Raw genomic sequence first — 57,671 nt, forward strand, 5'->3', positions numbered from 1 at the left:
ACCCGAACTTCGTTCCCGTCAACCCCGCCAGGTCACGCACATACCATAACAACGGCATCTCAGAAGGACCGTCATAGGTGTGCCTTTTGCCGTTGATAATCAATTGCATAGACTGAACCTCCGCGTTTTCAGTCTAGCGTTTTTTCCTCTCCGGTGCCTACCGCGAAATCGCCGCAGGAGATCACGGACGCGGTGCAGACGACGGTTCCCAGACGTCTTCGGTCGTCGCGACAAGCTCTTTCATCGTCGTCCATGCGCGCGCGCCGGGTACATCGTGTGCGCCGCGGATCGCGGCCAAAGCGAAAGCGCGCAGGCGTTCGCGGACGCGTGTCTTTTCCGCCTCGGGCCATGTTTCGAACGGGTGCGGCCCACGCACCACGACAAGCTCCTTAAGCCCCGCCACGCGGTCGTAGGAGGTGATCGTGCCTTCAAGGCTGGCGGCGTAGTCCCAAAGCCCGCGCGCGAAGAAAGCGGCAGGCCATGTCTTCATGCCTGCGAGGATCGCCGAGCCGGGGAAGAACACGATGTTGTGCTCGATCTGGCTCGCGCCGATGAACAGGCCGCGATCCTTGCCGAGCCCGCGTTCTTCGTCCTCGGGCGTTGGTGTTGCCGAAACGAAGCCGGGGCCGCTTGTAAATTCCGACATCAGCATCGCACCCTTGATCGAAGGGTCGCGGCGGGGTGGCGTGCAGGTGATCTCGACGAGGTCGTAGCTGCAATCCTTGTCGAAGTTCATCGTCATCGCCCAGCCGCTCGCCATCGTGCCGCGCGAATTGCCGAGCAGCAGCGTCGGCAGTTCGGCGGTCTTGCCGCGCAGCGCGCGCGCTGCGTCGGTACCCGCGTAGAGCTTGCCCTTCGGCGACAGGGCGCGCATCCCTTCGCCCGAGCGGAGGCTGGCGAGCGCCGCCAGCAGATCGCGGCCCTGCTGCAACGTGTTGGTGTCGCTGTAGCCGCTCGAAACGCCGACACCGCGCCGGTCGTAGGCAAGCACGTCGAAGCCCGCCGCATTGAACATCGCCATCATTGAACGCCACCCGGCCTGACCGGGGGATCCAGTGCGTGTGTTCGGGAAGGAATTGATCGCGGTTTTCCCGGTTTCGATATGGATGCTGTAAAGCCGGTCCTCGGGATGATCGATCGCGGTGAGGCGCGTGCCGCCGCCGCCGCTCATCACGATGAGCGCGCGCACCTTGCGGCCCTTCGCGCCCGGTACGCCGCGCCCCTGCATATACCAGCCGCGCAGCTTCACCGGCGTGTCGATGCCCTTGTGGATGCGCTCGTGCGCTTCGGCGGGGGCAGTGAATTCAACGGTATAGGTCTTCGCCTCGACCGCGGCGATCGGCTCCCGATAGGGCGCCTGCGCGAAGAACGCCGGGCGCCGGATCACGGCAAGGTCGAGGTTTGCGCCTTCGCTGATCTTGCCGAGCAGGTGGCGATGATGCGGATCGGTGATGCGATGCTCGCGGTTGGGCGGTTTGCGGCCATTTACGACGGGTGAGACCCGCGCCGAACAGACCGGATCAGCCTTGCATTGAAGCCAGCGTGCACGGAGCGTCTCGTCGGCGAATTCGTCGACATAGAAATCACCCTTGTAGTCCGCGGGAGGACGGGCACCGACGGTGGTGAAGGGAACGCAGACCTTCGCACCCGTCTTCGAGGCGATGAGATAGCCGGGGAGCACCATGTCGCGGTCGTAGGCGACATAGGTCTCGCACTCGGGGGACGGGAAGCGCTCGGCGGCTTCAGCGGGCATGAATCCCGCCATCGGCAGCAGCAGAAGGCCCACTCCGGCATAGATGTTCCACCGCATAGTCCGCGTCCCCCTCCAGATGATCGGGGCGACCTTAAGGAACGCAACTGTCAGGAAGCTTGCATGGGTGCTCATCCACCGAACGTACGCTGGATCGTGAAGCCCACATAGGGTCCGCTGTTCAGTTCGCGCCGTTCGATGTGGCGGATCGGAGACAATCCGCGCAGCCCTGTGTAGAGGCTGCGCGTGCGGATCACCGGGCTGTTCGTAAGGTTCTTGGCGAAGGCCCGCAGCGTCCACGCGGCATCCGGCTTGTATTCGATGAAGGCGTCGACGCGGTCGGGCACGCGGTCGATCTCGACCTCGTCGATCTTGAACGTCGTTTCCTTCTCGGCGTGCACGTAGTTGATGCCCCAGCGGGTGTGCCAGCGCGCGATATCGTGCGTCAGGCTCACCTTGGCTTCGATCGGCAGATCTTCCGAAATACGCCGCCGCTCGCCGGTCACCGGATCGGTGACGCGGCTATGGCGCCAGAGGCCGCTGCCCTGCAGGGTGACGCCCGCCAGCCCTAGCGGATCGAAGGGCAGGTTGAAATCGAACTGCACTTCCTGGCGACGGCCGCTGCCGATGTTGCCCACGGCGTCGTAAACGCCCTCGTCGGTGAAGACCGGGATGCGGTCGACGACGTCGCTGATCGCTTCGTGCCGGGCGGTGACCACGACCGAGCCCTTTCCGATACGGTGTTCCCAGGCGAGTTCGCTACGCCAGAGACTGTCAGGCTCCAGATCCTTGTTGCCCGCGGTGACAGTGCCGCCCGTGAGCGACGCCGAACTGACGAAGTCGGCGAAATCGAGCTGGCCGACCGAGCGCTCGAAGAGCGCGCGGATTTCGTCCTGCGGCGACGGCGCCCACCGCACGAGGAGGCGCGGCTTGATGAACGACAGCGATTTCCTGAGCGCGCTGTCGCCGCTCTGCGTCAGCCTCGAGGTTTCGTAGCGGCTGCCTGCCTCCACCGTCAGTGCGCTCGATAGATGCCACGCCGCCGTGAAGAAGGCTTCCGCGCGCTTTTCCTCGATGCGGACGTTGGCGGCGGGGAGGGGGATGTCCACGCCGTCCTCTTCGAGCGCACTGTGGCTGTCGAGGATGTTGAGCGCGCCTTCGATGCCGCCTTCGAGCGAGACGTTTCCGGCCTTCCGGCGCAGCACGCCGCGCAGGATGGTCTCACTCGCGTCGGAACTTTCACGGGTCACGTCGTCGCCGCTCGGCGCGAACGATTTGTCGGTGCCGTTGATTCCCGTCGTCCGCCGTAGCGCGAGCAGTTCGATCTGACTACGTGCGCCGACCGCGCGGTCGTAGTGGAAGCCGATTTCCGTCGATTCGGTGTTCACGCGTTCGGTGCCGGACGCGTCATAGGGCGTAGGGAAGATCACTTCCTCGCCGATGTTCGCGAACATCTTCTTCATCTTGTAAAGGCCGTTCACGCGCGCCGTGCCGCCCGCCAGCGGCAGTTGATAGCTGCCGAGCACTTCGCGGATGTTGTCGCCTTCGGGCTGGCCGTAAACGCCGAGCCGGACCGGGGTGCCGTCCTCGGCGTAGCGATTGCGGCTGCCGAAGCCGTGCTCGTCGTCGATGTCCCGATAGATGGCACCGGACAAGTCGAGGATGTGGCCGCCCGCGACATGGCGGAGTTCGCCGGCGAGGCGCGGCGCGTCATAGCCGTGGCGGTAATTCGCGTAGGTGCCCTCGATACGGCCGCTCAGCGACTGCGTGTGGCTGCGCACGACGTTGGCGAGCAGCGTGTAGCCCTGCATGTCGTAACCCGCGCCGCTGCGGATCAGCTCGATGCGCTCCACGCTTCCTGCCGGAATGCGCTTCAGCACGTCTTCGAGTGTGTCTTCCTTGCTCGTCGGGCGCTGGCCGTCGACGAGGACGTTGCCGCCCGCGCCGGAATAGCCGCGCAGCTCGCTGTCGCCTTCTTCGAGACGGAAGCCTGGTACCAGCTTCACGATGTCGAGCGCGGATACGGGCTGCGCACTTGCGAAGTAATCGGGTTCGAACGCCGTCACGCTGCTGCCCGCGTCAGCCGCCACGGCGGCGGTATGCGTTGAAATCAATAGAACGGCAGCAAGCGTCCAGCGGGAAGGAGAACACAAAAACATTCGCAAAAGCCCCTTGTGATGATGACGGGGGGCTTTTGCCGGAACGCACCTGACACGCGTCCGGCAGCAGGCGTCAGGGAAATGTCAGTTGCGAAATGTGGCGTGAATCAACGTCCGGCGAGATCGTCCGCGATCACGTTTTCGCTCTCGGCGCGGATCTGCTGCTTGATCGCATTGAGCGCAGCCCATTCCGGCTGCTTACGCAGCGGTTCGCGCACCTTGGCGATTGTGGGCTCGCGCTTTCCGAAGGAGTCGATGTCCTTGTATTCGTAGACGAACAGCGCATCCCACGAGGCGCCGACGGGATAGCGATTGAGGAAGATGCGGTAGCGCGAAAGAATGCCTTCGCGCATCCAGCCCTGCACCTGCGGGATCACATATCCGTCGACGTATTTCTTGTATTCGGCGAGTTCGCGATATTCGTAGGGAATGACATAAAACACGCGGCCGCTGGCACGCGGCGCTGCGGCGCCGTCTTCCCACAGGAGATCGGCGGATACGGTGATCTCCGGTTCGCCGAGCGCGAGGCCCTTCGCATCGAGCCCGCCGGGCGACGTGCGCTCCAGCGTTTTCCATTCCGCGACGTCGGCATAATCCTTGAACTGGATGATCGCCATCGCGTCCCAGGTCAGCGTGTCGTTGTACCAGTTGAACAGGAACTGGTAGTCGGCGATCTTGCCCGCTTTTTTCAAGGCTTCGAAACGCTGAGTTCCGGCGCCTTCCAGATATTGGCGAAACGCAGGCCGCTTCGCTGCCGTGCTCTTGTAGGTGATCAGCAGGCTTTTCGGGCCGCTTTCCGCGTGCGCGGCGGTCGGCAGGCTGACGGCGCAAAGCATGAGCATCGCGAACGCGGCGGCAAGGGTGCGGATGGCCTTAAGCGGCCGCGACAGGATCAGGATCATGATGTTCAGACCAGCTTTGAGTGGACGGTGGGAAGCGACAGCGCCGCGGAATTCACGTTGACGCTGCGATCGAAGGTCATCGTGTCGCCATCGAAGCGGCACACGACGGTGTCGCGGAAGGCGGTTTCCGCGAATTGCCAGATCATCTCGAACGTGTCCGGCGCGGTCCAGCGCCCGCCCGCGACGACGACCATCGAATCCGGCTGATACTGGTGGTGCAGCTTGTTGCCGGTTACGCTCGTGCTACCCTCGATCCAGCGGCCGAGACCGACGTCGACGTTGTGTTCGCCGCGGGCATCGCGCATCGTGAAGCGGCAGCGCCCCTCTTCGAAGGTGAAACCGAGGCTCTCGATGCCCTCGGCATTTTCGCTCGCCCTGAATTGCTTGCCTGAAATGCGTGCCACCACAGGCGAGGTCGTGGCGGGAAGCGCCGGAAGCAGCGACAACGTGCGGGTGCGCTCCGTAAGCGCAGCATAACCGCTGTTGCTGGGCGGCAGGCTCGCGGCGCCAAAGGCGGCGGGAAAGTGCTTGTCGACGATCGGGGAGAGCATCTCGCTCTTGCGGATCGCGCCGGTGACGGCGAGCACGGCGTCGTGATCGGGGAACACGATCGACATTTGCGTGAACAGGCCGACCGCATAGAAGGTCTTGTTGGCGCCGATCCACCACTGATAACTGTATTCGCCCTCCGCCACCTGCGGCTTGCTCACCGCCTCGACCCATGCGGGGGAGAGGATCTGCTGACCGTTCCAGCGGCCCTTCTGCGCGTAGAGCATTCCGAGCTTCAGCGCATCGGCGGTTTTCCAGGTGAGGCCGTTGCCGCCCGGGTTGATGCCGCCGGGGCCGACATCCCAGCTGAGCCCGGTGATGCCGAGCGGCTTGAAGAAGCGCGGCTCCATATAGTCGCGGAGCGTCTGGCCGGTCAGCTTGGTGACGATGGCGGAGAGCATGAAGCTCGCCGCGCTCGAATAGACGAAGCGCGTGCCCGGCTTGTGAACCACCGGCACCTTGAAGAATTCCGCAACCCAGCTCGTCTTGATCTGGCGCCACACAGAGCCGGAGATTTCCTCGGCGTGGCCGGTGCGCATCGTCAGCAGGTCGCGCACGGTCATCGCGGCGAGGTTTTCGCTTACGATCGGCGGAAGCTCGTCCGGGAAGAAGGAAATCACCTTGTCGTCGATGCCGAAGAGACCCTCGTCCATCGCGATGGCGACGCCCGAGACGGCGACGCTCTTCGTAAGCGAGTGCATCATGTGCGGGCGGTCGGCGCGGTAGGGCGCCCACCATCCTTCGCTGATCACGTCGCCGCCGCGCGACAGCATGAAGCTGTGCAGCTCCAGCCCGGCGCCGCGCACCTCGTCAAGGAAGGCAAGGATTGCCTGCGGATCGACGCCGTGCGCTTCGGGACGGGCGCGGGGCAGGCCATCCACGAGGGATACGGTCGGCGCCGAAATCCGTGCGCACGCTGCAAGGCTCGGCAGTGCGAGCAGCCCGGCGCCGCCAAGTGTCAATCCGGTGAAGCGGCGCCGTGAAAGGCTGAAGGTTTCCGCTGTTTTCAATGTTGTCTCCCCCGGCACGCGATGCCGTCCTCGAATATTAGACTAGGAAACCTGTCTGTCGCCAAGCTGTCGTCCCGGCGACACAGGCGAGACAGGTTTGTGACAGCTATGCGGACTATCGTCAGCCTGTCACCGGTGGCCGTGCCTTGCGGCCCGCCGGGAAACGAGTCGTGGCGTGCCGATCGTGCGCGTCCGAACATGGGGAAACTGCCGCTCTCCTTCGGGCGGAGAAAAAAGGGGTGCAAGGAATGGCCACGAAGTGGAAATGGATCGCCGGACTCGGCGTCAGCGGAATTGCGATGGCGGCAGCCGGTCAGGCGATGGCCCAGCAGGCCGAATCCGATACGCAATCGGGGTTGGCGCTTGAGGAAATCGTCGTCACCGCCGATCGCAAGGACAGCTACAGCGCGGATTTCGTGCAGGCGGGCAGCTTCCGCGGCGCGCGCCAGATCGATACGCCGCTCACTGTCAGCGTCATTCCCGAGCAGGTGCTGAAATCTCAGCAGGCGCAGAGCATCCTCGATGCGCTCCGCAACTCGCCGGGCGTCACCAGCTCGCAGACGAGCCCCACGGTCTACAACAACCTCTCGATCCGCGGCATCCCGGTCGAAAACCGCGGCAACTACCGCCTGAACGGCTCGCTGCCGATCGTGAACCTCATCGACCTGCCGCTTGAAAACAAGGTGCGCGTCGAAGCGCTGAAGGGCGCGTCGGCGCTCTATTACGGCTTTACGACGCCGTCGGGCATCATCAACCTCACCACGAAGCGCCCGACGCTCGATCCGGTGTTCGCCGTCTCGGTGAACGGCAACGATCATGGCCAGGTACAGGGTCATATCGATGCGGGTGGAACGTGGGGCATCCTCGGCGTGCGCGGCAACGTCGCTTACGGCACTGTCGATTCGGGCATCGACAACACGTGGGGCCGCCGCAGCTTCCAGTCCGGCGCCTTCCAGCTGACGCCGTCGGACAATCTTCGCATCAACCTCGATGTCGAGCATATCTCGAAGGAAGTGACGGAACCGACGGTTATTCAGGGGCCGACCGCTGCTGCCAGCCTGCTCACCGTGCTTCCGCAGCTACCGAAAGCGTCCAGTAATCCCGGTAGCAGGGGCTTCATGAACAAGGCCGACGCGACCAACGTGCTCGGTCGTGTGGCGTGGAAGTTCACGCCGGCCTGGGAGATCGTCGCAGAGGGCGGTATTTCCTATCTCGAACGTGATCGCCGTTTTAGCACGCTCGGCAACTTCAATCCGGTGACGGGCCTTGGCACGCTCACCATGAACGCGGCCGATGGACAGCTCTACCGCAACAAGAACGGCCGCATCGAGCTTGCCGGTACGTTTGCGACGGGGCCCATCGTTCACGAGCTCCTGATTGGCGCCTCGAAGAACATTCGTCGTCAGTATTCGCCGTCGACCGTTGCGCGGGTCGGCACGGGTTCTGTGGCGACGCGCGCGAACTGCGTGCTGCTCGGTCTCACGACAACCTGCCTTCAGAGTGCCTACGATCCGATCGATCTTGCTGATGTCCGGTTCGACGGAACGACGGCCTACAACGCGACGCGTGATACATCGATCAAGGACACCGGCTTTTACGCTTTCGATCGGATGCGTTTCGGCGGCGTGAACGACGATATGTTCAGCGTCCTCCTCGGCATCCGCAAGTCGGACTACAAGGAAACGCAGGAAACGGTTGCCGGTCCGTCGATCGAAACCTTCTCGGACAAGCCCGTGGCGCTTTCGGGTGGCCTCGTATTCAAGCCGAAGGAATGGATCAGCGCGTACGCGACCTACATCGAAGGTCTCGAATCGACGCCCGGCGCGCCGCTTACCGCGAACAATGCCGGTGAAATCCTGCCTGCCAGCAACTCCACGCAGTATGAAGGCGGTATCAAGATCGAGCCGAAGAAGGGTCTGCTGTTCACGGCCGCCTACTTCGACATCACGCGCGAACTGACCTACGTCAACGATGCGAACTTCTTCGTGAAAGACGGCGAAGCGACGTATCGTGGTCTCGAATTCAGCCTTACAGGCGAGATCACGCCGGAACTTTCGCTCTACGGTTCGGCGCTGTTCCTGCGTGCGAAACAGGGCGAGACCTCGAACGCTGCACTTGTCGGCAATCGCATCGAAAACACGGCGAAGACGCAGTGGTCGGTCTCCGGGGAGTATCGTCTGACGCAGCTCGTCGAAGGTCTCGCGATCAACGCGGGCGCCTATTACACGGGCGCGCGCGCGATCAATCCGCAGAACTCGTTGTTCGTTCCGGGATACACGGTTTACGATCTTGGCGGATCGTACGCCTTCGAGATCGGGGGTGTAGGCATGACCGCGCGCATCAACGCCCAGAACCTCACCGGCAAGAAGTATTTCGCATCCACGAGCAGCAACTACCTCGCCTTCGGTGCGCCGTCGGTGATCAAGTTCTCGCTCACCGCGAACATCTTCTGATCGCAGGTTGCGCGATCACGTTCCGGCCGGTGTCCTCCTGCTGGCGACACCGGCCGGTGCATGTCGACTGTAACGGATAGTGCCATGAATCTCCTCCTGCTCCCCGGCGACGGCATCGGTCCTGAAATCTCCGCTGTAACGCGCCGGGTTCTGGAGGTGCTGGCAGAGACATGCGGCACGCCGATCACGATCGAGGAGCGTGCGATCGGTTTTGCGAGCCTGGCCGACTCCGGCACGACACTGCCAACCGGTGTTCTGGAACGCATACCGGAGGTGGACGGGGTCATCCTTGGGCCTGTCTCGCATTTCGATTATCCGCCGCGTGAGGTGGGCGGCATCAACCCGTCGGCGGCGCTGCGCACGCACTTCGCGCTCTATGCCAATATCCGGCCGTGCCGTTCGCGGCCGGATCTCACCATCCTGCCGAAACCTATGGACCTCGTGATCGTGCGCGAGAACACGGAGGGTTTCTATTCCGACCGCAATATGCACGCGGGAAGCGGCGAGTTCATGCCCGACGAGGACATGGCGCTCTCCATCCGCAAGATCACCGCGAAAGGCGCTTCCCGGGTCGCACGCGCCGCATTCGCTCTGGCGCGCACGCGCCGGAAGAAGGTGACGGCCGTGCACAAGGCGAACGTGCTGAAGCTGTCGGATGGGCTGTTCCTGCGCGAAGTGCGGAAGGTCGCCGCCGAATTCCCCGACGTGGAGCTGGAGGAGGTCATCGTCGATGCCGCCGCCGCGCTGCTCATCCGCAGCCCGGATCGGTTCGACGTGATCGTCACCACCAACATGTTCGGGGACATTCTTTCAGACGAAGCCTCCGAGCTCAGCGGCAGCCTCGGCCTCGGCGGATCGATCAACGCCGGCGACGAGATCTGCGTAGCGCAGGCACAACACGGCTCCGCACCCGATATCGCGGGCAAGGGGATCGCCAACCCCACATCGCTGATCCTTTCGGCGGCGATGCTGCTCGACTGGCTGGGGCGGAAGCACGCGCGGGGCGATCTCGTTTCCGCCGCCGCGCTGCTCGAAACGGCCGTCGAGGATGCCCTGAACAATCCTGCCACGCGCACACGCGATATCGGCGGCACGCTCGGCACAGCCGAATTCGGCGAGGCCGTGTGCAACGCGGTCCGGGTGCGGGGGCAGCGATGAGCGCCGCGCTGCTCCGGCCGGAAACGCTTGTGGTTCGGGATCGCGGCGGCGGTATACGCACGCGCCCGATGGTGACGGCGAAGGTCGGTTCGCGGCAGATGCTGAACGGCGTCACCGTCATCGATCCCGGCTGCGCGGTGCCGCTCCACATCCACAATTGCGAGGAAAGCGTGCTCGTGCTTTCGGGTACGGGCCGCGCGCATATCGACGGCGATGAGCATGATGTGCGCCCGCGTGACCTGACGTGGATTCCCGCGGGCGTGCCGCACTTCTTCCGCAACGTGTCGGACCGCGATCCGCTCGAAATCTTCTGGACCTACGCCTCGATCGACGCGACGCGGACGATTGTTGCGACGGGAGTCACCACCCGCATCGACGAAGAGCACGGCGAACGATGACCGCCGAAAGCCAGCTTGTCGGCCGGCACATCTTCGGCGCGGATGCTGCTGGTTATGCCAGTGCACGGCCGCACTATCCAGAATCGCTATATATTGCACTTGCCACTGAAGGCACGCTCGTGCCCGGCGCTGATGTCTTCGAGATCGGACCCGGGACGGGGCAGGCGAGCCGGCGGCTGATCGCAGCGGATGTCGGTTCGCTCACGCTCGTCGAACCCGATCCCGTGCTTGCCGTAGAGCTTGCGGGTTTGGGTGGCGGCGTTCGTGTCGTGAACGCGCCGCTTGAGGACGCGGGGCTGTCCGCAGAGGCCTTCGATCTCGGCGTTGCCGCCACCTCGTTCCACTGGGTGGATACATCGCGCGGGCTTTCGATGGTGCGTGATCTGCTGCGTCCCGGCGGCGTATGGGCGATGTGGTGGACCGTGCTTCACGATCCTGAAGCCGATCCGTTCAGCCGGGCGGTGTTGCCGCTCCTGAAAGATGCCGAGCTGCCGCCCTCACTGCGCGGACCGGAGCAGCGGCACTATTCGCTATGGACGGACGATCGCCTCGCCGAACTGCGCGCGGCGGGGTTCATGCACGCCGCGCACCAGATGCACGAAATGACGGTGCGGATGACCGCGGCGGAGATGCGCGCACTTTACGCGACCTTCTCGATGATCCGCCGCATGGCGCCGCCAATGCGCGCGCGCGTGCTGGATGGGATCGAGGCGGTCGGCGAACAGGGCTTCGGCGGCGTGATCGAGCGCCGCTTCCGGATTCCGCTGTTCCTCGCGCGCAAGGCGCCAGGGGCCGCATGAATTCGCGGGCTGGGCCGCCGATGATGGTGGACCTCCCCTCCGCGCTCGGCGCGCGGCTGCAGCGTATGCCGTGGGTGCATCGCATCCTCGCCGAGAACCTGCTCCGCCGTCGCGCGGTGGACGCCGATGCCGATCATGCCGCGGTAGAGTGGCTGGAACGCGGCGACCGGACGATCGAATTGCCCTTCGTGCCCACGCGCCTCCTGATGCATGACACGACCTGCGGCCCCGCGCTCGTCGATCTCGCCGCGATGCGTTCGGTGATCGCCGCGGAGGGGGGAGACCCGCGCCGGATCGTGCCCGGCCTTCGCGTCGATGTTTCCACCGATCACAGCATCGCGGTGGACAGCTACGGCACACGCGGCGCGCTCGCTGCCAATCTCGCCGCCGAGATGGCGCGCAATGCCGAGCGTTTCGGGCTGATGAAGTGGGCGGATAGCGCCTTCCCCTCGCTGCATGTGCATCCGCCGGGCACCGGCATCATGCACACGATCAATCTCGAACGCCTCGCCACCGTCGTCAGCCGCGAGACATGGCAGGGGCGCGAATGGCTGTTTCCGGATACGCTGATCGGCACGGACAGTCACACGCCGATGATAAACGGCATCGGCGTACTCGGCTGGGGCGTCGGCGGGCTCGAAGCCGAAAGCGTGATGCTCGGTATGCCGGTGACGCTGCGCGTGCCGGAGGTCGTCGGTATGCGCCTCACAGGGCGGTTCCGGCCCGGTGTGACGGCGACGGACCTCGCGCTCACCGTCACGGAAATGCTGCGTGGCGTGCGTCTCGATGGCCGCTTCGTCGAATTCTTCGGGCCGGGCGTCTCGACGCTATCGGCGGGCACACGCGCGGTCGTCGCGAATATGGCGCCCGAGTTCGGCGGCGCGACGGGGTATTTCCCGCCCGACGATGCCGTGATTGCCTATCTGCGTGCGACGGGCCGCGCTGAGGATGATGTGCGGCAGGCGGAGGCGTATTTGCGCCGCCAACAGCTCTGGTTCGATCCGGATGCCGCACCGGATTACGATCTCACCCTCGATCTCGATCTGGATGCCGTCGTGCCGAGCCTTGCCGGTCCGCATCGCCCGCAGGACCGGATCGCACGCGCCGCGACGGTGGCCTCGGCGGAGCGTCGCCCGGTCGCGATCGCCGCGATTACCAGCTGCACGAACACGTCGGACACGCGCCTGCTCGTCACGGCAGGTCTCGTCGCGCGCGTGGCTGCGTCGCGAGGGCTCTCCGTGCCATCATGGGTGAAGACCAGCCTCGCCCCCGGCTCGCCCACGGCGGCCGCGCTCCTCGAACGCGCCGGGCTGCGCGCGCCGCTCGAAGCACTCGGCTTCGCGATCGTCGCTTACGGCTGCACCACCTGCATCGGCAACAGCGGGCCGTTGTCGCCCGCCATGGATGCGCTGATGGCAGAGGGCGCGAAGCCCGTCGCGGTGCTGTCGGGGAACCGTAATTTCCCCGGCCGCGTGCATCAGGCGGTCAGCGATTCGTATCTCGCGCCGCCGCCGCTCGTCGTCGCCTATGCGCTTGCAGGCGATTTCAATATCGGCATCGAAGCCGATCCCCTCGGCACCGCGTCTGACGGATCGCCCGTCTTCCTCCGCGACCTCTGGCCCTCCGAAGGCGAGATCGATGCTGCGCTTGCCGCCGCCGCGAATCCCGCCGATTTCGATGCGGCCTATGCCGCCGCCGAAGCCAGCGCCACCTGGATGGCGCTTCCTGCGTCGAAGGGACCGCTTTACCCGTGGAATGAGGCCTCGACATATCTGCGGCCCCCGCCCTTCGTCGCGCGCGATGCGCAGTCGCGTCTGGGCCATTACACAGCGTCGCCGCTGCTCGTTCTGGGCGACGACATCACGACGGATCATATCTCTCCCGCAGGCGCGATTCCCGTGCGCGGCGAAGCGGGCCGCTGGCTCGTCGAACGCGGCGAGCGTGCCGACGATCTCAACGTCTTCTCCGCGCGGCGCGGCAATTGGGAGGTGATGCTGCGCGGGCTGTTCACGAACCCGTCCGTTCGCAATCTGCTTGGCCCCGATATCCCGGCGGGGTCGACAATCCATGCGCCGAGCGGCGAAGTGCTGCCGCTCTGGCAGGCCGCTGCCCGCTATGCGGCGGCGGGAGAGGCCGTGGTCGTCGTCGCGGGCGATCGCTATGGCATGGGCTCGTCGCGCGACTGGGCGGCGAAGGGCCAGTACCTCCTCGGCGTTCGTGCCGTGCTTGCCGTGGGCTTCGAACGCATCCATCGCTCCAACCTCTGCAACATGGGCATTCTGCCGCTGGAACTCCCCGCCGATGTGTGCCCGGCATCGCTTTCGCTCGGCACCGGGGATCGCATCGAGATCGACATGCCGGAGGATGCGCTGGCGCCGTCCGCGCCGTGCAGCGTGCGCGTGCTGTATGCAGACGGCCGCATCCGCGCTTTCACGGCGCGCGCGGCGGTGGAGACGGGCGCCGAGGTGCGGGTGCTGAAGGCGGGCGGTCTGCTGCCGCTGATGCTTCGCGCATCACTGACAGCTTCGTGAAAGACAAAGGCGCCTAGGATGATGCAAACAATGGGACTGCCCCCACGTCGGCGGGCACTGAGGGGGACCGCCGGCTGATGCTTTCCATTCTCGCCTTCGGCATGGTCGCCACGTTCATGACCCTGATCATGACGAAGCGGCTGTCGGCGATGATCGCGCTCATCATCGTGCCGACCGCGTTCGCATTGATCGCGGGATTCTCGGCGGGCCTCGGCGAGATGATGCTCGCAGGCATCCGGGATATCGCGCCCACGGGCGTGATGCTGCTCTTCGCGATCCTCTATTTCGGCATCATGATCGATGCCGGGCTTTTCGATCCGCTGACGCGCAAGGTCGTGGAGCTTGCGCACGGCGATCCCTTGCGGATCACCATGGGCTCCGCGATTCTCGGCCTCATCGTCGCGCTCGATGGCGACGGCACCACCACCTACATGATCACGCTCTCGGCGCTGCTGCCGCTCTACAAGCACATGAAGATGGATGTGCGCGTGCTCACCTGCATTCTCATCATGGCGGTCGCGGCGATGAACCTCGTGCCGTGGGGCGGGCCGACCTCGCGCGCGGCGATCGCGCTCGGCGTCGATCCGCGCGCGCTGTTCCTGTCGCTGATCCCGCCCGTGCTCACCACGGTCTGCTGGGTGCTGTTCACTGCGTGGATGCTCGGCCGCGCCGAACGAAAGCGCCTCGGCATCACAGAGCGCGTGGCGATGCCGCTGCCCGGCCAGCTCGATCTCTCGACGCCCGACAGCGACGGCACGCCCTCCACGCGTCGCCCGCGCCTCTACTGGTTCAACGCCGCGCTCACCGCCGTGCTCATGGGCATATTGCTGTTCGGCGACGTGCCGCTGCAGGTGCTGTTCATGGTCGCGTTCGCGATCGCAGCGATGGTCAATTATCCGCAGGTGGAGATGCAGCGCCAGCGTGTCGCCGCGCACGCCTCGAATGCGCTCGCGACCGCAGGCCTCGTCTTCGCTGCCGGCATCTTCACCGGCGTGCTTTCGGGCACCAAGATGGTCGATGCGATGGCGAACACTGTAACGGGCATCATCCCCGATGCGCTCGGCCCCTACATGGCGCCGATCACTGCGCTCGTCAGCATCCCTTTCACGGTGCTGATCTCCAACGATGCCTTCTATTTCGGGATGCTGCCGGTGCTCTCGCATTCGGCGGAGTATTACGGCATCACCACGATGGAGATCGCGCGCGCCTCGCTCGTTGGTCAGCAGATTCATCTGCTGAGCCCGCTCGTCGCCTCAACCTATCTGTTGGTTGCGACTGCGGGCGTCGAGCTTGGCGACCACCAGCGCTTCACGATGAAGTGGGCGCTCGGTGCCTGCGCGGTGTTCATGCTCACCTGTCTGCTGCTCGGCCTCTTCCCCTGGTACGCCTGAGCGCTCACTCGGCGTCGAGTGCAGCCTGCCAATTGGCGAGGAAGCGCTGACGCCGGATACGGTCGAGGTTCGCGAGCAGCGCGGGGCCGAGCTTCACCGGCCGTGCAGCGGCGGCGGGTGGTTTGCTGCCGGCAAGCGGCACCACGTCCTCGCGCGAAGGCGCCATGTAGGCGCGCGCCAGATGGCGCTGCCCTTCGGGGGAGAGCAGGAAATCGAGCAGCAGCTTCGCCGCATTGGGCTGCCGTGCCTCGCGCGATATGAGCGCGATGCGCGATACGACGAGCGTGTAGTCGCTCGGCATGATCACGCCGATGTCCGGATTGCGCGTGGCGAGCTCCAGCGCATAGGAGCCGAGCGTATTGTACGCGAACAGGCTGCGCCCGCTTTCGATGTCGGCAAGCAATGGTCCGCTCGAGGTATGCAGCCGCACGCGCGCCGCGCCGAGCGCACCGACAAGCGACATGATATCCCGGCTTGCGTGGTAATCCTGCGTCAGCTGCAGGTAGCCGAAGCCGGAGAGACGCGGATCGTAGGTGGAGACTCGGCCCCGGTAGAAGGCGGCTTTGTTCCGCAGCAGACGCTCGAACGCCGAATGCGTGCGCGGCACATCCTTCGCGGGCACGAGGCGCTTGTTGTAGGCGATCACCACGGGCTCCGCGGTTACGCCCCATGCCTCGTTCTTCCAGATCGCCCAGTTCGGCAGATAGGGCTTTTCCGGCGACGCATAGGCCTGCGCATAGCCATCGTTCACCAGCTTGATCTGAAGGTCCATCGCGGAGCTCCAGATGAGGTCGCCCGTCGGTTTCCGCGCCCGCGATTCAGCGATCACGCGGTTGTAGAGCGTCGGGGATTCCAGTTCGCGGTAGTCGACGCGCAGGAATGGGTAGCGTTTCCGGAACGCGTTCAGCGCAGCCGTGGCCTCGTGCCGGTCGGTGGTCGAATAGACGACGACGGTGCCTTCGCGCCGCGCCGCGGCGATCGTGTCGGCGTAGGAGCGGGGATAGCCTCGCGGTTGCCCCGCTGCTATCAGCGCGAATGCGGCAGGCAGAAGCAATAGCGCGCGCCGCCGGGGAACGAAGCACAGAATTTTGCGAAGCGGCCCGATCACGCGCATAGTGCGCGCAATGTGCGGGTCGATCGCCATTCTGTCAAAGAGGGAAGCATGGCGCGGATCTTGCTGGTGGAGGACGACGAGGCGCTCGCGCGCGGGCTGACGGCCGCGCTGCGCGGGGAGGGCTATTCGGTCGATCCCGCGCCCGATGGCGAGACCGCGCTCGAAATGGCGCGAGACGAGCCCTACGCCGTCATCACGCTCGACGTGAACCTGCCCGACATGAGCGGCTTCGACGTGCTGAAATCGCTACGATCCAGCGGCTGCCGCGTGCCGATCCTGATGCTGACCGCGCGCGATTCGCTCGAAGACCGGGTGAAGGGCCTCGATCTCGGTGCCGACGATTATCTGCTGAAGCCGTTCGAGCCCGCAGAGCTTGGCGCGCGGCTGCGCGCGCTGCTGCGCCGCCCCGCCTCCGACCCCTCGCCGCTCATCCGCGTCGGCAATCTGGAGATCGACCGGTCGCGCTGCGTCATCTGGGTGTCGGGCGAGCAGATCGATCTGCGCCGCCGCGAATGGGTGCTGCTCGAACGGCTCGTCGTCCGCGTCGGCAAGGTCGTCTCGAAGGATCGGCTCGCCGCCGAGGTGTTCGGCTTCGATGAGGCGGTCGCGCCGAACGCCATCGAGGTTTATATCGCCCGCCTGCGCCGCAAGCTCGGTCCGCAGGGGCCGGCGATCCGCACGATGCGCGGCCTCGGCTATGTGATGGAGAACACGCCTGCCGCTGAGACGTAATCTTCGCGTTTCGCTGACCGCGCGGCTGCTCGTCGCGCTGATCGTGCCGACGGCAGCGCTTGCGCTGGTGCTCGGCGTTGGCGGCGCGCTCATCATAAACAGCATCGTCGAAAGCGTGAACGACCGCCTGCTCGATGCCTCGGCGCGTTCGATCGCGGATACGCTGGCGCTCGAGGATGGCGAGATCACGCTCGATCTGCCGCCGTCCGCGTTCGGGATGCTGGAAAACGACGAGCGCGACAATGTTTACTACAGCGTGCGCGTCGGCGGGGAACTGCTCACGGGCTATCCCGATCTTCCCCAGATCAAGACCGATCCGGCACGGACAGATGACATCACCTTCGCCTATTCGGCCTATCGCGATGCGCCGATCCGCGTGGCGGCGATCGTGCGCCGCGTACCGCGCGTCGAGGCGCCCGTCGTCGTGCAGGTCGCGGAGACGCTCGAGGCGCGGAACAGCCTCTCTTCGCGGATGCTGGCCGGGCTCCTCGTGCTCGAAACGTTGATCGTCGGTCTGCTCGTCCTGCTCGTGCCCATCGCGGTGCGCTGGGGGCTCGTGCCGCTCGCCGAGGTGCGCCGGGGCATCGCCAGCCGCTCGCCGACCGATTTCACACCGCTCACGCTGCAGCAGGTGCCCGCCGAACTGCGCAGTTTCGTCGATGCCTTCAACGGGCTTCTGCTCAGGCTGGAAAATGCCGTGGAGGGTCTGCGCGGCTTCACGGCGGACGCATCGCACCAGATGCGGACACCACTGTCGATCCTGCGCGCGCATCTTCAGGTGTTGAAGCGCGAGGGCACGGGAACCGAGGGTGGGCGCGCCTCGCTCGCCGACATCGACACAGCGACCGTGCGCCTGCAGCGGCTGCTGACGCAGCTGCTCGCGCTCGCCCGCGCCGAGGGCAACCGCGAGAACGTCATGCGGCTCGCGCGCAATGTCGATCTCGCGGCGCTTGCCCGGTCGGTCGCGGAAGACCATGTCCCGGCTGCGCTCGCAGCCGGTGTCGAGATCGAATTCGATGCGGAGGGCAGCGCGGCCGTGCGCACGGTCGGCGAATTCGCGCGCGAGCTGATCTCGAACCTCGTCGACAACGCCATCCGCTACAACCGGCGCGGCGGCACCGTCTGGCTCTGGGTCACGGCCGAGGAGGCAGGCGTGCGCGTCGTCGTGGAAGACGATGGGCCGGGCATTCCGCCGGGGATGCGGGCGCACATCTTCCAGCGTTTCCGGCGGCTGGACCGTGAGCACACCGAAGGCAGCGGGCTCGGCCTTGCGATCGTCAGCGAGCTTGCAACCGCGCTCGGCGGCGGCATCGCCGTTACGGATCGTGCGGGCGGCGGCCTCCGCGTCGTGATCGACTTCCCGCGCGACCTGGCGGCCGGCGGCGCCTGATGCGACAGGACCGTGAAAGCTGCATGGCCCTAGCGTCGCGTCGGCCGGTTGGTGGAGGGAGAGTGCGGGTGGTTCGTTTGCCCTGTGTTGCCGTGGTGGCGGCGTGCGTCTCGTTCGGCCAGGCGGCGCTTGCTGCGCCGAAGGCGGACCTGGCGCGCGCAGGCGAGGCGGATTTCCGTGCGCTCTACCGTGAACTCGTCGAGACCGACACGTCGCTGTCCGCCGGCAGCTGCACGCTCGCGGCGGAGCGCATGGCGGCGCGGCTCACGGCGGCGGGTTATGCCAAGGCCGACGTCGAGGTCGTCGTGCCGCCGGATTTCCCGCGCCAGGGCAATCTCGTCGCGCGCATCGCGGGCACCGACCCGAAGCTCGCACCGATGCTGCTCCTCGCGCACATCGACGTCGTCGAGGCGAAGCGGTCGGACTGGAAGCGCGATCCGTTCACGCTCGTCGAGGAGAACGGCTATTTCTATGCGCGCGGCGCGGTCGACGACAAGGCGATGGCGGCATCGTTCGTCGATGCCTTCATCCGCTACAAGAAAGAGGGCTATCGGCCGAAGCGCACGATCAAGCTGGCGCTCACCTGCGGTGAGGAAACCGATTCGGTGTTCAACGGCGTCCAGTATCTTCTGGCGAAGACGCCCGACGCGCTCGCAGCCGAATTCGCGGTGAACGAAGGCGGTTCGGGCAACCTCGACGAAAACGGAAAGCCGATCTCGTTCGGCGTGCAGATCGGCGAGAAAATCTATCAGGATTTCACCTTCACCGTAACGGCGCCCGGCGGCCACAGCGCGCGCCCGACCGACGACAATGCCATCGGCCACCTCGCCGCTGCCGTCGCGCGCATCGATCGCTACCGCTTCCCGGTCAACATGACGGAGGCCACCAGGGGCTTCTTCCGCCGCACGTCGGCGCTCTACGCGGGGCAGACCGCAAAGGATCTCGCCGCCGCCGGGAACGGCACGGCCGACGAAGCCGCGTTCGCCCGCATCGCCGCCGCGAACCCGCTGTGGAACGCGTTCCTGCGTACAACCTGCATCCCTACGCAACTCGCGGGCGGTCACGCGCCCAACGCGCAGCCGCAGCACGCCGAGGCGAACGTCAATTGCCGGATCATGCCGGGCGAAACCGTCGATGCCGTGCGCGCGCGTCTCAATGAAGTCGCGGGCGATTCGAAGGTCGAGATCGGCCTTGCCGCCGAGCCCGGCCCGCAACCGCCCGCGCCGCCGCTCGATGCGCGCATCATGAAACCCGTGGAGGCGATCGCGGCGGAGATGTGGCCCGGCGTGCCGGTGATCCCCAGCCTCAGCAGCGGCGCAACCGACGGCCGCTTCCTGAACGCGGCGGGCATCCCCACCTACGGCATCTCCGGCGTTTTCCGCGATCCCGACGGCAACGGTGTCCACGGCCTCGACGAGCGCATCCGCGTCACCGCGCTGATGGATGCGCGGGCGTTCCTCTACCGCCTCGTCAAAGCCTATTCGGCCAAGTGACATGACGCCCGGAACGCGCACCACGCTGCTGAAGCTTCATCGCTGGGTCGGCCTCGCCTTCGCGGCGCTGCTCCTCGTGCAGGGTCTCACCGGCACGCTCCTCGTGTTTCGTGCGGAGATCGAGGGCATCATCCATCCCGCGCTCGTCGTCACGCCCGGCGAAGCGCTGCCGGTACAGACGCTGGTCGATACGGTGCGCGAAGCTTCGCCGCAGGCGACGCTGCAGCGCATTCGGTTTTCCGAAGATCCCACGCGCGCCGCGATATTCGTGATGCGCGCAAACGATGCGCCGTGGATGGTCGCGGTCGATCCCTACAGCGGCAGGATCGTGCGCGCGGGCAGCTATGCCGCTTGGCCCACCGAGTGGCTGTTTCACCTCCACGATACGCTGCTAGCGGGCAAAACGGGCGAAATCATCGTAACCGTCGAAGGCGTCGCGCTCATCTTCCTTGCCGTGTTCGGCATCATCATCTGGTGGCCGGGGCGGCGCAGGCTGAAGTCCGGCTTCCGCATCCTCACGGGGCAGGGCGCGGATCGCACCGTGCGCACTGCGCACCGCGCTATCGGTGCGGCGATCGGCATCGTGCTGGTGATGTCGGGCGTCACGGGCGCGCTGCTCATTCACCGTGCCGCCTTGCAGCCCTATCTGCCCGTCGTGCCGCGCCCGAAGTTCGAGGTTGCGCTGTCGCAGGTCCCGCTGCGTCCCGTCGATACGCTGATCGCCGATGCGCGCGCGCGGCATGGACCGCTGCCGCTGCGCGAGGTGCGTTTCTCGGGTGACGCCGGGCAGGTCGTCGCGCTCTATTTCCAGGATGAAACGTCGCGCCGTCCAAACGCCACACGCCAGTATTTCTACAACGCCTACGAAGGCGTCGAACTCGGCCGCTACGAGCCCGCCGCGCTGCCGCCGATGAATACCGCCTACGATTGGCTGTTCACGATCCACACCGGCAAGGCGGGCGGGCTTGTCGGCCGTCTCGTCGTGCTCGCGGCTGGTCTCTCGCTCGTGTTCTTCGCGGGCAGCGGCGTCTGGCTCTGGCTCTCGGCGCGAAGGCAGAAACGCGCGCGGCGCGCGAAGGCGGAAAGCCGCCTCGTCCGAAATGCGGCTTAGCGCCTGCACCATCGCCATCTCGGCGATCCTTGCCGTGTCCGCCCATGCGGAGCCCAATCCCGTCGCCGCGATGACGGTGCAGGATTTCGCCGCGAAGTGGATGATGCAGCAGGGCGATATCGCAGGCACCGGCGTCTATGCATCCGCCAACGCGGCGCTTCTGGCAGCGCCGGGTGCGGAGCCGCGCGTCGTGCTGATGGGCGATTCGATCACCTATCACTGGACGCCCGCGCTGCTTCCCCGGCTCGGCGGCGCGACATGGGTCAATCGCGGCATCCCGGGGCAGAACAGCAGCCAGATGCTGCTGCGCTTCGAGGATGATGTCGCCGCGCTCTCGCCAGCCGTCGTCGTGATCCTCGCAGGCACCAACGATCTCCGGGTCCACGCCGGAAGCCATGCCGATGCGGCGCCCGCCATCCTCGCGCGTCTCCGCAGCAACGTAACGGCGATGGCGGATATCGCGACCGCGCGCGGCATCCGCGTCGTGCTCGGCAGCATTCCGCCGTTCGACGTCGCGCGCGACGGCGGCCGCCGTGATCCGGAAACGTGGCACGCGGCGAACGCGTGGCTGCAGGCGTTCGCGAAGACACGCGGCTACGCCTTTGCCGACTACGGCGGGCTTGCGGATGCCGAAGGCCGCCTGCCTGCGAACTATACCGAAGACGGCCTGCACCCGAACGCCGGCGCCTATGCGCGGATGCAGCCTGTCCTCGCCGATGCCGTGAAGGCTGCGGGCGTCCGATAGCGGGTCGCCGCTTCCCAATTTTGACACATCAGGACCGTATTTTCATATCGTATTGCAATCGAAGAATATTGCCATCATTGTCCCAGATAGAGAATTTGCCGTGACAACTGCGCGGCTTTCGAATTCCAAGAGGGAGGGAAATGATGAAACGGAACGCCATGCGCTGGCTGTGTTTGCCGCTGGCCTTTGCGGCGCTGAGCACGGGTCAGCCCGCAGCGGCGGCAGCGCCTGTGACGACGAAGGTCGTCGACACGGAAGTGTCACGGCTCGCCGCAGGTGCGGGCGGCGTCGTCGGCATCGCGGCGTGGCGGCTGGACGGCAAGGGGCCGCGCGTGCTGCTGAATGCCGACGCGGCGTTCCCGATGGCAAGCACGTTCAAGGTGCCGCTTGCGGGCAAGATCTTCGACATGGTCGACAAGGGTCAGCTCCGCCTCGATGCGATGCTGGACGTCCCGCAGAGCATGATGTCGCCGTCGGAGGTGATCGCCGATCGCTTTATCCATCCCGGCGTCAGCCTTTCCGTCCACAACCTGCTCGAACTGATGCTGACGCAGAGCGACAACACGGCGACCGACGTGCTGATGAAGGCGGCCGGAGGCCCGGAGGCGGTGACGGCGTGGGTGCGTGCGCAGGGCGTCGGCGCGATCCGCGTCGATCGGGATACGAACCGGCTGCTGCGTGATTTCTTCCGGCTTGGCGAAGGCCCGCTGGAAGCGGCGTTCGAAACGGCGGCCAAGGCCGATCCCTCGCTTCTCACCAAGGGTGCGTTGCCGGATGCGGCGTTCGATGCCGATGCCAAGGACACGGCGAGCCCGGCGGCGATGGCGACGCTGCTCACCCGTATGTTCGCCGGAAAGGCGCTTTCGGCCGAAAGCACGAAGGCGTTCATCGCCATCATGGAACGCTGCCGCACCGGCGAGGCGCGCTTGCCGGGGCAGATGCCGCCCGGCACCACCGTCGCCCACAAGACGGGTACGATCGGCGGAACGGTGAACGATGTCGGCATGGTGAGCCTGCCTGATGGCACGGGCATCGTGATCGCCGCTTATGTGAAGGCGAGCGCGGCGCCGGTCGCCGATCGCGAGCGCGCCATTGCCGAAATCGCGCGCACGGTGCGCGATTATTTCCTGTTCGCAAATTGAGGGAGGGCCGAATGAAAGCTGCACTGTTCCTGGCGCCCGCGCTTGCCGCGCTCGCGGCACCGGCCTTTGCCGAAACCTATGATGTCGTGATCTCCGGCGGGCGGGTGATGGACCCCGCAAGCGGGCGCGACGAGATCGCCAACGTCGGCATCACCGGCAACCGCATCGCCGAAATCTCCGCCGCGCCGCTCAAGGGCAAGCGCCGGATCGATGCGCGCGGCCTCGTCGTGGCGCCCGGCTTCGTCGATCTCCATGCACACGGCCAGCACGACAAGGGCCAGCAGTTCCAGGCGCTGGACGGCGTCACGACCGCGATCGACGCGGAAGGCGGCGCGATGCCGGTGCAGGCGTTCATCAGCGCGCTTCGCGGCCGCGCGCTCATCAACTTCGGCGCGACCGCTTCACACGAATGCGCGCGCATGGAAGTGATCGCGGACACGCCGTGCAAGGGCCATGGCGCCACGAACGCCATGGTTGTTGCAGACAGCAAGGCCTACACGGCGCCGGCGACGCCGGAGCAGCAGAAGGCGATCGTCGCCGCGCTCGACCGGGAGGTTGCATTGGGGGCGCTCGGTTACGGCCTCGGCATCGAATACACGCCCGGCGCCGGTCGCAGCGAGATCTACGATATCTTCAAGGCCGCGGCGGAAACGCGCGCGCCGGTTTTCGTCCACGTGCGCAGCCGTCCGCTCGATCCGGCGCCGGGCGTGCCGATCGCGGTGGTGCAGGAGGTGATCGCTAATGCCGCCGTCACCGGCGCATCGCTGCAGATCGTGCACCTGCATTCCACAGGCCTCAAGGATACGCCGGTCCTCATCGACATGGTGAAGCGTGCGCAGGCGCGCGGCCTCGATATCACCTCGGAAGCCTATCCCTACACGGCGGGCAGCACGCTGATCGGATCGGAGTTCTTTCGAGACGGTTGGCAGGAACGCTCAGGCATCGGCTACGGGAACCTTCAGTGGCCGGCGACCGGCGAGCGGCTGACGCAGGAAACGTTCGAACGCTATCGCCGCGAGCAGCCCACCGCCGCGGTCGTGATCCACATGATTCCCGAAGACGTGGTCGATCAGATCATCGCTGAACCTGTGATCTCGATCGCATCGGATGGTATGCCGTGGTTCACCTCCGGCGAGCACCCGCGCGGGGCGGGCACGTTTGCGCGCGTGCTCGGTCGCTATGTCCGTGAACGCGGCACGCTCGATCTGATGGCGGCGCTCCGCAAGATGACGATCATGCCGGCGCAGCGGCTGGAGGGGATTTCTCCACAGATGGCGAAGAAGGGCCGCGTTTCGGTGGGCGCCGACGCTGACCTCACGCTGTTCGATCCCGCCGCCGTTGCCGACGCGGCCACCTTCGAAAAGCCGATGCAGGCATCGCGCGGCATCCGCTACGTTCTGGTGAACGGCAAGCCCGTGGTGGATGGCGGCAAGCTCGCCGCGAATCTGTTCCCCGGCGAAGCGATCCTCGGGGTGGGCAAGGCACGCTGAGGTTACAGGGGCAGGCCTACATAGTTCTCGGCGATCGCGGTCTGCGCGGCCTTGCTGCTCGCGATGTAATCGAGTTCGGCGTGCTGGATTCGCCGATCGAAGGCGCTGTCGTCCGGGAAATTGTGCATGAGCTTGGTGAGGAACCAGCTGAACCTCTCGGATTTCCATACCCGTGCCAGTGCCCGGTCCGGGTAAAGCGCGAGCGCGGCTTCCTGTCCGTGGCGGAAAAAGTCGGTGAGCGCGCTGGCGAGGTAAGTGACGTCGGAGGCCGCGAGGTTGAGGCCCTTGGCGCCCGTCGGCGGGACGATATGGGCCGCGTCCCCGGCAAGGAACAGGTTGCCGTGCCGCATGGGTTCGAACACGAAGCTGCGCAGCGGCGCGATTGATTTTTCGATGGCGGGGCCGCGTGTCATGCCCGCCGCCGCGTCCGGGCCGAGCCGGATCGCGAGCTCATCCCAGACCCGGTCGTCCGGCCAGTCCTCGAGATTGGTGTCGGACGGCACCTGCACATAGTAGCGGCTGCGGGCCTCCGATCGCATGGAGGCCAGCGCGAAGCCGTTCGCATGATTGGCATAGATGAGTTCGGGATCGCATGGCGGCACGTCGGCAAGGATGCCGAGCCAGCCGAACGGATACACCTTCTCGAAGCTGCGTCCGGCGCCTGCGGGAATCGCCCGGCGGCACACCCCGTGGAAGCCGTCGCATCCGATGATGAAGCGGCTCTCCAGCATCGCCGCGGACCCGTTCCGATGAAACGTCAGGCGGGGCGCAGCCGTCTCGATGTCGTGAAGCGAGACATCTGCGGCCTCATAAAGAATCTCGAGGCCCCGCTGCGGCGCGGCGTCCATCAGATCGCGCGTCAACTCGGTCTGCCCGTAAACCGTCACATGCTTGCCGGTGAGCGCAGCAATATCGATCCGGATCGACCGCGCGCCATAGGAAAGGTGGAACCCTTCATGCCGCAGCCCCTCGATCTTGAGCCGCTGGTCGAGACCCAGTTGACGCATGATATCGGTCGTCGTGGTTTCCAGAACCCCCGCCCGAATGCGCGACAGAACATGCGCCGCAGATTGCCTCTCCACGATGACGACGGCGATCCCCGCCGCGCAAAGCAGATGCCCGAGCAGCAAGCCCGCCGGCCCGGCGCCGACGATCGCGACATCCGTTTTCATCGCTTCCCCCGCTCTGCGGTCTGGGCCTCCATCAGACGAAGCGCATTCCCGCCCATGACCTTGGCGGTCTCCACCGCGCTCATGCCCCTTGCGAGCAGTGCCGCCGGGATCAGGGGCCATTGCCGGTAATCGGTGAAGACCGGGCGGTAGTTGGCATCCATGTCGGTCCCGATAGCAACATGATCGATGCCGACCGTATCGACGAGCCGCAGGATCGATTCGATCCAGTCTTCGAAACTGGACTGATTGATGCCCGAGGGAACCGAACCGATGACGCCGCCCGTCTCGGCGACGATCCGCGCGTGATCCGGGGTCACGAGACGCGGATGCGGCGGTGCATTCCTGGCCGTCACATTGCTGTGGGAGAGCAGAAGCGGGCGCTCGGTGATGGCCGCAACATCACGCGTGACGGCGAGGGTCGCGTGCGCGACATCGACGATGATGCCTGTGCGGTTCATCTCGCGTACGATGTCGCGGCCGAGCGGCGTGAGGCCGCCATGCACATCGGTTTCGGTCTGGATGTCGCCGATCTGGTTGACGTGATAGTGAACGATCGTGATCGACCGCACACCGTCGGCATAGGCCTGCGCCACGCGGTCGAGTCGGTCTTCGATGAAGTCGCCGCCTTCGATGGCAAAAGTCGCGGCCACCGCGCGGCGCTCATGCGCTTCTGCGATGGATCGGACACTGCGGCCGTCGACCGTACCCCCCGATGCAACGAGCGCCTTCAGCGTTCCGATCTGCCGCGTGTAGTCGGCCCAGGCCTCGCCCGGCTGGAAATCCCGTGTGGCGTGAAGGCCGCGCTCGGGCGTGAATTCCAGCAGCGACATGTCGGCGACGCCGGAGAAGAAGCCGCAACTCACTTGCCCGTCGCGCATTGCCGCAGCGGCTTCGATCTCGAATGGTGCGCCGTAGGCCTGCAACCGTGGTGACGGCATGGTCACGCCGCGCAGGAAGAAGCGGCCGGGGTGGGCGTGCACGTCTACGGAAACATGGTCGCGAAGGAAGGCGCGGCCCGCCTCGATCTGATCCGGGCTCAGCGTTGTGCTGCTGGCGCGGCCGGTCGCGGGAAACACGGTTCCGGCGGCCGCTAGACTCTGCAGTGCGCGGCGACGCGTCCATCCGTGGTCGTCACTCTTCATGTGTGGTTCCGTTCTTCGGCGAGGCCGAAATCTGCGCGGTGCATTCGATTTCCACAGCGGCGCCCAATGCCAGACCATTGGTGCCAAACGCACTGCGCGCGGGAAGCGGCGCTTCGCCGAAATAGGCGAGATAGACGGCGTTGAATTCAGACCAGCGGGAGATGTCGGCCAGCATCACCACGCATTTGACGAGGTCGCCGAAGCCGAGCCCGTGCCGGGCCAGGATCGCGCCGATATTGCCCATTGCTTGCCGCGCTTCCGCCGGCAAGCCGCCCGGCACCAGCCCGGAGCCATCGGGCGCGGTGCCAAGCTGACCCGAGAGAAACAGGATATCCCCGGCCCGAACGGCCTCGCGAAACGGCGGCGAGGTCGTGGCAGCGGCCGTGCTGATCGGCGCAGCGAGTACGGCGGTAACGAGAAGAAGCGTGTGTATGGCGCGCATATCGAATCCTTGTGATTGATTATGATTGAAATAGATCGAAAAATAGTCAAGGTGCTGATTGCGATCTGGTCTCGGGGGAGGAGAAATCATGCAGCATGGTCCGGAAGTCTCGGACGCCGACTGGGATGACCGCCTCGATCCCGACCTCGTTCCGATCGTGCTCGCGGCGCGGGAAAAGATGGCGCTGCGGCCGCCGCTCCATTCCGTGACACCGGAGCAGATGCGCGTGCGTGCCAAGGCGGAGTTCGTGCCGTGGAATGCGGATCCGGTTGAGTTGCGCCGTGTTACGGATTTCACGCTCCCGGCCGCGTCGGGAGCAAAAGCGATTCCGGTTCGTCTCTACGAACCGGACAGCCGCGACAGTGATGGGTGTGTCGTGCATTTCCATGGCGGCGGCTGGACGATCGGGGATCTCGATCTCGAGGATGCGCCGCTGCGCTGGATGGCGCGCGCGGGGCGTTTCGCGGTGCTCTCGATCGATTATCGCCTCGCGCCCGAACATCGATTTCCTGCGGCGCTGGAAGATGGAGAAGCCGTCTTTCGTCTCATGGGAACGATAGGGACGCCGGTGGATGCAGACCCGGATCGTATCGTGCTTTCGGGCATGTCCGCCGGCGCCAATATTGCGCTTGGAACGGCGCTGAGACTCCGGGATGCCGGTGGGCGGCAGCCGTGCGGCCTCGCCCTGCAGTATGGCGCCTATTCGGATCAGGAGACGACATCGTCCGTGCGCTGTTTCGGCAACGGGCGCTATGGGCTTTCGCTCGCTTCGATGCGCTATTTCTGGGAGAATTATGCCGGACCTGCGGATGGCCCGAGGCATCCGCACGCTGTTCCGCTCAAGGCCGATCTTGCCGGCCTGCCGCCCGTTTTCATGAATCACGCAGGCATGGACGTGCTTGCAGACGACAGTCTTCTGCTCGCGGAAGCGCTTGGCAAGGCCGGCGTTTTGGTGGAGCACAAGGCCTATGCAGGCGCGATCCACGGCTTCACGCAGTACGTCAAGATCTCGCGCCTTGCGCAAACCGCGCTTGAAGAGACGGCGGCGGCGATTGCGGTCATGCTGAAGCGATGACGCCGAACTTCATCTGGCTTGCCGACCAGCCCGTCCGTCACGCAGCGGGGTTCACGACGCTGCGCGGAACGCCGACGCGGCGCGAGGACGAAGGCGTCAATCGCTGGGTTCTCGCGCGAGGCGTCCTTGATGCGCCCGAAGATCTGACAGGCGCGGAGTTGCGGGTGCTCGTCGACGGGCGCTATCGGCTGTGGCTGAACGGCAGGCCGATTGCGCGCGGCCCCGTTCGCTTCAATCCGGCGTATCCCCGCTACGACGCAATCGATGTGTCCGATGCGCTCTTGCCGGGCGCGAACATCGTGGCCGTGCTTGTGCATGTGCCGGGCATCGACCTCGCGTGGTATGAAACCGTGCGCGGGCACTGGCAGCCTGTGTTCGGCGACGGTGCGCTGCATGTTTCGGCCTTGGGTCAGGCGGCGCAGCGCGAATGGTATGCCGCCGCGGATGAACGCTGGCGGATGACCGAAGCCGGCGCATGGCGCCGCGATGCGCCGCGTGCGGGGTGGGGCCAGGATTTCATTGAAGATTTCGATGCGCGGCTGCTCGATCCCGCATGGACGCAGCCGGGTTTTGATGACAGCGCATGGCCGCACGCGCACCTGATGATCGCGCATCCCGAGGGATCGGAGGCCGCGCGCGGTTGGGGGGAGGTGAGGCCGTTTCCTGCCATGCAGCGCTCGGAACTCGCGCAGCAACAGGAAACCGTCCACGCCCCCACGCAGGTCGAATGGGTGCGCCCGGTGCTGCCGCGGCCCGATCTGCCGGTGAACCAGCGTCTTTACGAGGAGCAGCTGGAAGCCTCGGACCCCGCGCTGGTTTCGGATGCGCCCGCCATGCTTCGCGACGACGAGAGCCGCGCGCGCGTTTGGACGCACCCGGGGCGCGACACGGCGATCCTCGTGCGTTTCGATCCGTATCATGCCGGGCGACCGTTCATCGAGATCGATGCGAAGGGCGGCGAAATCATCGAGGTCGCCGTCGCGGAAGCACTGCCGGGCGAGTATGGCCGGGGCAGGGTAGGCGACGGCCTGCGCTCGGAAGGCCACCTCGGCTGCGCGCATATCTTCCGCTACACGGCGCGCGCCGGACGCCAACGCTTCGAGCGGTTCAACTGGACGGCGGTGCGTGCCATGCAGGTCGTGGTCCGCAATGCGCCCGGCGGCGTGGATATCCTGCGCCTCGGATCGGTGGGCACGGATTATGCGGCCGATGAAGCGGGCGCATTTTCCTGTTCGGACCCGTTTCTTGAGCGCCTGTGGCATGTGGGGCGCTATACGGTGCGCCAATGTATGCACGACGCCTGGGTGGATTGCCCGGGCCGCGAGGCGCGCCAATGGGTGGGCGACGGGGTCGTGCAGTTCGATGTCGCCGCCGTTTCCATCGGCCCCTCCGTCTATCCGCTGCACCGGCAATTCCTGCTGCAGGCCGGCGAAAGTCAGCGCGGCGACGGGCTCGTTCGCATGTTCGCGCCCGGCGACAATCCGGCCGAAGCACTCACCATCCCCGACAATTCGCTGCTCTGGCTGATCAGTGCCGAGCGCTATTTTCAGGAAAGCGGCGACGAGGCGACGATTGAAGCCCTGATGCCGGGGCTGGAGCGGGTGATGCAATGGTGCGCCCGGCACCGCGGACCTTTGGGGCTGATTGCGCACGTTCCCCATTGGCATTTCATCGAATGGGCCGACATCGGCAGAAGCGGCGAGGCCTTTGCCTTCAATGCGCTTCAGGTCGGTGCACTGCGCGCGCTCGCGCGCATGGCACAGGCGACTGAGCGCCCCCGCCTCGCGGCGCGCTGCATTGAGATGGCAGACATGACCGCGGTGGCGCTCGCCGCGCGCCACTGGAACGCGGCGCGGGGTGTCTATGTGGACTCCGTCGATCCGGATAGCGGCGTTCAGGGTTCGCGCATTTCGCAGCACGCCAACGCTCTTGCCCTGCTGTTCGATATCGGGCCGCAGACGCGCTGGCCTCAAATCGTGGATGCGATAACCGACAGCGCGAAGCTGAAGCTGACGGCAGCGCCGCCGATCGTACCCGAAGGCGACCCTTTCGATCCCGACGTCGATATCGTTCGGGCCAACAGCTTCTTTCAGCATTTCGTCTATGCGGGTCTTGCCCGTGCGGGATGTTGGGCATGGGTGCTGAACGATCTGCGGCGCGGCTTTTCACCGATGCTGGAAACCGGCACGACCACGCTGTGGGAAAGCTTTCATCCGGGCGCGAGCCTTTGTCATGGTTTCTCGGCCACGGGCACGGCGCAGCTTTCGCGTCAGGCCCTCGGCGTGTCACCCATCGTGCCGGGTTATCGCACGTTCGCTGTCGCGCCTGATGTCGCAGGTCTGAGTTCGGCATCCGGCGTCATCCCCACCGTGCAGGGACCGATCGCGGTCGCATGGCAGCGTGTGGAAGGACGGGTTGTCGTGGAGGTCTCGCATCCGGAAACGTGCACGCCGGGCCTTTCGGTGCCTGCGGGTTTCACGCTCGCTGAAAAGACCGATCGTCCCGGCAAATTCCAGGCGATCCTGAACGCCGTCACCTGAGCCGGTTAGCGGCTCAGGCCGTTTCCCTTGCCGCGCGCGCTGCCGATATGTTGCGCTTGAGTTCCTCGAAGCGCGCTTCGGTCAGCGGGTAGGCGCGCAGCACGAAGAAGGCGCAGACCCACAGCACGCACGGCACCAGCGTGTAGGACAGGCGAATGCCGAGCAGCGCGTTTTCACCCTGCGCGGCTGCGTCAGCACCCGCCACGAAGCCGAACGCTGAGAGGAAGAGCGACGCGATGAAGGCGCCCATCGCCATGCCGAGCTTGCGGCAAAGCAGCCACGTGCCGAAGATCGCGCCTTCACGGCGCTGCCCGGTGCGCTCTTCATCATATTCCACGGTATCGGGCACCATGGCATTCGGGCACAGCTGCGTTCCGCCATCGACGAGGCCGATCAGGAACAGCGCGACGAACAGCGCGGCCGGCAGGCCCGCGGGCATGAACAGCATGAGCAGGCTGAGCGTGGCGGCACCGACGATGCCCGCGGCATAGGCTTTCTGTTTTCCGTACTGCGCGACGCGCACCCAGAACGGCGTCGCGACCATGGCGCCGACGGCCGATGTCGCGACCATGGCGCCGACCAGTGCGGCATCGATCTTCATCACGAAGATGACGAGATAGATCAGCGTCGTGGCCGAGGCTCCAATCGCAAAATTCTGAAAAAGGAACGTGGTCCAGAGGATTAAGAAGGGCCGGTTTTCGCGCAGCGCGCGATACTCGGCGCGAAGGTCGAAGGGTTCCGCCGGCCGAACGATCTGCGGCGCGTCTCGCGTCGCGAAAAATGCCCAGAGACCGGAGAGCACCATATAGCCCCCTGCAACCATGCCCATGACGGCGAAGCCGTGCACGAGTGTCTCCTGGCTGTTGAAGAGGAGCGGCGCCGCAATCACGGCGACGAGGATGCCGATGCGCGCGGCGACCATCTTGAACCCGGTAAGGCGCGTGCGCACGCGATAGTCGGTCGTCATCTCGGCCGCCATCGACGAATAGGGCACGTCGTAGAAGGTGAAGGCCGTGCTGGTGAGCAGATAGAGCGCGATCACGTAAGCGATCTTCACACCCTCCGAAGCGTCCGCAGGCGCCTGGAAGAGAAACGCGAACATCACGCCGAAGGTCAGTCCGCCGACGAGAAGATAGGGTCTCCGGCGCCCCATGCGGCTTCGGGTCCGGTCGGAAATCGCGCCGACGAGCGGGTCGATCAGTGCATCCCACAGGCGGGGGATCAGAAGGGCAAGGCCGGCCCAGACCGGAGAGATGCCGAGCGCCTGCGTAAGGTAGAACAGCAGGTACGACATGGTGATGCCGATATATGTCGCGATGCCAAGCTCGCCGATGGCCCAGCCCACGCCGACACGCCTGGTAAGCCCACTTGCCGGATCCATCCCCAAACCTCCCCGGTGATCGCTGCCCCGTGGCCGATCTTATGGGTTCAGCATAGGGATCAATCAAAATGCGTCAAGAATGATCAGAAAAGAGCGTGGAAATCGTCGGCGTTAATTGCTGGCTACGATCAGCTTGCCGACTTTCCGCTCGACCATCTGGGCTGTGATGTCGGTGATTCGGTCGTCGGTGATCAGCACGGCGATGTCCGCGAGGCTGCATACGGCATGGCCGGTCGGTGCTTCGAACTTGGAGGAATCGACGAGAATGACGAGTTCGTCGGCAAGGCCGATCAGCCGGCGTTCGGCCTGCACCAGAATAACATCGGTCTGCATGACGCCGTGGCTGCCGACCGAGGAGGCGCCCATGAACATGCGCGAGGCCCGGTAGCCTTCCGTGCCATCGGATTCATAAGGGGAAAGAATGATGTTCTGCTCGCGGAAAACCGTCCCCGCGGGCACGGAAATGCTGGTGTTCTGCTGCGGCAGGAGTGCCGACGCGATATGCAGCGAATTGGTGAGCACATGCAGGCTGAGCGGCGCGAGATAGGGGCACATCTGCAGCGTCGTCGAGCCGCCATCGATGATGATCGAATCGCCGCTGCGGCAGAGCTGGGCCGCCGCCCGGCCGATCGCCTCTTTTGCCGGCCGGTTGCGGGAGAGGTTCTCGTGAAAGGGGACGCCGCGCAGGTGGCCGGTGTCCGGCTCCACATCCTCCGCGCGGGCAAGGCGCGCGCCGCCGCGTACGCGAATGATTCGGCCGCTGTTCTCGAGTTTTTCCAGATCGCGGCGAATGGTTGCCGGCGAGGCATCGATCCGTTTGTCGAGTTCGGGAAATGACACGAACCCACGCTCGACAAGCATTTCGATGATCAGCTGCTCGCGCTGTGCCGCGTGCATTGCAAACTCTCCCGGTGTTCCCGCTTCATCTCGACCACAAATGATCGTGAAACAAGCCATCATGGCTCATTGTTATGGTTTAACCTGCATTTTCCGTCTTATTCAACGCATTAACGCGCAGCGGTGATATCCGCCAATCTGCCGAAATGACACAAAATGAAAATTTGAGGCTCGCAATGCGCATTTTCTCATTGAAATAATCATTTTTTGTCATCATTAATGAGAATCGAAGATGCCGACAAAGGCATCCTTATTGATCCAAGGGGGAGAATGCCAATGAAGACTCGGACTGTTTCATCGAACGTTGCACGTCTCCTGACGGGCACGGGTCTTGTGATGGGTGCCCTTCTTGCAGCGGCGCCTCTCCATGCGCAGGAAGCGTCGGCAACTGATGCGGCCGATGAAGACGCCGTCATCCTCGTGACGGGTTCGCGCATTCAGCGCGACGGCTACGATCAGCCGACGCCTGTCACCGTCGCCACCACCGAGGATCTCCTCCTCTCCGTGCCCACCAGCATTGCAGATGGCCTCAACCGTCTGCCGCAATTCTCCGGATCGCGCAGCCGCACGTTCTGCTGCGAGGTCTCCTCGGTTGGCAACTACTTGAACCTGCGCGGTCTCGGCACCACACGCACGCTCGTGCTGCTTGACAGCCGCCGCGTCGTGCCGACGCGCGAAAGTGGCGATGTCGACGTCAACCTGCTGCCGGAATTGCTGATCCAGCGTGTCGATGTGGTGACCGGCGGCGCGTCCGCGGCGTATGGCTCGGATGCGGTGTCCGGCGTCGTCAACTATGTCATCGACAACCGCTTCGAAGGGATCAAGGCAAACGGCCAGTTCGGTATTTCGAACTATGGCGATGACGAAACCGTGAAGCTCGGCATCGCGGGCGGCGCAAGCTTCAGTGAAGGGCGCGGCCATTTCGTGATCGGCGTGGAGCACTTCCGGATCGGCGGTATCTCTTCGCTGAATGATCGTCCAACGTCGCGGCGGGGCGCTCTCCTTGCCGGCAACGGAACCGCGGCCACCCCGTATGAAACAATTGGGGGTGCCCGGCATAATGTTTCGACTTATGGCGGCGTGATCATCAACGCAGCGGGGCTCCCCGTGGCCAACGCCGGTGCGCCGCTTGCGGGCACAAAGTTTCTCACCGGTGGTGCCTCCGATGCGTTCCAGTTCGGTACGGCAATCCCGGGTTCTCCGGCATTCTCCGTCGGAGGCGATGGCATTCTCAACAATCTCGCGGACCCGGCGCAATCTCTGGAAACGCAGAAGATTTACAGCCGCTTATCCTACGACTTTTCAGATAATCTGACAGCTTATGTCCGCGTCAACGCAGGCGTCTCCAAAACCGAGGGTGATGTGCTTGCCGATCATCGGTCAGGTGCCGCCGCCTACACGATTTTCCGGAACAATGCCTATCTACCCGCCGCCATTGCCCAGCAGATGGACCTGGCGGGCGTGCAGTCGTTCCGTCTCGCGCGTTTCAACCGCGATATCGGGCCCATGCGGCTCGACTATGTCAACAACACCTTCGACGTGAATCTCGGCCTGGAAGGCAAGCTTGGCGATGCCTGGAACTGGGCTGTTTCCTATGGCCACGGCGAGACACGCCTGAAGGGCCGCGTCCACAACGTCTCGAACCTCGCGAAGCTTTATGCTGCCGCTGATGCCGTCGTCGATCCGGTAAGTGGGAATATTGTTTGCAACGTCACGCTTACAAACCCCGGAGCTTTTCCGGGATGCGTGCCGATGAATTTGTTCGGTGAAGGCGCGCCTTCACAAGCTTCGAAGGCCTATGCTTTCGGCACGAGCAGCCAGTTCGTGAAGAACACGCAGGATGTGTTCGCCGCCGAAATTCAGGGAGAGGTGTTCGAACTCCCGGCAGGACCGGTTTCCGTCGCGCTCGGTGCGGAATACCGCGAACGCAGCTTGCTCGAAAAGTCGAATGAAATCGCGCTCGGCCAAATCCAGGCGACGGGCATCCGCGGCTTCCCCGGTTCATTCTGCCCAACGCTCGCAACGTGCCGCTATGGTGGTTGGAACCAGGGTAACTTCGGTACGGCGGACGCCAGCGACAACGTGAAGGAAGGGTTCATCGAAGCGCTCGTCCCGCTGCTGCGCGATGCGCCGCTGGCCGAGGAACTCGATCTCAATGCGGCCTTCCGCTACACCGACTATAAGAACAGCGGTGGTGTTGAGACCTGGAAGATCGGTCTTTCCTACAAGCCGTTCGAGGACCTCCGCATCCGTGCCGCGCGCTCGCGCGACATCCGGGCGCCCAACCTGTTCGAACTGTTTGCAGGGCCGGTCAATGCTTTCCAGCCGGGCCTGACCGATCCCTTGACCGGACAAACCAACGTCATCGCAGTCACGCGCACACAGGGTAATCCCAATCTCAAACCCGAAAAGGCGGATACGCTGACCGTCGGCTTCGTCTACACGCCGTCGTGGTTTCCCGGCTTCTCTGGCTCGGTCGACTATTACGAGATCGATATCAGCGGGGCACTGAGCGCGACAACGTCTCAGGGAACTCTCGATGCGTGTCAGCGCGGCGATACGGTCGCGTGCTCGCTCATCACGCGTGATCCGTCCACCAGCGCGATCCAGCAGATCGTGCTGCAGCAGATCAACCTGAACAGCCGCCTCGCCCGCGGTATCGACTTCGATCTCTCCTATCGCAGCGAGATTGGAAGTGGTGAACTAGGGGCACGTGCGCAGTTCAGCCGGACGCTCGACTACATCGATACTGTCGGCGGCGTGAAGACGCAGCAGGCAGGCTTCTACAACACGGGCAACCAGCTTTCGCTGCCCAAGTGGCGCGGCAACGTGAGCCTCGACTACACGATCGGTGCGTTTAGCCTGTTCGTGCAGGAGCGGTACATCGGCAGCATCACCCAGATGCCGCCGCTTCCGGGGCAGGTCTTCGCGAAGCCGAAGATCGGTGCTGTTTTCTACACCGACATAACCGCGACCATGAAGGTGCAGGGGCTTGGCGGCGATTTCGAAATTTACGGAACCGTCAACAACCTCTTCAACCGCAAGCCGCCGTTCATCGGCAATCGGTTCGCCGCTGGTCTTGGCTTCCCGACGCCTCCCAACCTCTATGATCTCGACAACCGTTACTTTACGGTTGGAGCGAGGGTGAAGTTCTAGGCTGCGATCCGCGGTTCAGGCTGTTTCAGTCTGAACCGCGGATCGCTGTAGAATGGAGACTGATCCACGATTGAGATGGACGCGTATTCGCTTCCATCTCAATTCGTCAGGCTCTGAGCTCGGATGGCCCTGGGGAGGGATAAATGCTGGATCTTGCCGCTGAACCGCGTGATGTTCGCGCGCTTCGGACTCTCGAAGGCGATATCGGCGGCGCGGTTGACGCGGCGCTTGAGCGGGGTGGCGGCCTGTTGCGGCTGGCACCCTGCTGGGTCCCGCGCTCCTTCCTGCATCCCGGCCGCCGGCTGAAGCTCGATCCGCGTGATCTTTATGCGTTCGGACTTTCGCGGGGTGGGATAGACGAGCGCTGGTTCGGTTCGACGACTGAAGCGGCGAACGAGGGCCGCGTGCACGACGAAGGGCTCAGCTATGTCGTCGATGGCGCACACCGCTTCACGCTTCGCGATGCCGTCGCCGCGCGCGGGGAAACCCTGATAGGACCAAGCCTGTGGCAGACCTATGGGCGCTGGCCGGTCTATTCCAAGTTCTTCGACAATATGGGTCCGATCCCGCTCCACATGCACCAGGATGCGTATCACGCAAGCCTTGTGGGTCAGGAAGGCAAACCTGAAGGCTATTATTTCCCGCCGCAGCACAACGCGGTCGACAATGCCTTTCCGCACACCTTTTTCGGCCTGGTGCCGGGGACGACGAAGGCTGATGTCCGCGCAGCGCTGGCGCGCTGGGAGGAGGGCGACAACGGTATTCTCGATCTCTCCGCGGCGTACCGTCTCCGGCCCGGAAGCGGCTGGCTCGTCGGGCCGGGCATCCTGCACGCACCGGGCTCGCTCTGCACGTACGAGCCGCAATGGGGATCGGACGTGTTCGGCATGTACCAGAACCTCTGCGAAGGGCGTGCCGTTCCCCGAGACCTTCTGGTCAAGGATGTCGCCCCCGCGCGCGCCGACGATCTCGACCACCTCGTCGAGCAGCTCGATTGGGAATCGAACGTCGATCCGAACTTCAAGCGCAACCACTATCTCGAGCCCGTGCTCGTCTCCGATACGCGTGCGGCAGGCTATGCGGATCGCTGGGTCGTGTATGGGCGCGTCAAGGGCAGACAGTGGTTCACGGCGCGGGAACTCACCGTCGATCCGGGGTGCCGCTGCACGATCACCGAGCCGGGCGCGACGAGCCTGATCGTTGTGCAGGGTCGCGGCGCGGTGAACAACCTGCCGGTTCGTTCGCCCGCGATGATCGGTTTCCACGAACTCACCGAGGATGAGGTTTTCGTCAGTCACACCGCGGCGCGCGCGGGCGTGACATACGAGAATCTCTCGGCGACCGAACCGCTGGTGATCCTGCGCTATTTCGGGCCGGAAGAAGACCCCGATGCGCCGGATATCGGTGGCACGCTGCAGTGACAGCACCTTCTGCGAAGCGGTATCGCGACAGTCGTCACCGATTGCTGGTCGACATGCATATCCCGGACTGGGATGCGGGATTTCTGGCGAACTACGATCCGGCAGCCATCGCGCAGGCGGCGCGAAAAATGGGCGCGGATGGCGTCATGCTCTATTTCCAGAGCCATGTCGGGCTCTGCTATTGGCCGACGCGCACGGGTGTTCGTCACGCCGCGGCGCGTGACCGCGATCTCGCCGGAGAGACGCTTGCCGCGCTTCGCGCTGATGGCCTGCCAGTCTGCGCCTACTACAGCGTCAATTTCAATAATCAGGTCTGGACCGAGAATCCGGACTGGCGATTGCAACCGGCCGCCGCCGCGACGGTCGGTATTCTGCCGCGCGAACGTTACGGTATCGTTTGCCTGAATGCGGAAGGCTACCGCGCGTTCGTTCAATCGCAGATCGCCGAAATCTGCAGCTACGATGTCGATGCGGTGTTCTTCGACATGATGTGGTGGAATGGCGTTTGCCGTTGCCCATCATGCGTTTCCCGGTATGCGCGGGAACATGATGGTGCCGCCATCCCCTCGATGGTCGATTGGTCGGATCCGGCGTGGACGCGGTTCCAGGCGGCGCGTGAACGCTGGCTTGCGGAATGGACAATTCAGCTCCGCGACTGGGTAAAAGCGGAAAAGTCGGACGCTGACGTCTATCACAACTTCGCGCTTGCCGTTTCGAACTGGACCCGGGGCATCAGCATTGCGTCCGTCGCCGGGCATGATTTCCTCGGCGGGGATTTTTACGGGGACCGGGCCGAACAGTTGCTCATCACCCGCCTGATGCTCAATCTGTCGCCAAGCCGGCCGCCGGAGTTCATGACGACGGTTGCGACGAGTCTCATCGAACACACACGCTTGCGGCCGATTCCCGAGATGCAAACGAAGGCGCTTGCGGCTGCGGCCTCCAACGCCGCGTTCCTCGCCATCGCAGCCATCGACCCCGACGGTCGGCTGGATGCCGCCGTTATTGATCGTATCAAGGCAGGCTTCGCCGCCGCTGCCGCGTTTCCGCGGTCTGCAGATGCTCCCGTGGAAGATGTTGGCCTCTACTTCAGTGACTTGTCGCGGTTCAATCCCGCGGTCGGGCCGATCCCATTGGAGGCCGCGCCTGCCGGCAGCCTTCCCGACTATCCGCACTTCGATGCGCTCGCCGGCGCCTGCCGTGCGTTGCAACGCGCGCATATTCCGTTCGGCGTCTTGTCGGCTGCCAACATCGATGAACTGCAGCGTTGGCCGGTGATCGTGCTTCCGAATGCGATCCGCATGAGCGAAGCGGAATGTGCGGCGTTCCGCGCCTATGTCGCAGGCGGCGGCCGTCTTTATGCAAGCCGCGACACCTCGCTTTACGACGTACATGGCGGCCCGCGGCAGAACCCTGGCCTCGCCCACGTGTTCGGCTGCACGCGCACGGGCGCGTTCGAGGGGCGGCTCGTATATGTCATCGACACGCGGCCGGAGGGCGCATCGCGCCCCATCGCACACTGGCGCGGGCCGGACGCGCGGACCGGAGCGACCCGTGTTCGTTCGGACGATGCGGAAACGCTCGCAGTGATCGGTCTGCCCTACGGATACCCGGCGGGGGGTACGGCGAGCGACACGAATTGGGCGAGCATCCATTCGTCGCCGCCCTGGACGACGACGGAAACGCCTGCGATCCTTCGCAAGGTGATCGGGTCTGGTGTCGTGGTTTACAGCGCGGCCGACATCGAGGCCATGCAGGCGCCCGATCAGGAAGATTTGTTCATCAGTCTGATCCGCAGTCTGATGCCCAGCGCCCCGCGCGTTTCCGTCGAAACGCATCCGTCCGTGTGGATGACGGCGTTTTCCGGCGGGGACCATGATCTGCGGATTTCGCTCCTCGCCTATCCGGCGGAGTTTCCGGCCCTTCCAGTGCCTGCCGCCCCGGTTCGGGTGGCCGTGCCGGACGGAATGGCCTGCGCGAGCGTGACCAGCATTCCCGACGGCACCAGTCTCGCATGGTACGACGAAGGCGCTCAGATCACGTTCGAGGCCGGACCGCTGGAGCCTTTTCGGCAGTTCGATGTTCGCTTCACCGCGGCGCAGCCATGACTGGAAAGATCCGGATCGGCATCCTCGGCGCCGGCCGCATCGCGGTTCCGGCAATCATTACGCCTGCTCGCGGCCACAGTGGCATCACAGTGCACTGCATCGCCGCACGTGATGCCGAGCGCGCGCAGGCCTTTGCGCACACCCATGAAATTCCCTTCTGGGCGGCGAGCTATGATGCCATGCTGGCACGGGAGGATATCGACCTCGTCTACATCGGGCTGCCGCCGATGTTGCATCGCGAATGGACCGAGCGTGCGCTTCGCGCAGGGAAGGCTGTGCTCTGCGAGAAGCCGTTTGCGCTGAATACCGAAGAGGCCGAAGCCATGGTCGCTGCGGCCGGCCGCGCAGGTGTCCCTTTGATCGAGGCGTTTCACTACCGGTATCATCCGCTGTTCCGGACACTGGAGGCGCTTGTTGCGGATGGCGCGATCGGGCGCGTCGTCTCAGCGCGCGCCTGGCTTAGGTATCCGATACCGGAAGATGCGGGCGAGCATCGCTGGTCGGTGGCGGCGGGTGGCGGCGCGCTCATGGACCTCGGCTGCTATCCCGTTCACGCCCTGCGTTCGCTGCTCGGCGACGCGAAGGTCGCGGATGCGCGGATGGCATTTGAGCGCGGTGTGGACCGGGCGGTTGCCGCACGCCTCAGCTTTGCATCGGGCGTTCGCGCAACTCTGCATGCATCAATGCGCACGTCTGCGCCATCGAGCGGCATCATCCTGAACGGCACGTCGGGGAGGCTTATGGTGCGCGGGTTTCTGATGCCCCATCGCGGCGCTGACGCAGTACTCGAACGCAGCGGCACGCGTACGCGGCTCGATGTCGATCCCGTCACGACATTTGCCGCGCAGCTCGATCACGTGGTGGCTGTTTTGCGCGGCGAAGCACAGCCGCTTACCGGCGGCGCGGATGCAGCGGCAAACATGGTGCTGATCGACGCCATCCGCGCGCAGGCACGGATCAGATCAGCGGATTGAGTTCGTCGTTGTCGAGTGGATCGCCGACACGGAGTTTCGCGAAATAGCTGTCGGGCAGGATATTCTGCTGGCCGTTGAACACGGCGCCGTCGGGCATGTATGCGCAGGACATCGCCATCCGTCGTCCTGTCGTCATGTTCACGCCTGCGCCGTGCACGGTCAGCCCGTTGTGGAAGCTGCAATCACCGGCCCGCATCACGGCGTGTACGGGCTGGATATCCTTCATCTCGGGATAGATATCGAAAATCGCGCCGAACTCATCGCGTAGAAACATGTTGTCGTAGCGCGCGAGCTTGTGGCTGCCCGGAAGGAAACAGAGGCAGCCGTTTTCCAGCGTGGCATCCTCAAGCGCAATCCAGATCGATATCGACTGGCGCGAGTGGAAAGACCAATAGGGATTGTCGATATGGAGTGCGGTCGGATTTCCAAACGGCTCCTTTATGAAAGCCTGATCGTGCCACAGGCGGAAGCGATCCACACCTTCGAGCTTGCAGAGCATTTCACCAAGCGCGGGAGATTGCATATAGCGCTGCACCACGTCGCTCAGCCGCCAGAGATTGATCCGCTGGGTGAAGACCCGGTCATAATAGGCATCGCCCTCGACAAGATCGGCGCCCACGCCGGCAATCTTCCGCTTGCCGGGCATCGCCGCGATCGCGGCAAGCACATTGCTTCGCAGTTCGGCGACCTGCTCGACATCGAGAAAGCTTCGCCGAATCATATATCCGTTGTCGCGGTAAAAGCGGATGTCTTCATCGGTCAGTTGCGTCTGCATTTTTCGTAACCCTCCCAAGGTTTTGATTTGCGCGCGTTTACGCGAGCAAATGGGGACCGATGTCCTCCACTCGTCGGCATCCCGTCAGAGTCATGGCCACGCGCATTTCCTGCGCGATCAGCGAGAGCATGTGCGCAACGCCGCTTTCGCCGCGTGCGGCAAGCGCGTAGGCCCAGGCACGACCGAGCAGCACACCGCGCGCGCCGAGTGCCATCATGCGGAGCACATCGAGCCCGGATCGAATTCCGCCGTCGGCCAGCACGGTCAGCCGCTCGCCGACGGCCTCGACGATCGGGGGGAGTGCCGCCACCGTCGATAGCGCGCCGTCGAGCTGGCGGCCGCCATGGTTCGATACCACGATGCCGTCGGCACCGGCGTCTGCGGCGGCAATGGCATCCTCCGGATCGAGGAGGCCCTTGATGATCAGCGGACGCTTCCACTCGGCGCGTATGAAATCGAGATCGGACCAGTGGATCGCCGGGTCGAAATTGCCTCGCATCCACGCGAAGAAATCCTCCAGCCCCGTGCGCCCGGCAAGCACGGGCGCAATGTTGCCGAGGTGATGCGGGCGTCCCATCATACCGACATCCCATGCCCAGTCCGGCCGCATCGCCGCCTGCGCGAACCGCCGCAATGCGCCCCACAGGCCCGGCGCGCCGGCGAGACCCGATCGGACATCGCGATAGCGTGCGCCGGGCACCGGCATGTCGACAGTGAAGATGAGCGCCGGGCAGCCTGCCGCGTCCGCGCGCGCCAGGAGGTCGCGCATGAAGCCGCGATCGCGGATCATGTAGAGCTGGAACCAGAACGGTGCCGGGCTGGCCGCGCGCAGTTCGTCGATCGGGCATACCGAAACCGTGGAGAGGCAGAACGGCACGCCGGCCGTTGCTGCCCCGCGTGATGCCTGAACCTCGCCGCGCCGCGCGTTCATGCCGGCAAGCCCGACCGGGCCAAGCACCACCGGCATGGCGAGAGGCTGGCCGAACAGGATCGTTGCGAGATCGAGACCGGACATGTCGCGCATCACGCGCTGGCGCAGCGCCAGCGTTTCGAGATCCGATCGGTTTCGCTGAAGCGTCACCTCGGCGTAGGAGCCGCCGTCAATATATTCGAACAGGAAGTGCGGCAGTCGCCGTCTCGCCATCGCGCGGTAATCGCCGACGGAAGCTGCGATCATTTTCCGTCTCCATACGCTCAGGATGATGATAAAATATGATCAATATCTATCGAAAACGATTGAATGTGGCAATGGCATTTGATATGCGGGACGCACATTCGAAGACGTAGAAAGAAGTCGATGAACGACATGAGCGAGCGCCCTGCCTCGGAAAATTTCGCGGCACTGCCGTTTGCTATCCCCGCCGATCGTTGGGATGATGCGGTGGCTTCTGGAATGTCCCCGGAAGATTTGCTGCTTTATCGTTCAAATCTTCTCGGCGCCGATCTCACGATCACCAATTTCGGTGGCGGCAACACGTCCGGAAAACTTCCCGGTGTCGATCCGCTTTCCGGCGCCGATGTCACGGTGCTTTGGGTGAAGGGATCGGGCGGTGACATCGGCTCGATGAAGCGCGATGGCTTCGCGACGCTCTATCTCGATCGGCTGCTCGGGCTCGAGGCGCTTTATCGCGGCAGAGAGCACGAAGACGAGATGGTCGGCTATCTCCCGCACTGCACGTTCGCGCTCAATCCTCGGGCGGCATCGATCGATACGCCCCTTCACGCCTATCTCCCGTTCGCGCACGTCGACCATGTGCACCCCGATGCCCTTATCGCGCTTGCGGCATCTTCGAACGGTGAGGCGGCCACACGCGAAATCTGGGGCGGCCGCATCGGCTGGCTGCCCTGGAAGCGGCCCGGCTTTGCGCTTGGCCTGCAACTGCGCGATCTTGTTCAGGCGAGCCCGGATCTCGAAGGCGTCGTCCTCGCCGGGCACGGTCTCATCTGCTGGGGCGACGATGCGCGTGCATGTTATCAGCGGACCGTAAGGCTCATCAGCGATGCGGCGAGCCATCTCAATAAATCCATGAAAACGCAGGTCGCGTTCGGCGGCCGTGTGGTGGAGCCGCGCGAACCGGATGCACGCCGCGCCGCGATGATTGCACTGATGCCCCGGCTGCGCGGTCTCGTCAGCACCGGCAGCGCGAAGGTGATGCACGTCAGCGATGATCCGGAAACCATGGAGTTCGTCTGCGCGCGTGATTTCGGTCGCCTTGCAGCGCTGGGCACCTCCTGCCCGGATCATTTCCTGCGAACCAAAATCGCGCCGCTGGTTCTCGATCCCGCCCGTCTCGACGATCATGAATATCTCGCCGGTGCCGTGGAGCAGTATCGCGCCGATTATGCCGCTTATTACGCGCGCTGCGCCGTGCCGGGCGATCCCCCGATGCGCGACGCCAACCCCGTTATCGTGCTGATCCCCGGCATTGGCCGGATCGCGATCGCCGGCGATCGCACGACCGCCCGGCTTGCGAGCGAGTTCTACGGCAATGCGATCAATGTGATGCGCGGCGCCGAGGCCATCGGCCGCTATGTTGGCCTTCCCGAACAGGAAGCCTACGGCATCGAGTACTGGGCGCTTGAGGAAGCGAAGCTGCGCAGAATGCCGCCGCCGCGTCCGCTCGCGGGCAGGATCGGCGTGATCACCGGCGGTGCCGGCGGCATCGGCGCGGCGACAGCCGCACGGCTTCTGGCAGACGGCGCCTGCGTGATGCTGCTCGATCGCGACGCCGAAGCGGTCAAGGCCGTGCACGCGGATCTTCAGCAGCGCTACGGCCGGGATCTGGTGCGCTATGCGGCCTGCGACGTTACGGATGAAGCACAGGTCGAAGGCGCTTTCGACGCCTGTGTCGCGACCTTCGGCGGCCTCGACATCCTCGTTGCGAACGCCGGAATTGCCTCCTCCGCGGCCATCGAGGAAACCTCGATCGAGCTTTGGCAGCGCAATTACGATGTGCTTGCGCGCGGATACTTCCTGTCTGCGCGCGCCGCGTTCGGCCTGATGCGTGAATCGGGTGGCGGATCGATCGTGTTCATCGGTTCGAAGAACGGCATTGCCGCAGCAACGAACGCCTCGGCCTACGCGTCTGCGAAGGCCGCTGCACTGCACCTCGCGCGCTGTCTTGCACTGGAAGGCGCACCGCTTGGAATCCGCGTCAACACAGTCAATCCCGATGCGGTGATCCAGGGCTCCCGGATCTGGGACGGCGAGTGGCGGCAGGAGCGCGCGGGCGCGCACGGGATCGATGCCGGAGAGGCGCTTGAGATTCACTATCGCAACCGTTCGCTGCTGAAGCGCGATGTGCTTCCGGCAGACGTTGCGGAGGCGGTTGCGTTTTTCGCGTCCGAAGCCTCTTCCAAGTCCACGGGTAACATGATCAACGTCGATGCCGGCAACGCGCAGGCGTTCACACGCTGACGCAAACGTTCGAGAGGCCCATGGTCCGCAGCGATCTCTGGCGGGAACTGTGCGCGGTTTCCGCGCGTCTCGGAGCGGACCGCGCCATCGTGCAGGGCGCGGGCGGCAATGTCTCGCTGAAGGAAGACGGCACGCTCTGGGTAAAGGCGTCGGGCTGCTGGCTGGCAGATGCGGAAGCCAAGGATATCATGGTGCCGCTGGCGCTCGAAGCCGTCCGGCATCGGCTGGCGGACGCCGCAGGGCAGGCGCTGGACGGCGCGCGGCTCGATGATTCGGCGACGCAGCATCTCAAGCCCTCGATCGAAACCGCGCTCCACGCCGTCCTGCCGCACCCTGTGGTGCTCCATGTCCATTCGTTGAATGCAACGACGCTCTCGATTCTCGCCGATGGCCCGGAGCGGCTGAAGGCGTGCGAAGCGGGTTGGCGCGGTGCGTTCATCCCCTATGTTCGGCCGGGGGCCGAACTCGCCGCCATGATCGCGCACGCGGCGGCATCCGGCGGTGACAGGCCGAACGTCTTCGTTCTGCAGAATCACGGCCTTGTCGTTGCCGCGGAATCTCCCGCCACCGCCGCCGATCTTCTGCATGAGGTGGAGCGTGATCTCGCGTTCCCGCTGCAGGCGCCGCCCGCTGCACCGGCTGCGCAGCCGTCGCCCGTCCCCGGCTACCGTTGGGACGAGTCGCTCAGTCGGGTGGCGATGGATCGGCGCCTGGTCTCAATAATGTGCGGCGGCGCGCTCGCGCCGGATCAGGTGGTTTTCCTTGGCGGACCCGCAGCACATCTGCCCTCGAATGGCCAGTTCCAGGCCGTCCTGTCCGAGTATCGAAGCCTCTATGGAGGTGCGCCGGCGGTTCTGCTTGCGCCCGGCCGTGGCGGCTACGTGAGGAACGATCTGCGCGCGGGCGCAGACGATATCCTCGCGTGGGTCATCGACATGCTGCTCAGGGTTCCGACCGATGCCTCGGTCGTCTTCCTTCCCGATGCGGAAGCGCGGGCGCTTGCGGGGTGGGAGGCGGAAAAATACCGCCTCGCACAAAGCAGCGCCCGCGCCGGGCAATAGGCCGCGATCGTTTCAGGCTTCTTCAGCCTGAAACGTGAATCGCTGTCTAAGCTGATGATTAGAGACTGATTCAGGTTTGGAATGGAAGCGCGCGGCGCTTCCATTCCAAACGATCAGACTCTATCGCTCATACGATCCCGGCGCCGAGCCCGACCGGTTTGCGCTCCTGCGCCTTGCGCGCGCGCCATCCGCTGTCGCGGTAGAATTCGAGCACGTCGATCGCGCCACCGGCCTCCATACGGGCCATGGCGACGATGGCCGAAACGTCGACACGGTACGCCCGCCGGAGTGCCTGGAATGCCATCATCGGATCGTCGCGATCCTGCGCGTCGTGGAGCGCATCGCGGTCGATCAGCGCGGCCTTGGCGAATGCGCTGACGATCGACTCCGTCGACGACAGGAGGCTTTCGATCGGATCGGTCACGTTGTGCGACTGGTCGATCATGTAGGCCGGTGTCGGCCCCGGCACGCGCGCTTCGGCTTCCGCGAGTTCGTTGAAAACAAGGAAGAGCTGGTGCGGGTTGATCGATCCTGAATCGAGGTCGTCGTCGCCGTATTTGCTGTCGTTGAAATGGAAGCCGCCGAGGCGCCCGACGCGGTGCAGGCGGGCGACGATCTGCTCGATGTTCACATTCGGCGCGTGATGTCCGAGATCGACGAGGCACTTCGCCTTGGGGCCGAGTTCCTGCGCCGCCATCAGTGAGGAGCCCCAATCCGAAATGATCGTCGAATAGAAGGCGGGCTCGAACATCTTGTGTTCGAGGAGTAGCTGCCAATCGTCAGGAAGGCGGCTGTAGATTTCGGACGTGGCCTCGATGTACCGGTCGAGCGCGCGCGTGAAATCCTGCTGCCCCGGGAAGTTCGAGCCGTCCCCGACCCAAACCGTGAGCGCCTTCGATCCCAGCGTCTTGCCGATCTCGATGCAATCGATGTTGTGGCGGATCGCCTGGGCGCGCACGGCGGTATCCGCCGCGCCGAGACTGCCGCTGCGGTAGCTGTGCTCAGCACCCGGCTGATCCTGGAAGGTATTCGAATTAACGGCATCGAAACCAAGCCCGTACGCCTCGGCCTCTTCGCGAAGCGCAACATAGTCGGACGCCCCGTCCCACGGGAAATGCAGCGACACGCGCGGCGCGGCGCGGCTCAATTGCTGCACCACGGCGCAGTCTGCGAGCTTTTCGTGAATGTTGGTCGGCTCGCCCGGAATCGGGAACTTGGCGAAGCGCGTCCCGCCGCGTCCCGTCGCCCAGGTGGGCAGGGCGAGGGAGAAGCCGGATACCTTCGCCTTCACGCCGTCGATGTCGATGCCGCGCCTTCCCAGCGCACGGCCGAGCGCTTCGTATTCGTCCGTCAGGGCCGCGATGTGCCGTGCATTGTGGTCCGCAATCTGCTCGGGCAAGAAAGGCTTGTCTGCCAAGGGTTCCTCCAGGATTTGACGCATTTTGCTTGTTTTAGATTTGATTTGATTGTTTATAGCGATGATCGTCGCTTGTCCAGACAGGCTGTCGGAAAGATGTGTGGGGGAGGGATATGGCTGGTCTGGTCGTTGTCATCGACATCGGAAAGACCCACAGCAAGGCGTCGTTGTGGACCCGGGACGGCCAGGAACTGGCACGGACCCGACACTCCAATCGGCAGGCCGAAGCCAACGGATATCCCTGTCTCGATATAGACGGTATCGAGGCGTGGTTACGCACCAGCCTGTCCGATTTTGCGCGCATGGGAACCATCTCCGCGATCATTCCGATCGCGCACGGGGCAGCCTGCGCGGTTGTCCGGGGCCGGGAGCTTGTCGCCGCGCCCATGGATTATGAAGCCGAGCTGCCCGCCGACATCCTTGACGCCTATCGCGTCCACCGGGATGCTTTCAGCGAAACCGGCTCTCCGGCGATGGATCGCGGGCTCAATCTTGGCGCGCAGCTTCACGCGCTGGAAGGCCGTATTCCGGATCTTTTCGCCGGCGACGCGGTGATCGTCCCCTGGCCGCAGTATTGGGCATGGCGGCTCACGGGTATCGCCGTGTCGGAAGTCACCAGCCTCGGCGCGCATACCGATCTGTGGTCGCCGCTCGGCAAGACGCCCTCGCCCATGGCCGTGCGGCGTGGATGGGCGCAGCGCCTTGCGCCTCTTTGCCGTGCCGGGGATGTGGTCGGGACACTGCTTCCCGAATGGAGCGCGGCCACGGGTCTTCCAGCGGATACGCAGGTCCATGCCGGGCTCCACGATTCCAATGCCGCGCTGCTGGCCGCGCGGATGCATCCGGAAATCCGCGACCGCGATGCATCCATCGTTTCCACGGGCACATGGTTCGTCACGATGCGGTCGAGCAGGGATGCACAGTCCGCGTTCGCGGCGCTGGGCCAGGGCGGCGTCGTCAACGTCGATGTCAATGCGCTGCCGGTTCCGACTTTGATCTTCATGGGCGGGCGCGAAGTCGAAATCCTATGCGGCGAAGGGATCAGGATCGATGATCCCCAGTACGAGGACGGCATCATGGCCGCGCTGCAGGAGTGCGTGTCCCGAGGCTCGATGATCCTGCCGACATTCGTGCCGGGCGTCGGCCCCTTCGCGAAGCAGTCGGGCGCATGGCAGAACCCGCCCCGGGATCCGGTAGCGCGCGCTGCCGCTGTAGCGCTTTATGCGGCCCTGCTGACGGATTTCGCGCTTGCACGCGTCGGTGCTCGCGGCACGATCATGATCGATGGCCGTTTTGCGCGTTCGAAGGCCTTCGTTTCCGTACTGGCGGGCCTTCGTTCGGATTGCCGGGTCTACGTCGCGCGGCAAGAGGCGGATCTGGCTCTCGGAGCGCTCGGCCTGCTCTCGCCGTCATTGACGGTACAGGCACCGCTCGACCTCGCAGTGCCGGTCGCCCTCGATCTTTCAAGCTACCGGGGCCACTGGCTGGAGATGACGCACTCCAGGGCATCTGCCGGAAAGCTCGTCGAGAAGCAGGGCTGATCACTGAAGATCGGCTGCAATTGGTCCACACATACGAAAAGACCCGGCTCAGTCTCATGAACCGGGTCTCTTTCGTTATTCAAACGCTGTGCGGCGTTCAGGCAGCCTTGCGGCGGCGGCGCGTGGCGCCGAGGCCGACGAGGCCGAGACCGAAGAGCGCAAGCGCGGCCGGTTCCGGAACTTCGCGGCCTTCGATCGACAGCACGAACTGCGCGAAGGTCGTCTTGGCTTCTTCCGTCAGGAAGCCGAAGCAGCCAGCGGCCACACCGGCCGAAGCGCAAGCTTCGTCGGAGAGGAAGCCGAGCGTTCCTGCCGTGTCCGGATCTTCGAAGATGAACAGCGAGTAGTTGGCGCCGTCATAGGAGAAGTCGAACTGACCGAAGTCGAAGTCGAGCACGAAGATGTCGGCACAACCTGCAGCATTGATGCCGACGCCAACGTCACCGCCATCGGCACACTTGCCGCCCGAACCCGCGTTCGGCGTCTCGATGAACGAGATGTTGAACGTGTGCTCAATCGGATCGAGCGCGCTACCGGCCGGATCAAACGGCGTCAGTGCGATCGTGATCGACAGATCGGTGCTGAGCAGCGACTTCGTGCCGGTCGGAAGCGTGCGGTTCTCGTGATAATACTGATCAGCGAGGCTCCACGTGCCGTTGGTGTCAAGGAAACCGTCAGTCGGCGTGTCGGTGACGCCGATGGCGCTCTTGACGCTCGAAGGGCCCCACTGAATGCGCGTGGAGCTGATCTGCTGCGAGCCCGAGCCGCTGGCTTCGAAAACCGGGTTGGAGAACACCGAGGTCACTTCGTAGGACCAGGTGTTGACGAGCGCTGCCTGCGCAGCCGTGGACATTCCGGCCGCGGCGACGAGTGCCATCGCGGGCAGAACCTTGTTGAGAACCTTGTTGCGCATTGTACGCCTCCTGAGAACTGATAGCCGAAAATCAGGAAAGCAAGTCGCGTGCCATTTGCGCTATGCGTGAAGAAAGGGTTAATTTTCCGAGGCTAACGGGCCGTCCGTTCCGGCGGCGAAAAAAGCGTTCCGAAAATTGTAAAGAATCCCGACGACCTGCGGTGAGGCGTCCGAAATGATGCTCAATGCACGGCGGCGCGGGAGAAGAGCCGGAGAACGATCACCCCGGCGAGGATCAGGGCTATGCCCACGAAGGCCGGCGCATCGAGCGTCTGCTTCAGGAACGCCCAGCCGATGAAGGTGATAAGCACGATGCCGACGCCTGCCCATATGGCGTAGGCGATCCCTACGGGAATGCTCTGGAGGGCCAGCGACATCAGGTAGAACGACGTCGCGAAGCTGACGAGGACGATGAGTGTAGGCGTCAGCCGTGTGAACCCTGCGGTCTGGCTGAGCGCGGAGGTGCCGATCGTTTCGGCAACGATGGCGCCCGCAAGATAGAGATAGTGCATGAAAACCGTCCTCCCCCGCTCATCCTCAAACAGAACCGGAAGAGGGACGCGGGCAGAGGCCGCCCGTCAAGCCCTTTCGGACACCATCGTCGGCGCGCGCGCGATGTCGTCGCTTGTCGGCTTGCCATACACGATGAACTTTTCGGCCTTGCCGTCGTCGTTCAGGTAGAAATTCGGGATCGTCAGCAGCGGCCGCAGGCCATACAGCTCGTAAATGCGGCGGGCGTGGCGGTATTTTTCACAATCGGAGGTTTCGAGGCAGAACCAGCGCGCGCCGTTCTGTTTGGCGCGGTTTTCCGTCAGGCGCAGCGTTTCGAACACCGCGTCCCGCCGCGCGCGTGCCGGATCGATGGCGCCCCAGGCGCCCCACGTGACGTCGCGCCAGAATTCCGTTTCGTAGATGCCGGTAAGACCGATGATCGAGCCGCTGCATTCCACGACGCTGAACTCGCAGTCCGAAGAGACGCTGCGGCGACCGCTGAAGCGAAGCCGCACCACCGGCTGAAGCGGGTCGATGAGCCTTTTCCGCTCGGCATACAGGTAGATATGTTCGCCGTGCCCGTCCGGAATATGGCCGGCGATGCGGAAGCCGGCAGCCAGGAACTGCGGCGCGTGAACGCGCTCGAGGCGAACGACCAGCAGACGGTGGAAACGTGGCCAGCGGCGCATCGCTGCCATGGCGAGGTCCACCGCGGCTTCGGGCTGAGAAGCGAGATCGATCCATGCGACGTCGCGGCCATGCACGAACGAGGACAGGAGATCGAGCGTCACGGTCTCGCCTGCGTCCTCGATATGGACTTCCCATTTCGCCCACATAGACGTGATGTGCGGGAAGCCGGCTTTGCGCGCGAAATGCCAAAGATAGCTGCGCGCGACGAGGCCGACCTCGCCGCTGAAGTTGTCCGCAGCGATTTTCATCGCGCGGGCAACATCGCCGATTTTGAGCGGTCTGATCGAATACTTGGCGAAATCCCGGGCTTTTTTGCGGCGTTCTATTTTGCCCGGCTGTAATTTTTCCGCGCGATCCGGAAAATTGCAATTAGCGTTAATCCCGTGATAACTTTCATTGTTTACAGGATTTTCAAGAACGTCAAAGGTCTCACTCGGATTGATACTTTCCGTTAGACCCAGATTGTTCATGCTTCGACCCGATCGCGAAATTATTATTATTGAACTCGGTCTTTTTTTGACCCGAATCCTGCCTGCTGCCACTCTGTAAAACTGGTATTTTGACCCAGAGTATTGACCGGCGTTTGTTAACAAACTCTAACTTCGTTTTCCGGCGATGCCCATATATGGTTTCGGCTCCGAGACTCGGCCGGTCCTTCTGAAAAAACGGCTGGTCGTATTCCTCGCCCCGCCGCGAGATTCCGCGGAATCTTGAGCCCGCATCGAAAGCGTCGATCCGCTCACCAAACCCTGTTTGAAACCAGCCGAAGCAGCGTGTGGTCGCCGACTGTTCGAGACAGCAAAAACCGGCCAATTTCGAACCCGTCAGGGTTCGCTAGGCCGACCGGCCGCCCGAGCTTATGCGAGGAAAGCCAAGGCCGCGGATGCGGCTGCCCGCCGCTTGCGGGACAACAGAATTGGTGCCCCCGAGAGGATTCGAACCTCTGGCCTGCGGTTTAGGAAACCGTCGCTCTATCCTGCTGAGCTACGGGGGCACTGCGCTCGCATCAGTGGCGGCAGCGGGCGAAAATATCAAGCGTCGGTGCGGCCGGTGCGCGTGGGGAACAGCAGCGGCATTGCTTCGATGCCTTCATCGCGAAGCTGCGCGGCTTCGTCAGCGCTCGTTTCGCCGTAGATGCCGCGTGCGTCGGTTTCGCCGTAGTGGATCGCGCGCGCTTCCTCGGCGAAACGTCCCCCGACATACTCGCTGCTTTCGATCATGCTCTTCTGCAGGTCGGCGAGCGCGCCCAGCATCTGCTTGATCCGCGCGTAGTCGCCCCCTGCCACGGGAACAGGTGGGGCATCCGCGCGCGTGTTGCCCTTGGCGGGAACGGCGGGCGCCATCACCGCCTTGGTGATCTCGGCGTTGCCGCACAGCGGGCACGCGAGAAGGCCACGTTCCTTCTGTGTCTCATAGTCGATCGAGGAGCCGAACCACGCCTCGAAGACGTGGGCCTCGCCGCATTTCAGGTCGAAGACGATCACGGCGCGGCGATGTCCCTGCGGTGTTGGAGCACGGGGATGCGGCGGCGCACGTCCGCGATGCGTTCAAGATCGATCTCGACGAAGTGGAGGCCGGGCTCCTCTCCCGCATCGAGCAGGATGTCGCCCCAGGGGTCGATCACCAGCGAGTGGCCGTAGGTGGATCGGCCGTCCTCATGCTCGCCGGTCTGCGCGGCGGCGACCACGAACGAGGCGGTTTCGATGGCGCGGGCGCGGAGCAGCGTGTGCCAGTGCGCGCGGCCCGTGGGGCGTGTGAAGGCGGCCGGGAGCGCGATCACCTGCGCGCCGGCGCCGCTCAGCGCATCGAACAGGCGGGGGAAGCGCACGTCGTAGCAGATGGCGAGGCCGAGCGTGCCGACGGGCGTTTCGGCAAGCGCGACGCCTGCGCCTGCCACGAAGCTCGCGGATTCGCGGTAATATTCACCGGGCGCGGCCTCGACATCGAACAGGTGCATCTTGTCGTAACGCGCGCGGATCTCGCCCTTGTCGTCGATCACGAGGCTGCGGTTGACGAGGCGGTCGGCATAGCGCGCATCGCGCAGCGCGAGCGAGCCGAGCGCCACCCAGATGCCCGCCTTCCGCGCGGCCTCGCGCGCGGCCGCGAGTGCGACGTCGTCTTCCTCGCCGCGTGCATTGGCAAAGAGGCGCGCGGTGTTCCGATCCAGAATCCCCGACATTTCGGGCGTGAACAGCATTTTCGCGCCACCCGTGGCGGCGGCTTCCACATGGTTCGAGAGCGCGGCGGCGTTGACGGCGGAGTCCGTTCCGGACGTCATCTGGGCGATGGCGATGCGTGTCGTCATGGGGCTGGATATGGGGCGTTCAGGCGGTTTGCGCCAGTAGCGGATCGAGCTTGCCGTCGGCGTCGAGCGCCGCGAGATCGTCCGATCCGCCGATATGCTGCCCGCCGATGAAAATCTGCGGCACGGTGGTGCGACCGTGCGCGCGCTGGATCATCTCGGAGCGGCGGTCCCCGCACAGCGTGATGTCAATCTCCTCGAAAGCGGCACCCTTCGCTTTCAAGAGCGACTTCGCGCGTGTGCAGTAGGGGCACAGGAATTTCGTGTAGATTTCAATCTTGGACAAACTGCGATCCCTTTGGCTCTTTTCAGCCCTGTTCGACAGTATCATGGGTGACGCGGGCGAAAGTTACAATATCTATGCGCGCTGCCCCGGCGCGGCGAAGTGCGCGGGCGCAGGCCTCCGCAGTGGCGCCCGTCGTCATCACATCGTCCACCAGCAGGATGTGTGCCCCCTTGATACGCGCCGCCGCGCGGACGCGGATCGCGCCGCGTACGTTCTCCGCGCGCTGGCGCCGCGACATGCCGCGGCTGATCGGCGTATCGCGCACGCGGGTGAGCGCAGTGGCAAGCACGCCGAGCCCGGTGCGCCGGGCCAGCGCGTGCGCCAGCAGTGCGGCCTGATTGAAGCGGCGCAGGCGCAGGCGGCGCGTGTGCAGCGGCACCGGCACGAGGAGTGGCTGATCGGCGAGCATCGGCGCGGCGGCGCGGGCCATCATGCCTGCCATGATGCGCGCCAGCGCGGTGCGGTCGCCGTGCTTCAATGCCAGCACGAGCCCGCCGCTTGCCGCGTTGTAAGCCAGCGCGGCGCGGGCGTGGTCGAACGGCGGCGGCGTTTCCATGCACGCGCCGCAAAGCGCCTCGTCTCCCGCGCTATAGGCGAACGGCAGGCCGCAGCAGGCGCACATCGGCGCGGTGAGGAAGTTGAGGCGCGACCAGCACGGCGCGCAGAAGCTGCCGTCCTCGCCCACGATCGTACGGCACGACGGGCAGCGCGGCGGCAGCAGCAGGTCGATAAAACCCGCGCCTGTTCGTTTCAGAAGCTGGAAGACTGCCCTCTCCATCGGCATGTCGTAGCAGCCTGGCATTGCGCTTGCAGCCTCCCTCGGACAAGAGGTGCCCTGCATGTCAGACCCCATCGAACCGTTCGACCGCACCGCCCGCCGCCGCGCCCGTGATCGTGCCGCACCCGATTTCGCGGGCTTCGCGTTCCTGAAAGATGCGCTTGCCGCCGATCTCGCCGACCGGCTTGCCGAGCTCGGACCATCGTTTCCGCGCATTCTCGATCTCGGGTCGCACGATGGGCGCCTTGCCGCGCTGCTGCCCGAAAGCGAAATCGTTGCGGCCGATGCTGGTTTTCATTTTGCAAAAATGGCGCATGGTGTGATGTGCGACGAGGATCGCCTGCCGTTTGCGCCCGGCAGTTTCGATGCGGTGCTGTCGGCGGCCAGTCTGCACGGCGTCAACGATCTGCCTGGCGCTCTGGTGCAGATCCGGCAGGTGCTGAAGCCGGGCGGCGTGTTTCTCGCGGCGTTCGTCGGCGGCGCGTCGCTCGCGGCGCTGCGCGCGCGCCTGCTCGCGACCGAGATGGCGCGTTACGACGGTGTTTCGCCGCGGTTTCTGCCGATGGTCGATCCGCGCGAGGCGCCGGGTCTGCTGCAGCGCGCGGGCTTCATCGAGCCGGTGGTGGATGTGCACCAGCAGACCGTGCGGTATCGCAGCGCCGCGTCCATGCTGGCTGATCAGCGCGGCATGGGGGAGGGCAACGTGCTTCACGCGCGCAGCCGGAAGCCGCTTTCGCGCGTCGACGCTGCGGCGTTCTATGCTGCGGCAGAAGCAGCGGCGGAGGCGGACGGACGGCATCCGCTCCAGCTCGAGATCGTCACGATGACCGGGCGCGCACCGCCGCTTAAATAAGCGCTGCGAGCGTGCCGATCAGCGGCCGGTCGGCGGGCGGCATATCGATCGAGAACAGGTCGTTCACGCGCTCCCAGCGCAGGCGCTGGCCGTCGTGCCCGTGCGGCGTGCCCTGCCACTTGCGGCAGACATAGAGCATCAGCACGAGGTGGAAATGTTCGTAGGCGTGACTGGCGAAGGTTGCCGGGGCAAGGCACGAGGCTTCCGTCTCGATGCCCAGCTCCTCATGGAGTTCGCGGATGAGCGCAGCCTCAGGCGTTTCACCCGCTTCCACCTTGCCGCCGGGGAATTCCCAGGTTCCGGCGAGGTGCTTTCCGGCCGGGCGTTCGGCGAGCAGCACGCGGCCGTCGCGGTCGATGAGCGCGGCGGCGACGACCATGCGGATCGGTAGTGGATTTATTTGGGGATTCATTTGGTTAACCCCGCGCTTAGTCCGGCTTGTGTGAATTTGTTAACGCCTGACGGCTAGAACGGAGCGGCACCAACAATGCAAGTCCTGAATCCGTGTTTGAACTGAAGGTAGCGGCAATGCCCGAATTCATCCGCAAACTGGTTCGCGAGTCCGAAGGCGCGACAGCGATCGAGTACGGCCTGATCGCGGCGCTGATCGCTGTTGGCGCCATCTCAGGCTTCAACTCTTTCGGCAACGGCCTCACCAACATGTGGGGCAAGATCGAGAACAATGTGAAGACCAGTTCGTAGCCATAGCGGCGACGGCTTCAAAAACGAACAGGCCTCCGGGCCTGTTTTTTTTGGCCTTGAACAAGCGCTTCGAAAGTTAACGCATTTTCACCAGCCGCTTTAAGCAATTGGCAAGAGCCATGCTCTAGTGATGCATTGCTGACCTCTTGGACGGGGACAGAGGAACCCGGTACGTACGGACTAGGTATAGGAGACAAGAAATGTCGTTTTTCCGTAAGCTTCGTAAGGAAGAGAAGGGCGCGACCGCCATTGAATATGGTCTGATCGCTGCTCTCATCGCGGTTGCGGCCATCGGCGCCATGGGTGCGCTGGGCAACGCCATCAGCCAGACGATGAACAACGCTGCGGGTGCGATGACCGACGCCTAAGCGTCGATCTCGCGCAAGCGAAACGAACAGGGCGTCGGGGAAACCCGGCGCCCTTTTCGTTTGTCAGCCGAAAACGACGATCTTCACCTTCTCGCCCGCGCGGAGCGTCGGGTTCGCCTCGCGGTTGTTCATCACGAGGAAGCGTTCCAGCTTGTAATTGTCGAAGGCCATGCGCTGGGAAATCGATTGCGCTGTGTCGCCGGATTTCACGGTGACGACCTGAACGACGCGCTTGCGCAATGCGGCGGCCTGCGCGTCCGTCAGCTTGCGGAACGAGCGCGCCGTGGTGTTCACGACGTCCGAGACGTTCACGTTCGACGGCGAGATGAAGATGAAGTGATAGCCGCTGCCGCCCCCGAAGCGATACGCGACGACGTTGACATCGCGGTTGCCGTTTTGGGTCGCGACACGCGCAGTGGCGGTTGCTGCATCCATGCCATTGATCGTTGTGCGCTGAACGCCCGTGTACTGCGCCTTGTTGTTGCCGAGAACGCCCTGGAACACCGTGGAGATGTAGGAATCGAGGCTGTCGCCGTCGCCGAGCTTGCCGCCGCTGAACTGGATCTGCGCCTGACCGCCGGTTGCCGTCACCGCCGCCGCGCCGTTGTTCAGATAATACCCCTGCGGCACCTCGAAGGCGATTTTCAGGATCGGGTGCGCGAATTTGTGCCCCTCCACGAAGCCCTGCGCCGGATCGTCGCCGTAGAGCATACCGTCGACGGCCGCGTAATAATCGGGGGCGTCCCGTTTCAGCTGTCCGGGCTTCACGCCCGTCGCCGCCGCTTTCTGCGAGGCCCGTTTGACACGCGCGGCGGTCAGCGGGTGGCTGCGCGCCCATGACGGGATCTGCGCGGCCTCGTTCTGGCCGCGAATGCGTGTCTCAAGCGCCTCCTGATCGCCAAGCGACTGCAGGATTTCCGCCGCGGCATAGGGGTCGTAGCCTGCCGCCGTCATGTAGCGGATGCCGAGGTCGTCGGACTGGTATTCCTGATCGCGCGAGTATTTCATCGTCCACGCCTGCCCGAGCTGCCCGGCGATCTGGCCGATCTGGCTGCTGCCGGTGAGCACAGTGGCGAGGATCGAGACGAGCCCGCTGCCGAGCGCGGCGTTCTGGCGTTTCTTCGAATGCTGTGCGTCGACGTGGCCCACTTCGTGACCGAGCACGGAGGCAAGCTCCGCCTCGCTGTTCATGATCGAAAGCAGCCCGCGCGTCATGTAGACGTAGCAGCCGGGGATCGCGAAGGCGTTGACGACGGTGGTGTTGAGCAGCGTCACCGTGCATTCGTTCTCGGCAGACGCAATGTTGGAGCGGACGGCGACCTCCTTGCCGATGCGCTTCACCATCGCAGTGCCGGGGCCTTCATAGGCACCGCCGAACTCGGCCAGAATCTCCGGGTGTGCCTGCGCGGCCTGAGCGCGTTCGCTGGCGCTGATCTGGCGCGGTTTCTG

Annotated in this window: 48 protein-coding genes and 1 tRNA gene (1 of these 49 running past the window's edge); 26 read left to right on the forward strand and 23 right to left on the reverse strand. The window is 64.6% G+C overall.

Translation table 11 applies throughout. The features are described 5' to 3' along the window. Positions 1–181: 181 nt before the first annotated feature. The 4 genes from ACFQ00_RS12180 to ACFQ00_RS12195 all read right to left on the reverse strand — a co-directional run bounded on the left by ACFQ00_RS12180 (position 182) and on the right by ACFQ00_RS12195 (position 6,370). Positions 182–1,810 carry a hypothetical protein gene (locus tag ACFQ00_RS12180; protein WP_381491085.1) on the reverse strand — a complete coding sequence of 543 codons (1,629 nt, stop codon included), beginning with the start codon at positions 1,808–1,810 and terminating at the stop codon, positions 182–184. Positions 1,811–1,881: 71 nt separating this feature from the next. Further along, positions 1,882–3,840: a TonB-dependent receptor domain-containing protein gene (locus ACFQ00_RS12185; RefSeq protein ID WP_381491087.1), complete on the reverse strand. Its 1,959-nt coding sequence runs from the start codon at positions 3,838–3,840 to the stop codon at positions 1,882–1,884. A gap of 176 nt (positions 3,841–4,016) precedes the next feature. Further along, positions 4,017–4,811 (reverse strand): hypothetical protein, encoded by a 795-nt coding sequence (locus ACFQ00_RS12190; protein WP_381491090.1) that lies wholly within the window; start codon positions 4,809–4,811, stop codon positions 4,017–4,019. Between the two features lie 5 nt (positions 4,812–4,816). Then, complete coding sequence (locus tag ACFQ00_RS12195; RefSeq protein ID WP_381491093.1) at positions 4,817–6,370, reverse strand: serine hydrolase domain-containing protein; 1,554 nt, start codon at positions 6,368–6,370, stop codon at positions 4,817–4,819. Positions 6,371–6,618: 248 nt separating this feature from the next. On the opposite strand from ACFQ00_RS12195, the gene ACFQ00_RS12200 reads away from it, so the two are divergent. The 6 genes from ACFQ00_RS12200 (at position 6,619) to ACFQ00_RS12225 (ending at position 15,101) form a co-directional block, all read left to right on the forward strand. Then, positions 6,619–8,823, forward strand: a complete 2,205-nt coding sequence (locus ACFQ00_RS12200) for a TonB-dependent siderophore receptor (protein WP_381491096.1) — start codon at positions 6,619–6,621, stop codon at positions 8,821–8,823. Between the two features lie 84 nt (positions 8,824–8,907). After that, positions 8,908–9,981 carry an isocitrate/isopropylmalate dehydrogenase family protein gene (locus ACFQ00_RS12205; protein ID WP_381491099.1) on the forward strand — a complete coding sequence of 358 codons (1,074 nt, stop codon included), beginning with the start codon at positions 8,908–8,910 and terminating at the stop codon, positions 9,979–9,981. Continuing rightward, positions 9,978–10,379, forward strand: a complete 402-nt coding sequence (locus tag ACFQ00_RS12210) for a cupin domain-containing protein (RefSeq protein WP_381491102.1) — start codon at positions 9,978–9,980, stop codon at positions 10,377–10,379. Before ACFQ00_RS12205 ends, ACFQ00_RS12210 begins: the two co-directional genes overlap by 4 nt. Next, positions 10,376–11,179 (forward strand): class I SAM-dependent methyltransferase, encoded by an 804-nt coding sequence (locus ACFQ00_RS12215; protein ID WP_381491105.1) that lies wholly within the window; start codon positions 10,376–10,378, stop codon positions 11,177–11,179. The genes ACFQ00_RS12210 and ACFQ00_RS12215 overlap by 4 nt, the downstream gene beginning before the upstream one ends. Beyond that, entirely contained in the window at positions 11,176–13,710 is a 2,535-nt protein-coding gene (gene acnA / locus ACFQ00_RS12220; protein ID WP_381491108.1) for an aconitate hydratase AcnA, read from the forward strand. Before ACFQ00_RS12215 ends, acnA begins: the two co-directional genes overlap by 4 nt. 77 nt (positions 13,711–13,787) lie before the next feature. Next, positions 13,788–15,101 carry a CitMHS family transporter gene (locus ACFQ00_RS12225; RefSeq protein WP_381491111.1) on the forward strand — a complete coding sequence of 438 codons (1,314 nt, stop codon included), beginning with the start codon at positions 13,788–13,790 and terminating at the stop codon, positions 15,099–15,101. Positions 15,102–15,105: 4 nt separating this feature from the next. Here the strand turns inward: ACFQ00_RS12225 and ACFQ00_RS12230 are convergent, their stop codons facing one another. Further along, on the reverse strand, positions 15,106–16,245 hold the full coding sequence (locus ACFQ00_RS12230; RefSeq protein WP_381491113.1) for an ABC transporter substrate-binding protein: 1,140 nt from the start codon (positions 16,243–16,245) through the stop codon (positions 15,106–15,108). An 18-nt stretch (positions 16,246–16,263) separates the two neighbouring features. Between ACFQ00_RS12230 and ACFQ00_RS12235 the strand changes: the two genes are divergently transcribed. From ACFQ00_RS12235 to ACFQ00_RS12270, 8 genes are all read left to right on the forward strand, one after another. After that, complete coding sequence (locus tag ACFQ00_RS12235; protein WP_381491115.1) at positions 16,264–16,947, forward strand: response regulator transcription factor; 684 nt, start codon at positions 16,264–16,266, stop codon at positions 16,945–16,947. A gap of 43 nt (positions 16,948–16,990) precedes the next feature. Next, complete coding sequence (locus ACFQ00_RS12240; RefSeq protein ID WP_381491117.1) at positions 16,991–18,337, forward strand: sensor histidine kinase; 1,347 nt, start codon at positions 16,991–16,993, stop codon at positions 18,335–18,337. 68 nt (positions 18,338–18,405) lie between these two features. Continuing rightward, positions 18,406–19,830 (forward strand): M20/M25/M40 family metallo-hydrolase, encoded by a 1,425-nt coding sequence (locus ACFQ00_RS12245; protein WP_381491120.1) that lies wholly within the window; start codon positions 18,406–18,408, stop codon positions 19,828–19,830. A gap of 1 nt (position 19,831) precedes the next feature. Continuing rightward, positions 19,832–20,941 carry a PepSY-associated TM helix domain-containing protein gene (locus tag ACFQ00_RS12250; RefSeq protein ID WP_381491122.1) on the forward strand — a complete coding sequence of 370 codons (1,110 nt, stop codon included), beginning with the start codon at positions 19,832–19,834 and terminating at the stop codon, positions 20,939–20,941. Beyond that, complete coding sequence (locus ACFQ00_RS12255; RefSeq protein WP_381491125.1) at positions 20,931–21,686, forward strand: GDSL-type esterase/lipase family protein; 756 nt, start codon at positions 20,931–20,933, stop codon at positions 21,684–21,686. The genes ACFQ00_RS12250 and ACFQ00_RS12255 overlap by 11 nt, the downstream gene beginning before the upstream one ends. A gap of 27 nt (positions 21,687–21,713) precedes the next feature. Continuing rightward, positions 21,714–21,776: a (2Fe-2S)-binding protein gene (locus tag ACFQ00_RS12260; protein WP_381491292.1), complete on the forward strand. Its 63-nt coding sequence runs from the start codon at positions 21,714–21,716 to the stop codon at positions 21,774–21,776. Between the two features lie 50 nt (positions 21,777–21,826). After that, positions 21,827–22,828 (forward strand): class A beta-lactamase, encoded by a 1,002-nt coding sequence (gene bla, locus ACFQ00_RS12265; RefSeq protein WP_381491128.1) that lies wholly within the window; start codon positions 21,827–21,829, stop codon positions 22,826–22,828. Between the two features lie 11 nt (positions 22,829–22,839). Further along, positions 22,840–24,318, forward strand: a complete 1,479-nt coding sequence (locus ACFQ00_RS12270) for an amidohydrolase family protein (RefSeq protein WP_381491131.1) — start codon at positions 22,840–22,842, stop codon at positions 24,316–24,318. Between the two features lie 2 nt (positions 24,319–24,320). Here the strand turns inward: ACFQ00_RS12270 and pobA are convergent, their stop codons facing one another. Genes pobA through ACFQ00_RS12285 form a run of 3 tightly spaced genes read right to left on the reverse strand, consistent with a single transcriptional unit; the run spans position 24,321 to position 27,074 of the window. Further along, positions 24,321–25,490 (reverse strand): 4-hydroxybenzoate 3-monooxygenase, encoded by a 1,170-nt coding sequence (pobA, locus tag ACFQ00_RS12275; RefSeq protein ID WP_381491134.1) that lies wholly within the window; start codon positions 25,488–25,490, stop codon positions 24,321–24,323. Continuing rightward, positions 25,487–26,632, reverse strand: a complete 1,146-nt coding sequence (locus tag ACFQ00_RS12280) for a dipeptidase (RefSeq protein ID WP_381491136.1) — start codon at positions 26,630–26,632, stop codon at positions 25,487–25,489. The genes pobA and ACFQ00_RS12280 overlap by 4 nt, the downstream gene beginning before the upstream one ends. Next, complete coding sequence (locus tag ACFQ00_RS12285; protein ID WP_381491139.1) at positions 26,622–27,074, reverse strand: RidA family protein; 453 nt, start codon at positions 27,072–27,074, stop codon at positions 26,622–26,624. Before ACFQ00_RS12285 ends, ACFQ00_RS12280 begins: the two co-directional genes overlap by 11 nt. A gap of 88 nt (positions 27,075–27,162) precedes the next feature. Here ACFQ00_RS12285 and ACFQ00_RS12290 point away from each other — a divergent pair, with 88 nt between their 5' ends. Both ACFQ00_RS12290 and ACFQ00_RS12295 read left to right on the forward strand, forming a co-directional pair. Next, a complete protein-coding gene (locus tag ACFQ00_RS12290; protein ID WP_381491142.1) occupies positions 27,163–28,149 on the forward strand; it encodes an alpha/beta hydrolase in 987 nt (328 codons plus the stop codon). After that, positions 28,146–30,689 (forward strand): alpha-L-rhamnosidase-related protein, encoded by a 2,544-nt coding sequence (locus ACFQ00_RS12295; protein ID WP_381491145.1) that lies wholly within the window; start codon positions 28,146–28,148, stop codon positions 30,687–30,689. Before ACFQ00_RS12290 ends, ACFQ00_RS12295 begins: the two co-directional genes overlap by 4 nt. A gap of 13 nt (positions 30,690–30,702) precedes the next feature. Here the strand turns inward: ACFQ00_RS12295 and ACFQ00_RS12300 are convergent, their stop codons facing one another. Beyond that, positions 30,703–32,070: an MFS transporter gene (locus tag ACFQ00_RS12300; RefSeq protein WP_381491148.1), complete on the reverse strand. Its 1,368-nt coding sequence runs from the start codon at positions 32,068–32,070 to the stop codon at positions 30,703–30,705. Positions 32,071–32,181: 111 nt separating this feature from the next. Next, entirely contained in the window at positions 32,182–32,967 is a 786-nt protein-coding gene (locus tag ACFQ00_RS12305) for a DeoR/GlpR family DNA-binding transcription regulator (RefSeq protein ID WP_381491151.1), read from the reverse strand. A 276-nt stretch (positions 32,968–33,243) separates the two neighbouring features. Between ACFQ00_RS12305 and ACFQ00_RS12310 the strand changes: the two genes are divergently transcribed. From ACFQ00_RS12310 to ACFQ00_RS12325, 4 genes are all read left to right on the forward strand, one after another. Beyond that, positions 33,244–36,123, forward strand: a complete 2,880-nt coding sequence (locus tag ACFQ00_RS12310; RefSeq protein ID WP_381491153.1) for a TonB-dependent receptor domain-containing protein — start codon at positions 33,244–33,246, stop codon at positions 36,121–36,123. A 143-nt stretch (positions 36,124–36,266) separates the two neighbouring features. After that, positions 36,267–37,544 carry a hypothetical protein gene (locus ACFQ00_RS12315; RefSeq protein ID WP_381491156.1) on the forward strand — a complete coding sequence of 426 codons (1,278 nt, stop codon included), beginning with the start codon at positions 36,267–36,269 and terminating at the stop codon, positions 37,542–37,544. After that, positions 37,541–39,652: an alpha-L-fucosidase gene (locus ACFQ00_RS12320; RefSeq protein ID WP_381491159.1), complete on the forward strand. Its 2,112-nt coding sequence runs from the start codon at positions 37,541–37,543 to the stop codon at positions 39,650–39,652. The genes ACFQ00_RS12315 and ACFQ00_RS12320 overlap by 4 nt, the downstream gene beginning before the upstream one ends. Continuing rightward, positions 39,649–40,626: a Gfo/Idh/MocA family protein gene (locus ACFQ00_RS12325; protein ID WP_381491161.1), complete on the forward strand. Its 978-nt coding sequence runs from the start codon at positions 39,649–39,651 to the stop codon at positions 40,624–40,626. The genes ACFQ00_RS12320 and ACFQ00_RS12325 overlap by 4 nt, the downstream gene beginning before the upstream one ends. On the opposite strand, the gene ACFQ00_RS12330 is transcribed toward ACFQ00_RS12325, so the two are convergent. Together ACFQ00_RS12330 and lldD are read right to left on the reverse strand one after the other, a co-directional pair. Beyond that, positions 40,610–41,401 (reverse strand): phytanoyl-CoA dioxygenase family protein, encoded by a 792-nt coding sequence (locus tag ACFQ00_RS12330; protein ID WP_381491164.1) that lies wholly within the window; start codon positions 41,399–41,401, stop codon positions 40,610–40,612. The genes ACFQ00_RS12325 and ACFQ00_RS12330 overlap by 17 nt on opposite strands. 37 nt (positions 41,402–41,438) lie before the next feature. Next, the gene (lldD, locus tag ACFQ00_RS12335) at positions 41,439–42,578 is read right to left on the reverse strand and encodes an FMN-dependent L-lactate dehydrogenase LldD (RefSeq protein WP_381491167.1); all 1,140 of its coding nucleotides are present in this window, start codon (positions 42,576–42,578) and stop codon (positions 41,439–41,441) included. A gap of 120 nt (positions 42,579–42,698) precedes the next feature. Between lldD and ACFQ00_RS12340 the strand changes: the two genes are divergently transcribed. Next, positions 42,699–44,819 (forward strand): bifunctional rhamnulose-1-phosphate aldolase/short-chain dehydrogenase, encoded by a 2,121-nt coding sequence (locus ACFQ00_RS12340; protein ID WP_381491170.1) that lies wholly within the window; start codon positions 42,699–42,701, stop codon positions 44,817–44,819. Positions 44,820–44,839: 20 nt separating this feature from the next. Next, entirely contained in the window at positions 44,840–45,880 is a 1,041-nt protein-coding gene (locus tag ACFQ00_RS12345; RefSeq protein WP_381491173.1) for a class II aldolase/adducin family protein, read from the forward strand. 127 nt (positions 45,881–46,007) lie between these two features. On the opposite strand, the gene ACFQ00_RS12350 is transcribed toward ACFQ00_RS12345, so the two are convergent. Next, positions 46,008–47,297 carry a TIM barrel protein gene (locus ACFQ00_RS12350; protein WP_381491175.1) on the reverse strand — a complete coding sequence of 430 codons (1,290 nt, stop codon included), beginning with the start codon at positions 47,295–47,297 and terminating at the stop codon, positions 46,008–46,010. A gap of 113 nt (positions 47,298–47,410) precedes the next feature. Between ACFQ00_RS12350 and ACFQ00_RS12355 the strand changes: the two genes are divergently transcribed. Continuing rightward, a complete protein-coding gene (locus ACFQ00_RS12355; RefSeq protein WP_381491177.1) occupies positions 47,411–48,838 on the forward strand; it encodes an FGGY-family carbohydrate kinase in 1,428 nt (475 codons plus the stop codon). 97 nt (positions 48,839–48,935) lie between these two features. Here ACFQ00_RS12355 and ACFQ00_RS12360 read toward each other — a convergent pair whose 3' ends face one another. The 8 genes from ACFQ00_RS12360 to ACFQ00_RS12395 form a co-directional block, all read right to left on the reverse strand. Next, entirely contained in the window at positions 48,936–49,751 is an 816-nt protein-coding gene (locus ACFQ00_RS12360; RefSeq protein WP_381491180.1) for a THxN family PEP-CTERM protein, read from the reverse strand. Between the two features lie 182 nt (positions 49,752–49,933). After that, positions 49,934–50,263 (reverse strand): DMT family transporter, encoded by a 330-nt coding sequence (locus ACFQ00_RS12365; protein WP_374596779.1) that lies wholly within the window; start codon positions 50,261–50,263, stop codon positions 49,934–49,936. A gap of 66 nt (positions 50,264–50,329) precedes the next feature. After that, positions 50,330–51,526 carry a hypothetical protein gene (locus ACFQ00_RS12370; RefSeq protein WP_381491183.1) on the reverse strand — a complete coding sequence of 399 codons (1,197 nt, stop codon included), beginning with the start codon at positions 51,524–51,526 and terminating at the stop codon, positions 50,330–50,332. 324 nt (positions 51,527–51,850) lie between these two features. Then, positions 51,851–51,927: transfer RNA gene (locus ACFQ00_RS12375), tRNA-Arg, on the reverse strand. 37 nt (positions 51,928–51,964) lie between these two features. Continuing rightward, positions 51,965–52,417 (reverse strand): DUF1178 family protein, encoded by a 453-nt coding sequence (locus ACFQ00_RS12380; protein WP_381491186.1) that lies wholly within the window; start codon positions 52,415–52,417, stop codon positions 51,965–51,967. Further along, positions 52,414–53,238: a carbon-nitrogen hydrolase family protein gene (locus ACFQ00_RS12385; RefSeq protein ID WP_381491189.1), complete on the reverse strand. Its 825-nt coding sequence runs from the start codon at positions 53,236–53,238 to the stop codon at positions 52,414–52,416. Before ACFQ00_RS12385 ends, ACFQ00_RS12380 begins: the two co-directional genes overlap by 4 nt. Before the next feature lie 19 nt (positions 53,239–53,257). Then, on the reverse strand, positions 53,258–53,521 hold the full coding sequence (grxC, locus tag ACFQ00_RS12390; protein ID WP_381491192.1) for a glutaredoxin 3: 264 nt from the start codon (positions 53,519–53,521) through the stop codon (positions 53,258–53,260). Between the two features lie 22 nt (positions 53,522–53,543). Continuing rightward, on the reverse strand, positions 53,544–54,323 hold the full coding sequence (locus tag ACFQ00_RS12395) for a ComF family protein (RefSeq protein ID WP_381491194.1): 780 nt from the start codon (positions 54,321–54,323) through the stop codon (positions 53,544–53,546). Positions 54,324–54,360: 37 nt separating this feature from the next. Between ACFQ00_RS12395 and ACFQ00_RS12400 the strand changes: the two genes are divergently transcribed. Then, complete coding sequence (locus ACFQ00_RS12400) at positions 54,361–55,152, forward strand: class I SAM-dependent methyltransferase (RefSeq protein ID WP_381491197.1); 792 nt, start codon at positions 54,361–54,363, stop codon at positions 55,150–55,152. Here ACFQ00_RS12400 and mutT read toward each other — a convergent pair. Next, the gene (gene mutT, locus ACFQ00_RS12405; RefSeq protein WP_381491200.1) at positions 55,145–55,564 is read right to left on the reverse strand and encodes an 8-oxo-dGTP diphosphatase MutT; all 420 of its coding nucleotides are present in this window, start codon (positions 55,562–55,564) and stop codon (positions 55,145–55,147) included. The two genes, ACFQ00_RS12400 and mutT, sit on opposite strands and share 8 nt — an antisense overlap. A gap of 116 nt (positions 55,565–55,680) precedes the next feature. Between mutT and ACFQ00_RS12410 the strand changes: the two genes are divergently transcribed. Together ACFQ00_RS12410 and ACFQ00_RS12415 are read left to right on the forward strand one after the other, a co-directional pair. After that, a complete protein-coding gene (locus ACFQ00_RS12410) occupies positions 55,681–55,854 on the forward strand; it encodes a Flp family type IVb pilin (RefSeq protein WP_381491203.1) in 174 nt (57 codons plus the stop codon). A gap of 200 nt (positions 55,855–56,054) precedes the next feature. Continuing rightward, complete coding sequence (locus tag ACFQ00_RS12415; protein WP_271257865.1) at positions 56,055–56,222, forward strand: Flp family type IVb pilin; 168 nt, start codon at positions 56,055–56,057, stop codon at positions 56,220–56,222. Between the two features lie 63 nt (positions 56,223–56,285). Here the strand turns inward: ACFQ00_RS12415 and ACFQ00_RS12420 are convergent, their stop codons facing one another. Further along, positions 56,286–57,671, reverse strand: partial view of a M48 family metalloprotease gene (locus ACFQ00_RS12420; protein WP_381491206.1) — the 3' portion only. 93 nt of this gene lie beyond the right edge of the window; only the last 1,386 of its 1,479 coding nucleotides appear in the window; its start codon lies off the right edge, out of view; the stop codon is at positions 56,286–56,288.

This window comes from Sphingosinicella xenopeptidilytica (genome assembly GCF_042676985.1).
Taxonomy (GTDB): Bacteria; Pseudomonadota; Alphaproteobacteria; order Sphingomonadales; family Sphingomonadaceae; genus Sphingosinicella; species Sphingosinicella xenopeptidilytica.

Coding starts and splice junctions, on each gene's coding strand:
- ACFQ00_RS12180 (WP_381491085.1), bottom strand. CDS start 1,810: ATGCGGTGGAACATCTATGCCGGAGTGGGCCTTCTGCTGCTGCCGATG.
- ACFQ00_RS12190 (WP_381491090.1), bottom strand. CDS start 4,811: ATGATCCTGATCCTGTCGCGGCCGCTTAAGGCCATCCGCACCCTTGCC.
- ACFQ00_RS12200 (WP_381491096.1), top strand. CDS start 6,619: ATGGCCACGAAGTGGAAATGGATCGCCGGACTCGGCGTCAGCGGAATT.
- ACFQ00_RS12205 (WP_381491099.1), top strand. CDS start 8,908: ATGAATCTCCTCCTGCTCCCCGGCGACGGCATCGGTCCTGAAATCTCC.
- ACFQ00_RS12210 (WP_381491102.1), top strand. CDS start 9,978: ATGAGCGCCGCGCTGCTCCGGCCGGAAACGCTTGTGGTTCGGGATCGC.
- ACFQ00_RS12215 (WP_381491105.1), top strand. CDS start 10,376: ATGACCGCCGAAAGCCAGCTTGTCGGCCGGCACATCTTCGGCGCGGAT.
- acnA (WP_381491108.1), top strand. CDS start 11,176: ATGAATTCGCGGGCTGGGCCGCCGATGATGGTGGACCTCCCCTCCGCG.
- ACFQ00_RS12225 (WP_381491111.1), top strand. CDS start 13,788: ATGCTTTCCATTCTCGCCTTCGGCATGGTCGCCACGTTCATGACCCTG.
- ACFQ00_RS12230 (WP_381491113.1), bottom strand. CDS start 16,245: ATGGCGATCGACCCGCACATTGCGCGCACTATGCGCGTGATCGGGCCG.
- ACFQ00_RS12235 (WP_381491115.1), top strand. CDS start 16,264: ATGGCGCGGATCTTGCTGGTGGAGGACGACGAGGCGCTCGCGCGCGGG.
- ACFQ00_RS12250 (WP_381491122.1), top strand. CDS start 19,832: ATGACGCCCGGAACGCGCACCACGCTGCTGAAGCTTCATCGCTGGGTC.
- ACFQ00_RS12255 (WP_381491125.1), top strand. CDS start 20,931: ATGCGGCTTAGCGCCTGCACCATCGCCATCTCGGCGATCCTTGCCGTG.
- bla (WP_381491128.1), top strand. CDS start 21,827: ATGATGAAACGGAACGCCATGCGCTGGCTGTGTTTGCCGCTGGCCTTT.
- ACFQ00_RS12270 (WP_381491131.1), top strand. CDS start 22,840: ATGAAAGCTGCACTGTTCCTGGCGCCCGCGCTTGCCGCGCTCGCGGCA.
- pobA (WP_381491134.1), bottom strand. CDS start 25,490: ATGAAAACGGATGTCGCGATCGTCGGCGCCGGGCCGGCGGGCTTGCTG.
- ACFQ00_RS12280 (WP_381491136.1), bottom strand. CDS start 26,632: ATGAAGAGTGACGACCACGGATGGACGCGTCGCCGCGCACTGCAGAGT.
- ACFQ00_RS12285 (WP_381491139.1), bottom strand. CDS start 27,074: ATGCGCGCCATACACACGCTTCTTCTCGTTACCGCCGTACTCGCTGCG.
- ACFQ00_RS12290 (WP_381491142.1), top strand. CDS start 27,163: ATGCAGCATGGTCCGGAAGTCTCGGACGCCGACTGGGATGACCGCCTC.
- ACFQ00_RS12295 (WP_381491145.1), top strand. CDS start 28,146: ATGACGCCGAACTTCATCTGGCTTGCCGACCAGCCCGTCCGTCACGCA.
- ACFQ00_RS12300 (WP_381491148.1), bottom strand. CDS start 32,070: ATGGATCCGGCAAGTGGGCTTACCAGGCGTGTCGGCGTGGGCTGGGCC.
- ACFQ00_RS12305 (WP_381491151.1), bottom strand. CDS start 32,967: ATGCACGCGGCACAGCGCGAGCAGCTGATCATCGAAATGCTTGTCGAG.
- ACFQ00_RS12310 (WP_381491153.1), top strand. CDS start 33,244: ATGAAGACTCGGACTGTTTCATCGAACGTTGCACGTCTCCTGACGGGC.
- ACFQ00_RS12315 (WP_381491156.1), top strand. CDS start 36,267: ATGCTGGATCTTGCCGCTGAACCGCGTGATGTTCGCGCGCTTCGGACT.
- ACFQ00_RS12325 (WP_381491161.1), top strand. CDS start 39,649: ATGACTGGAAAGATCCGGATCGGCATCCTCGGCGCCGGCCGCATCGCG.
- ACFQ00_RS12330 (WP_381491164.1), bottom strand. CDS start 41,401: ATGCAGACGCAACTGACCGATGAAGACATCCGCTTTTACCGCGACAAC.
- lldD (WP_381491167.1), bottom strand. CDS start 42,578: ATGATCGCAGCTTCCGTCGGCGATTACCGCGCGATGGCGAGACGGCGA.
- ACFQ00_RS12340 (WP_381491170.1), top strand. CDS start 42,699: ATGAACGACATGAGCGAGCGCCCTGCCTCGGAAAATTTCGCGGCACTG.
- ACFQ00_RS12345 (WP_381491173.1), top strand. CDS start 44,840: ATGGTCCGCAGCGATCTCTGGCGGGAACTGTGCGCGGTTTCCGCGCGT.
- ACFQ00_RS12355 (WP_381491177.1), top strand. CDS start 47,411: ATGGCTGGTCTGGTCGTTGTCATCGACATCGGAAAGACCCACAGCAAG.
- ACFQ00_RS12360 (WP_381491180.1), bottom strand. CDS start 49,751: ATGCGCAACAAGGTTCTCAACAAGGTTCTGCCCGCGATGGCACTCGTC.
- ACFQ00_RS12365 (WP_374596779.1), bottom strand. CDS start 50,263: ATGCACTATCTCTATCTTGCGGGCGCCATCGTTGCCGAAACGATCGGC.
- ACFQ00_RS12385 (WP_381491189.1), bottom strand. CDS start 53,238: ATGACGACACGCATCGCCATCGCCCAGATGACGTCCGGAACGGACTCC.
- ACFQ00_RS12395 (WP_381491194.1), bottom strand. CDS start 54,323: ATGCCAGGCTGCTACGACATGCCGATGGAGAGGGCAGTCTTCCAGCTT.
- ACFQ00_RS12400 (WP_381491197.1), top strand. CDS start 54,361: ATGTCAGACCCCATCGAACCGTTCGACCGCACCGCCCGCCGCCGCGCC.
- mutT (WP_381491200.1), bottom strand. CDS start 55,564: ATGAATCCCCAAATAAATCCACTACCGATCCGCATGGTCGTCGCCGCC.
- ACFQ00_RS12410 (WP_381491203.1), top strand. CDS start 55,681: ATGCCCGAATTCATCCGCAAACTGGTTCGCGAGTCCGAAGGCGCGACA.
- ACFQ00_RS12415 (WP_271257865.1), top strand. CDS start 56,055: ATGTCGTTTTTCCGTAAGCTTCGTAAGGAAGAGAAGGGCGCGACCGCC.